Raw genomic sequence first — 55,582 nt, 5'->3', positions numbered from 1 at the left:
CTGCAAGGTCGGGGCGACCAGGGCGACGATGTCCTCGGGGCGCGCGGACGCCATCGGCTCCACCTGGATGACGTAGCGCAGGATCGCGATGCCGATCATGTGGGAGGCCGCCAGCTCCGCCCGGAACTTCGGGTCCGGTACGTCGAGGTCGTCGGCCACCCGCTCCAGCACCCGCCGCAGCACGAACCCGCGCAGCACCTTCGCCGCCGCGTCGTGGGTGAGCGCGGAGCGGATGATGGCGAGCAGCGGGGTCCGGGTCACCGGGTTCTCCCAGACGCCGAGGAAGTAGCGGGCGAGCCGCTCGCCGATACCCTCGGTGGACTCCCCCATGATCGCCGGGATGAGCAGTGCCGGTTCGAAGGACAGCTCGATGGCGGCGGCGAAGACCTCGTCCTTCGTACCGAAGTAGTGGTGGACGAGGGCCGGGTCGACGCCCGCCGCCTTGGCGATGCCGCGCACGGAGGTCTTGTCGTAGCCGCGCTCGGCGAACTCGGCACGGGCCGCCTCAAGGATGCGCGTCCGCGCGTCGGGGCCATCGACGGCCCCGGCCTTGGGCGGCCGGCCGCGCCCCCTGCGTACGCCGGTCATCGGACGCGGGCCGAGGAGGCCAGGTGCAGGCGCGTGAAGGCGAGCGCCTCCGCCAGGTCGGCCTCGCGTTCGGCGGCCGACATCGCGCGCCTGGTGTTGACCTCGATGACGACGTGGCCGTCGAAGCCGGAGCGCGCCAGGTGCTCCAGCAGCTCGGCGCACGGCTGTGTGCCGCGCCCGGGCACCAGGTGCTCGTCCTTGGCGGAGCCGCGCCCGTCGGCGAGGTGGACGTGGCCGAGCCGGTCGCCCATCCGGCCCACCATGTCCAGGGCGTCGATCCGGGCGGTCGCGGTGTGCGACAGGTCGATCGTGTAGTGGCGGTAGTCGTCCTTGCTGACGTCCCACTCGGGCGCGTACGCGAGCATCTCGCGGTCGCGGTAGCGCCACGGGTACATGTTCTCGACGGCGAACCGCACGTCCGTCTCGTTCGCCATCCGCCAGATGCCGTCGATGAAGTCCCGTGCGTACTGGCGCTGCCAGCGGAACGGCGGGTGGACGACGACGGTCGAGGCGCCGAGCTTCTCCGCCGCCGCCTGGGCGCGCTGGAGCTTCACCCACGGGTCGGTCGACCAGACGCGCTGGGTGATCAGCAGGCAGGGCGCGTGGACGGCGAGGACCGGGACCTGGTGGTAGTCGGAGAGGCGGCGCAGCGCCTCGATGTCCTGGCTGACGGGGTCGGTCCACACCATGATCTCGACGCCGTCGTAGCCCAGGCGGGCGGCGATCTCGAAGGCCGTCGCCGTCGACTCCGGATAGACCGAGGCCGTCGACAGTGCGACCTTCGCATCCGGGATGCGCACCACTGATTCCGACGTTTCAGCCACGAGGGACAGACTACGGGCACCCGCTAGGCGGCCGGGAGGTGATCCAGCCGACGGAGGATGACTCCTTCGCGCAGGGCCCATGGGCAGATCTCCAGTTCCTCGACGCCGAACAGGTCCATAGCGCCCTCCGCCACCAGCGCTCCGGCCAGCAGTTGCGGCGCCCTGCCCTCGGAGACCCCGGGGAGGGTGCAGCGCTGCTCGGCGGTCATGGCGGCGAGCTTGGGGACCCACTCCTCCAGTGACGTACGACTCAGAATCCGCTCCACGTACAGACCCTCGCCCGAGCCGGGCGCGCCGGCTATCCGGGCGAGCTGCTTGAACGTCTTGGACGTGGCGACGACGTGGTCCGGCTTGCCGAAGCGGGCGAACTCGCCGACCGTGCGGGCGATCTCCGCCCGTACGTGGCGGCGCAGCGCCTTCACGTCGGCGGGGTCCGGCGGGTCGCCGGGCAGCCAGCCGGCGGTGAGCCGCCCGGCGCCCAGCGGGAGGGACACGGCCGCGTCGGGCTCCTCGTCGATCCCGTACGCGATCTCCAGGGAGCCGCCGCCGATGTCCAGGAGCAGCAGTTTCCCGGCGGACCAGCCGAACCAGCGGCGGGCGGCGAGGAAGGTGAGGCGGGCCTCCTCCTCGCCGGTGAGGACCTGGAGGTCGACGCCGGTCTCGTCCCTGACCCGCTTCAGCACTGCGTCGGCGTTGGCCGCGTCGCGGATGGCCGAGGTGGCGAAGGGGAGGACCTCCTCGCAGCCCTTGTCCTCGGCGGTGCGCAGCGCGTCGTGGGTGATGGTGATGAGCCGTTCGATGCCGTGGTCGCCGATGGAGCCGTCCGCGTCGAGCAGCTCGGCGAGCCGCAGCTCCGCCTTGTGGGAGTGGGCGGGCAGCGGCCGGGCGCCGGGGTGGGCGTCCATCACCAGCAGGTGCACTGTGTTCGAACCGACGTCGAGGACTCCGAGTCTCATGCCACGAACGCTACTGCGCCTGGCGCATACGCTTGGTGTGTGCCAAAGACGAAGAAGGCGAAGCCCGCCAAGAAGCACGAGAAGTCCCCCGTACTGCCCGTAACGGGCGTTTCCGATGAAAAGGGCCTGGACTTTCCCCGTGCGTGGGTGGAGTTCCCGGACCCGGCCGATGACGAGCAGGTCTTCCGCTGCGACCTGACGTGGCTGACGTCACGCTGGACCTGCGTCTTCGGCAGCGGCTGCCAGGGCATCCAGGCGGGGCGCGCGGACGACGGCTGCTGCACGCTGGGCGCGCACTTCTCGGACGAGGACGACGAGCAGCGCGTCGCTTCGCACGTGGCACGGCTCACGCCGGAGCTGTGGCAGTTCCACGACGAGGGCACATCCGCGGGCGGCTGGGTGCAGCTCGACGAGGACGGCGAGCGGCAGACGCGCCGCTGGGAGGGCTCGTGCATCTTCCAGAACCGCCCGGGATTCAAGGGCGGGGCGGGCTGCGCGCTGCACATCCTGGCGCTGCGGGAGGGCCGCGAGCCGCTGGAGACGAAGCCGGACGTCTGCTGGCAGCTCCCGGTGCGGCGCACGTACGACTGGATCGACCGCCCCGACGACACGCGGGTGCTCCAGATCTCGATCGGCGAGTACGACCGGCGCGGCTGGGGGCCCGGCGGCCATGACCTGCACTGGTGGTGTACGTCGGCGACCTCGGCTCACGGGGCGGGGAAGCCGGTGTACGTGACGTACCGCCCCGAGCTGACGGAGCTGATGGGCAAGGCGGCGTACGACGTGCTGGTGGAGCTGTGCGAGGCCCGCCTGGCGTCGCACCTGCCGCTGGTGGCCCCGCATCCGGCGGACCCGGTGGACCCGGTGGACGCGGTGGGCTGACGCGTCAGCTTGCCGGTGCGTCCGTGGACGGGCTCGCGGTGGGCGCGGGCGTGTCCGAGGGCGTCGGGTCCGGCGAGGGCGGCGGAGTCGACGGGGGCGTGGACTGGGGCGGGGTCGGCGTCGGCGTCGGGTCCTGGGACGGCGGCGGGGTCGTCGCCGGTGTGCTCGGGGTGGGCCGCGGGCCCTGGCCCGGCCGGGATGGCGGGCGGGACGCGCCGCGGCCGTCGATCTCCACGACCGCGCCGGCCGGGTCGACGCCCACGCGGGCGGTCCAGGGGCCTGCCGGTTCGCGGGCGCGGTCGACGGAGACGTACACCGTGACCGACTGGCCGGGGGCGAGCGTGCCGGAGGCGCGGCTGGCGTAGAGCCACGGGGCGTCCGTCCACAGGGACCAGGTCACGGGTGAGCCGCCCGACGCGGTGAGCGTGAGCATCGTCGTGTCGCCGCCGGACGGCTGCGCGGTGACCGTGACGCGGCCCGGGGAGGGCCGGCCCGGGGCCGACGGCGGTGGGGGCGTACCCGCGCTGAGGACCTCGACGGAGACGTGCGACGAGCCGGGGGTGGCGGAGCGGCTCGGGTCGTTGCGGGCGTTGCCCGCGTTCTCGTAGTGATCCGGCCGGTCGCCGGACCCGTCCGCCCGCGCGGCCCGGTCGTCGGCCTCGGTCGCGCTGACCGGGGAACCGTCGTGCCCCTCCCCCGTCACCGGAGCCCCCCGGTAGGCCGCCCACAGGGCGAGCACCGGCGCGGCGACCACGGTGGCCACCACGGTCGTCGTCAGCGCCCGCGCCCGCATCCGGTCACGGCGGGCCGCGTGGTCCTTGGGGTCCAGGGGGAAGCCGTCGCGCCCGAACCGCGGCCCGCCCGCCCGCGCGCGCGGGACGTGCAGCATCGCGACGTACGCCGCCGCCCTCGGCGCCTCGACGAGCGGCAACTGCGCGGGGGTCACCGACGAGCCGGGCCACGGGCCGCCGGCCTCGGCGCGCTCGGCGGCGCGGCGGCAGCGGGGGCAGTCGTCGACGTGCCGGACGAGCTCGCGGCGCAGGGCCGCGGAGAGCAGCACCTGGTTGTCGCCGGTGAGCCGGGCCACGGCCGGGCACGTGCCGGTCTCGACGACGGCGAGCGCGGCGCGGGTGCGCTCCACCTCGCAGGCGGCGGCGGACAGCAGTTCGCGGGCCGCGAGGGCCTCCATGCCGAGGACGGCGGCGACCTGGGGGGCGGCGAGCTGGTGCCGTACGGCCAGCTCCAGCGCCTCGCGCTGCTCGGGGGTCGTGCCGGCGGCCTCGGGCCAGGCGAGCAGGGACAGCTCACGGCGGCGCCGTTCGGCGGTCTCGGGCGGAACGTGCGGGACGCCCTCCGACGCGGCGGAGGTGGGTGCGGCGGCGGGGCGGCCGGCGTGCGCCCCCTGGCCGTGCCGCTGCCCGTTGCGCCGGCGCCGCTGCTCGCCGAGCTCGCGCAGGCAGGCCCAGCGGGCGAGAGCGTACAGCCAGGCCCGCCGCTCGGGGTCGGCGCCGGGGCACCGCCCGAACTGCCGCTCGGAGATGGCCAGTACGTCGCCCAGCACCGTGGTGGCCACGTCGTGGTCGCACAGCACGGACAGGCAGTACGTGAACAGCCCGTCCAGATACGGCTCGTACCGCGCCGGTGGGCGCTGGGCCAGGGTGCGGGGCCCGGTCCGGGGCGCGCGGCGCCGCGCCCGGTGTGCGCCGGTGGTGTGCGTGGGGGGCTCCAGCCTGCTGCTCGTCACCCGGCGACCGTAGGCAGTGGAAGGCACACCCTTCGCACCCCTTCCGCACTTTTAATCCTTACGGGTGAACGTATCCCTCAAAAGGGGACAGGAAGCGCGGATTCTACGCCGGTCACCCACCCGCGTCCCTGAGGTCCCGGCCGCCCCGGGAGCCCCGCGCGGACGGCGTTGTCAGTGGGGCCCGCTACGGTCTTCGGCATGGCTGCCCGTACGAAATCCGCCAAGGACAGGCCCTCCTACCGCTGCACGGAATGCGGCTGGACGACCGCCAAATGGCTCGGCCGCTGCCCCGAGTGCCAGGCGTGGGGGACGGTGGAGGAGTACGGCGCGCCCGCCGTCCGTACCACCGCCGCGGGGCGCGTCTCCACCGCCGCCCTCCCGATCGGTCAAGTGGACGGCCGGCAGGCCACGGCCCGGACGACCGGGGTGGACGAGCTGGACCGCGTCCTGGGCGGCGGGCTGGTACCGGGCGCGGTCGTCCTCCTCGCGGGCGAGCCAGGTGTCGGCAAGTCCACGCTGCTGCTGGACGTCGCGGCGAAGGCCGCGAGCGACGACCACCGCACGCTGTACGTCACCGGTGAGGAGTCCGCGAGCCAGGTCCGGCTGCGCGCCGACCGGATCGGCGCGATCGACGACCACCTGTACCTGGCGGCCGAGACGGACCTGTCCGCCGTCCTGGGCCACCTGGACGCCGTCAAGCCCTCGCTCCTCGTCCTCGACTCCGTCCAGACCGTCGCCTCCCCCGAGATCGACGGCGCGCCGGGCGGCATGGCGCAGGTCCGCGAGGTCGCCGGCGCGCTGATCCGCGCCTCCAAGGAGCGCGGCATGTCCACGCTGCTGGTGGGCCACGTGACGAAGGACGGCGCGATCGCCGGTCCCCGGCTGCTGGAGCACCTCGTGGACGTCGTCCTGTCCTTCGAGGGCGACCGGCACGCGCGGCTGCGGCTGGTGCGGGGCGTGAAGAACCGGTACGGGGCGACGGACGAGGTGGGCTGCTTCGAGCTGCACGACGAGGGCATCACTGGCCTGGCCGACCCGTCGGGCCTGTTCCTCACCCGCCGCGCGGAGGCCGTGCCCGGCACCTGCCTCACCGTCACCCTCGAAGGCCGCCGCCCCCTGGTGGCCGAGGTCCAGGCCCTCACCGTCGACTCACAGATCCCGTCCCCCCGGCGCACCACCTCCGGACTGGAAACCTCGCGCGTCTCCATGATGCTGGCGGTCCTGGAGCAGCGCGGCCGGATCACCGCCCTCGGCAAGCGGGACATCTACTCGGCGACGGTCGGCGGGGTGAAGCTGTCCGAACCGGCCGCCGACCTGGCCGTCGCGCTCGCCCTGGCCTCGGCGGCCAGCGACACCCCGCTGCCGAAGAACCTGGTCGCCATCGGCGAGGTCGGCCTCGCGGGCGAGGTCCGGCGCGTCACGGGCGTCCAGCGCCGCCTCGCCGAGGCCCACCGGCTGGGCTTCACCCACGCCCTGGTCCCGGCCGACCCGGGCAAGGTCCCTCCGGGGATGAAGGTCACGGAAGTCGCCGACATGGGCGACGCGCTGCGGGTCCTCCCGGGCGCCCGCCGCCGGGCGCCCGGCCCGCGGGAGGAGGCCGCCCAGGGCTGAGGCCGGTGGGGCCGCGCCGCCACCCACGGTCGTCGCCGCCCCGCCGAGCACCCGGGCAAGGGCACCGCCACGGCCCGCCGTGGGGAGCGGTGGGCGGCCCAGACGGGCCGGGAGGCCCGACGGGCGCGGGCGGGGTCGCTAGACTTTGCCCAGGTCTCGCCCATCCGTACGAGCCGGAGGAGTGCAGTGGCAGCCAAGGACGGGGCAGCAGCTCCCGGAAAGTCCGGCGCGGGCTCCGGCAACGAGGCGCTCATGCGCGCCTCGCTCAGCGCCGTCGCCCCGGGTACGTCGCTGCGCGACGGACTGGAGCGCATCCTCCGCGGAAACACCGGTGGACTCATCGTCCTCGGCATGGACAAGACCGTCGAGTCGATGTGCACCGGCGGGTTCGTGCTGGACGTGGAGTTCACCGCGACCCGGCTGCGCGAGCTGTGCAAGCTCGACGGCGCGCTCATCCTCGACAAGGACATCACCAAGATCCTCCGGGCCGGCGTCCAGCTCGTCCCGGACGCGTCCATCCCCACCGAGGAGACCGGCACCCGCCACCGCACCGCGGACCGGGTGAGCAAGCAGTGCGGCTTCCCCGTCGTCTCCGTGTCGCAGTCGATGCGGCTGATCGCCCTGTACGTGGACGGTGAGCGCCGGGTCCTGGAGGAGTCGGCGGCCATCCTGTCGCGGGCCAACCAGGCCCTCGCCACCCTGGAGCGGTACAAGCTCCGCCTCGACGAGGTCGCCGGCACCCTCTCGGCGCTGGAGATCGAGGACCTGGTGACCGTCCGGGACGTCACCGCCGTCGCCCAGCGCCTGGAGATGGTGCGCCGGATCGCCACCGAGATCGCCGAGTACGTGGTGGAGCTCGGCACCGACGGGCGGCTGCTCGCCCTCCAGCTCGACGAGCTGATCGCGGGCGTCGAGCCCGAGCGGGAGCTCGTGGTGCGCGACTACGTACCTGAGCCCACCGCCAAGCGGTCCCGCACGGTCGCCGAGGCGCTCACCGAGCTGGACGCCCTCAGCCACGCCGAGCTGCTCGAACTGCCCATCGTGGCCCGTGCCCTGGGCTACAGCGGCTCGCCCGAGACGCTCGACTCGGCGGTCTCACCGCGCGGCTACCGCCTGCTGGCCAAGGTGCCGCGGCTGCCCGGCGCGATCATCGAGCGGCTCGTGGAGCACTTCGGCGGCCTCCAGAAGCTGCTCGCCGCGAGCGTGGACGACCTCCAGACCGTCGACGGGGTCGGCGAGGCGCGGGCCCGCAGCGTGCGCGAGGGCCTGTCGCGGCTCGCCGAGTCGTCGATCCTGGAGCGGTACGTCTAGGGTCTTTCGTTTGGATCAGGCTGGTCACGAGCCCAGCAAGATCCGAACGAGAGGCCCTAGCGGTACGTCCGACCGGCGGGGCCGTCAGTCCTTGGCGAGCGTGAACGACGCCGGCAGCACCTTCGCGCCCGGCACGGTCGCCTCGACCAGGTAGGTGCCCGGCCCGGCGGCCGGCGCGGACGGGGTCGCGCAGCGCGGTGCGCTCGGGCGGCGGTCCCACTCCACGGTGTGCGTGACGCTCCCGCCCGCCGGGACGCGCAGCAGCAGGGTGCCTGAGCCGCGCGGGCAGTCCTTCGACGACCAGACCTGGTCGGCCTCGTCGTTCTTGATGGTCAGCACGGCGGTCCTGGGACCGAGGTCGGCCTTGCAGGTGGTGGTGGAGGTGTTGCGGGCGACGAGCTGGAAGCGCGGCTTCTCGCCGGGCGCGTAGCTCACCTTGGCGCTGCGCAGCGTCAACTGCAGTGAGCCAGGGGCACAGTTGGGGAGCGGGGAGTTCGCCGGGACCTGCTGGCCCGAGGTCGTACCGCCGGAGCCGGAGCCACTGCCGGAGCCGCTGCCGGGGTCGGCGCCCGCGCCGGCGTCGGTGCCCGGTCCGGTGCCCGCGCCGCCGGTACCGGAGTCCGCGCCGCCCGGCGCCGCCGTGTCGCCGTTCTTCCCGCCGTCGGCGCCCGCACCGGGCGCCGACTCGTCGCGGCCGCCCGGCTGTTCGCTGATCGCCGGTCCCGGCCGGGAGGGACCCGGCGTGATGGAGGTCGCGGGAGCGGCCCCGTTGGAGTTGTCGCTGCCCTTCTTCCCGTCGTCGTCACCGGAGCTGACGAACCATACGATCAGCAGCGCGAGGAGCACGACCAGACTCGCCGCGACTGCCCTCCGTCGCCAGTAGATGGAGGAGGGAAGCGGCCCGACCGGATTGCGCAGAGATCCCACGGCGCAAACTGTACGAGAGATCGGCACCAACTCCCGCCCCACCCGCCGCCTGTGCACCAAGTTTTGCCGATGATCACACTCGAACACCCCGGCTCCCGGTCGGGCGGGTCCCCGGCGCCAGGTACCGTCCGTAACCATGAGCCAGGACCTCTATCGCGACATCACCGACCTCGCCCACGACACCCCGGGCTGGTTGCAGCTCGTCGCCGAGCTGTGGACGGAGGCCGGCCTGCTGCTGTTCGGCGTGCTGTTCATCGCCGGCTGGTGGCGGGCGCGCCCCGCCGACTCCCGGGCCATGGCGCTGGCCGTTCTCGCGCCGCTGGGCACCGCGTTCGGGTACGTGGTCAGCGAATTGCTGAAGTCGGTGGTGGACGAGGAGCGCCCGTGCCGCGCGGTGGCCGGGGCCGCCGCCTCGATCGTGGAGTGCCCGCCGCACGGCGACTGGTCCTTCCCGAGCAACCACTCCGCCATCGCCGGTGCCGCCGCGATCGCCCTCGCCCTGGCCTGGCGCGGGATCGTCTGGCTGACGGTGCCGATGGCGCTGCTCATGGCGTTCTCGCGGGTGTTCGTCGGAGTGCACTACCCGCACGACGTGGCGGCCGGCCTGGTGCTGGGCGCGCTGGCCGCGGTGCTGTTCGTGAAGCTGCTGACCGGGCCGGCCAGGGCGCTGGCCGACACGATGCGGATGAGCCGGTCCGCCGCGGCCACATGGCTGGCCGGGCCCGGGCCGGCCGTTGCCGACCACGCCGTGTCCCGGCGGCGCCGGGAGCCGATGCACCGTCGCGGGTGAGGAACGTGCCAGGATCGGACGTGCCATGACTGCGATCCCCTCCTCCCCCGAAACCAGGCCCGGCTCCGGGCCCGCCGCCGTGGAGCTGCACGCGCCGGTGCTCGCCTGGTTCGAGCAGAACGCCCGCGACCTCCCCTGGCGCCGCCCCGAGGCCGGCGCCTGGGGGGTGATGGTCAGCGAGTTCATGCTCCAGCAGACCCCGGTCAACCGGGTCCTCCCGGTGTACGAGCAGTGGCTGGCCCGCTGGCCCCGCCCCGCCGACCTGGCCGCCGAGGCCCCCGGTGAGGCCGTGCGCGCCTGGGGCCGGCTCGGCTACCCGCGCCGTGCGCTGCGGCTGCACGGCGCGGCGGTCGCGATAACGGAACGGCACGGCGGCGACGTACCGAGCGATCACGCGCAGTTGCTCGCCCTGCCCGGCATCGGCGAGTACACCGCCGCGGCGGTGGCGTCGTTCGCGTACGGGCAGCGCCACGCCGTACTGGACACCAACGTGCGGCGGGTGTTCGCCCGGTCGGTGACGGGTGTGCAGTACCCGCCGAACGCCACGACGGCCGCCGAGCGGCAACTGGCGCGGGCGCTGCTGCCGGACGACGAGCGCACGGCGGCCCGCTGGGCGGCGGCGTCCATGGAGCTGGGTGCCCTGGTGTGCACCGCCCGCAACGAGGACTGCGCCCGGTGCCCGATCGCCGTGCGGTGCGCGTGGCGGCTGGCGGGCAAGCCGGCCCACGACGGCCCGGCCCGGCGCGGCCAGACGTACGCGGGTACGGACCGCCAGGTGCGCGGCCGGCTGCTCGCCGTGCTCCGCGAGGCGGTGGCCCCGGTGGACCAGGCCGCGCTGGACGCGGTCTGGCACGACCCGGTGCAGCGCGCCCGCGCCCTGGACGGCCTGGTCGCGGACGGCCTGGTCGAGCCCCTGGACGGCGGGCGGTACCGGCTCCCGGCCGGGTGAGGCGTACGGAGCCGGGCCCGCCCCCCGGCTTCGTAACACCATCGCTGTTACACAACCGATGGCCAGCCGTGCGTCCTCCGACGGCCTGCGCGGACAACCCCGTGACAAGAGCTCCGTAGCGTCTGCGGACGTAAGCAACACACGGGGTTTCACGGGGATCGGAGGCGGTTCGGGATGTCGCACGGCGAGGTGCTCGAATTCGAGGAGTACGTACGCACACGGCAGGACGCCCTGCTGCGCAGCGCCCGACGTCTCGTCCCCGACCCGGTGGACGCGCAGGACCTGCTCCAGACGGCGCTGGCCCGTACGTACGGCCGCTGGGACGGCATAGCCGACAAGAGCCTCGCCGACGCGTACCTCCGCCGGGTGATGATCAATACGCGTACGGAGTGGTGGCGCGCCCGCAAGCTGGAGGAGGTGCCCACCGAGCAGCTCCCGGACGCGTCCGTCGACGACGCCACCGAGCAGCACGCCGACCGGGCCCTGCTGATGGACATCCTGAAGGTGCTGGCGCCCAAGCAGCGCAGCGTCGTCGTGCTGCGCCACTGGGAGCAGATGAGCACCGAGGAGACGGCCGCCGCGCTCGGCATGTCGACCGGTACGGTGAAGTCCACGCTTCACCGGGCACTCGCCCGTCTCCGGCAGGAGCTGGAGAGCCGGGACATCGACGCCCGCGCCCTGGAGCGTACGGAACGCAGTGACGAGCGGGGGCGGGAGCGGTGCGCGGCCTGAGCGCCAGAGACCACACGAGCGGCACGAGCGGCACGGGCAGGATCCGGGCGGCGGGCACCACGGCGATGGCCGTGGCCGCCGCCATCGGCCTGCTCACGGCCGGTTGCTCCACCGGCGGCACGGGTACGCGCGACGAGGGCGCCGCACGGACCGACCAGGGCACGCCGTCGAGCGCCCCGGCCCCTTCGTCGTCCGCGTCGTCGCCGTTGAAGAAGGTGAACGCGGTCCGGCTGATCATGAACGACCCGAAGGTCAGCGACCGGGTCAAGGACGACCTCAAGCCGTGCGTGGCGGACGCCTACCCGGTGGACACCTCCTACGGGACCCTGACCGACTCCGGCACCCCGGACGTCGTGGTGAACGTGCTGACGTGCGGTGACGCCGTGGGCGTCGGGACCTACGTGTACCGTCTCGGCGGCGCGAAGGACGACGCCAAGGGCACGGCGTACGAGAATGTGTTCTCCCTGGAGGAGCCGGCCGTCTACTCGACGATCGACCGCGGGGACCTGGTCGTCACCAAGCAGGTGTACGCGGAGGACGACCCGGTGTCGTACCCCTCCGGCGAGGACGTGATCACCTACCGGTGGACCGGCAACAAGTTCACCGAGCACGACCGGGTACACAACGAGTACAGCAAGACGGTCGGGGACGGCGGCATCGACGGCCCCGGCGAGCAGCCCGCGCCCAGCAAGAACTGAGCAGACTCGAGAGAGCACGGAGAGAAGACGTCGATGGCCGAGACCCATGTCCTGTTCGTGGAGGACGACGACGTCATCCGTGAGGCCACGCAGCTCGCCCTGGAGCGGGACGGCTTCGCGGTGACGGCCATGCCGGACGGGCTGTCCGGTCTGGAGTCCTTCCGGCAGCGGCAGCCGGACATCGCCCTGCTGGACGTGATGCTGCCGGGCATGGACGGCGTGAGCCTGTGCCGGCGCATCCGCGACGAGTCGACCGTGCCGGTGATCATGCTGTCGGCCCGCGCCGACTCGATCGACGTGGTGCTGGGCCTGGAGGCCGGCGCCGACGATTACGTCACCAAGCCCTTCGACGGCGCCGTGCTGGTCGCCCGTATCCGCGCCGTGCTGCGCCGCTTCGGGCACGCGGGCGGCCCCGGGGGTGGCGCCGGCGGCGACGCGGACCGGGCGGGGCAGGCACAGGGCGGCGTGCTGGTCTTCGGTGACCTGGAGGTCGACACCGACGGCATGGAGGTCCGCCGGGGCGGCGCCCCGGTGGCGCTGACGCCGACGGAGATGCGGCTGCTGCTGGAGTTCTCGTCGGCGCCGGGCACCGTCCTGTCGCGCGACCAACTGCTGGAGCGGGTCTGGGACTACGGCTGGGGCGGTGACACGCGGGTCGTGGACGTCCATGTGCAGCGGCTGCGCACCAAGATCGGCCAGGACCGGATCGAGACGGTCCGCGGCTTCGGCTACAAGCTCAAGGCATGAAGCCGCCCGCACTGCGCACCGGCGTCAGATGGAAGATCTCGATCGCCATCGCCGCCGTGGGCGCCCTGGTCGCGGTCGCGCTCAGCCTCGTCGTCCACAACGCCGCCCGCGTCTCGATGCTCGGCAACGCGCGCGACGTGCAGATGGAGCGGCTGCTGTTCGCCCAGCGGATGTACGAGTCGGCGAAGCCGAAGGGCGACCCCAAATTCGGGGCGAAGCTCAACGACCCGGCGCTGCCGCCGCAGCTCGACGAGCTGATGCGGGAGCGGCGGCGCGGGACGTACGTACAGGAGCACGAGGACGGTCCGCCGGACGTGTGGGCCGCCGTGCCGCTGGGCAACGGGGACGTGCTGTCGCTGCACAGCCAGTTCGCCAGCCGCAGCACGACGATCATGAAGGACCTGGACGAGGCGCTGATCGTCGGCTCGGTGTCGGTGGTCTTCGGCGGCTGCGCGCTGGGCGTGCTGATCGGCGGCCAACTGTCACGGCGGCTGCGCAAGGCCGCCACCGCTGCCGGGAAAGTCGCCCAGGGCAATACGGAGGTACGGGTCCGGGAAGCGATCGGCGGTGTCGTACGCGACGAGACGGACGAGCTCGCGCGGGCGGTGGACGCCCTGACGGACGCGCTGAACGAGCGGATCGAGGCGGAGCGGCGGGTCACCGCGGACATCGCGCACGAGCTGCGCACGCCCGTGACCGGGCTGCTCACCGCCGCCGAGCTGCTGCCGCCCGGGCGGCCGACCGAGCTGGTGCGGGACCGGGCGCAGGCGATGCGCACGCTGGTGGAGGACGTGCTGGAGGTGGCCCGGCTGGACAGTGCCTCGGAGCGGGCCGAGCTCCAGGAGATCGCGCTCGGGGAGTTCGTCGAGCGGCGGGTCACCGCCCTGTACCCGGACGCCGTGGTGCGGGTGGTGCACGAGTCGTGGGTGAACACCGATCCGCGCCGGCTGGAGCGCATCCTGGGCAATCTGCTGGCCAACGCCGCCAAGCACGGCAAGGGGCCGGTGGAGGTCACCGTCGAGGGCCGGGTGGTGCGGGTCCGCGATCACGGGCCGGGTTTCCCCGAGGCCCTGCTGCGGGAGGGCCCGAGCCGGTTCCGCACGGGCGCCAGCGACCGCGCCGGACACGGTCACGGCCTGGGCCTGACCATCGCGGCGGGCCAGGCCCGGGTGCTGGGCGCACGGCTCACCTTCCGCAACGCGGCGCCCACGGGCACCGCCACGGAGCCGGGCGGCGCGATCGCGGTGCTGTGGCTCCCGGAGCACGCCCCGACGACGACGGGCAGCTTCCCGATACTCCAGTTCCCCGACACGCCCTGACGACGGGCCCCGGCGCACCCTGCGTACGGGCCCCTGGCCCGCCTTGACGACAGTGGCCCCCGGCGCGCATCCGGCGCCGGGGGCCACCGCGTGCGTACGAGGGGTCAGACCGCCGTGTCGGCGAGGCGGCCCGTCTTGCGGTCGTCCTCCGCCGGGCCCGCGCCCGACTCCGGCGGCTCCGGGGCGTTCGGCGCCTCCGGCGCCCCGTCCCGCGGGCCGGCGCCCTTCAGCGGGACCTCCTTGACGAAGAAGGCCGCCGCGAAGCCGATCACCGCGACCGCCGCGCCCACCAGGAAGGCCAGGTGGGTGCCGGACGAGACGGCGAACTGGTACGCCTCGCGGATGTGCTCCGGAAGCCTCGCCAGGCTCGCCGCGTCGAGCTGCGCCGACTGCTGCGTGGCCGCGCCGCCGCCCCGGGCGGCCATCTCGTCCTGGACGCGGCCGGTGAACAGCGCGCCCATGATGGCGACGCCGAAGGACGCGCCGAGCGTACGGAAGAGGGTGGTCGCCGAGGAGGCGACGCCCATGTCCTTCATCTCGACGCTGTTCTGCGCGACGAGCATCGTGATCTGCATCAGGAAGCCCATGCCGGCGCCGAGGACCGCCATGTAGACGCCCGAGGTGAACCGGGACGTGCCGGTGTCCATCTGGGCGAGCAGGAAGAGGCCGACGACCATCAGGGCGCCACCGGCGATGGGGAAGATCTTGTACTTGCCGGTGTTGGTGGTGACGCGTCCCGCGATGAGCGAGACGGCCATCATCGCCAGCAGCATCGGCAGGAGCAGCAGGCCCGAGTTGGTGGCGGACGCGCCCTGCACGGACTGCTGGTACAGCGGCAGGAAGAGCGTGGCGCCGAACATCACGAAGCCGGTGAGGAAGCCGATCACCGACATGAGGGTGAAGTTGCGGCTGCGGAAGATGTGCAGCGGCATGATCGGCTCGGGCGCGCGGGTCTCGACGAGGAGGAAGCCGGCGAGCGCGACGACACCGATGGCGGTCAGTTCCATGATGACGGCGGAGTCCCAGGCGTACTCCGTACCGCCCCAGGTGGTGACCAGCACGATGGCGGTGATGCCGACGGTCAGCAGGGCCGCGCCGAGGTAGTCGATGCGGGGCCGGCTGTCGCGCTGCTTCTTCGGCAGGTGCAGGACGGCGGTGACCATGGCGAGCGCGACCGCGCCGAGGGGCAGGTTGATGTAGAACGACCAGCGCCAGCCCCAGTGGTCGGTGATGGTGCCGCCGACCAGCGGTCCGCCGATCATGGCGAGCGCCATGACGCCGGCCATCATGCCCTGGTACTTGCCCCGCTCGCGCGGCGGTATCAGGTCGCCGATGATCGCCATGACGCCGACCATCAGGCCGCCCGCGCCCAGGCCCTGCACGGCCCGGAAGCCGATGAGCTGGCCCATGTCCTGGGCCATGCCGCTGAGCGCCGAGCCGATCAGGAAGATGACGATCGAGGTGAGGAAGGTGCCCTTGCGGCCGTAGAGGTCGCCGAGCTTGCCCCAGATGGGGGTGGATGCGGCGGTGGCGAGGGTGTACGCGGTGACCACCCAGGACAGGTGGGCGAGGCCGCCCAGCTCGCCGACGATGGTCGGCATCGCGGTACCGATGATCATGTTGTCGAGCATGGCCAGCAGCATCGCGATCATCAGCGCGAGCAGAACGACCCGTACGCTGCGCGGCGGTTTGCCCTGGTCGGTGGCTGGTGTGTGCAAGGGCTCCGACATGATCCCCCACTCCCCGTTACTTACTTGCCGCCCGGCTAGTTACTACACTGGCGACGGTAGACCCGTCACTAGCCGGGCGTCAAGTAAGTTTGTGGGAGCGGACCATGGCCAGAGGCAACACCCGTCAGCGCATCCAGGACGTGGCCCTCGAACTCTTCGCCGAGCACGGCTACGAGAAGACCTCGCTGCGCGAGATCGCGGAGCGCCTGGAGGTCACGAAGGCGGCGCTGTACTACCACTTCAAGACCAAGGAAGACATCGTCATCAGCCTCTTCCGCGATCTGACGCGGCCGATCGACGAACTGATCGCCTGGGCCGAGCAGCAGCCGCGCACGCTGGAGACCAAGCGGGAGATCCTCCGCCGCTACCACGCGGCGGTCATGGGCGCGGCCCCCCTCTTCCGCTTCATGCAGGAGAACCAGGCCACCGTGCGCGACCTGAGCATCGGGGAGACGTTCAAGAGGCGCATCCTCGCCCTGACCCGGCTGGTCGTGGAGCCGGACTTCAGCATGGCCGACCGGATGCGGTGCATCAGCGCGCTGTTCACCATGCACGCCGGGATGTTCTTCATGCAGCACGTCGATGGCGACCCCGAGGAGAAGCGTGAAGCCGTCCTCGAGGTCGCCATCGATCTGGTCACCCAGGCCCACGAGGGGCCGTCACAGGCGTCGCGGCGCTGATCGTCAGATGACGACGCCCTCGCCGCGCAGGAACTTGGCCGGGTTGAGCGCGGAGCCGTAGTTCGGCGTCGTACGGATCTCGAAGTGCAGGTGCGGACCGGACGAGTTGCCGGTGTTGCCGGAGCGGGCGATGGTCTCGCCGGTCTTCACGGTCTCGCCGACGTTGACGTTGATCCTCGACAGGTGCGCGTACTGCGAGTACGTGCCGTTGGCGTGCTTGACCACGATGGCGTTGCCGTACGCCGGGCCGTCGCCGCCGCCATTCGGGCCGGCCTTCACGACGACGCCGGAGTGCGCGGCCTTGACCGGGGTGCCGACCGGCACGGCGAAGTCCTGGCCGGAGTGCTTGTGGGACCACATGGCGCCGCCCTGGTTGAAGCTGGCGGTCAGGGTGTAGCCGGTGACCGGCTTGACCCAGGACGTGGCCTTCTTGGCGGCGGCCTTCTTGGCGAGGGCGGCCTTCTTGGCGGCGTTGGCGGCGGCGGCCTTCTTCGCGGCGGCGGCCTTGGCGGCAGCGGCCTTCTTGGCGGCGGCGACCTTGGCGGCCTTTGCCTGCGCCGCCTGGGCGTCGGCCTGGGCGGCGACGGCAGCGGCGGCGGCCGGGCCGAGAGCGGGGGCGGTCTTGCTGTCGGCGGCGACGGCGGCACCGCCTCCGAACACCATCGACGCTCCCATGCCGGCGGCGGCGAGGGCGACGACGGCGTTACGGGCGGGATGCTTGACGCGCTTCGACATGCGGGGAAGTCCTCCGGACAAGAACGGACCCGACGCGAAGGGCGCGCCGGGCGGTTGGGCTCATCCTTGGTAACCCGCCCACCCATCCCGGCTCAAACCACCCATCTACGACATCTGGTCGTAGACCCCGCAGTGTGACGTGGACTCTTGACGCGCCGCCCCAACCCAGGGCAACGGCCCGAAATGTCCTTAGAAAGGAAGGTTTATCCCCCTAGGGCCCCCCGCCACCTGGCGCTTTCCGCCCTGCTCACCGCCCCCTCCGCCGCCCCCCGCCCGCCAGACCCCCGGCCACGCCCGCGGAACGGCGCCTCCTACCCGGCCGAACGCACTATTCCTCCTAGTACCGCCCAAAACGCCTGTGCGCCTTGTCACGGCCACCGGGCCGGAAGTCCCCCCTTTCCGGGACCAAGGACCCGCAACCCCGACCGGTCTCGCCCCCCCGGCGCCGACCGACTCGGCAGGGTGCACGCGTCCGCCCGCCCCCGCCTCCTTCCCACCCCACCCCCGCTCCGCCATCCTCGCCCCATGAGCAGACACGTGACGCGCGTGACCGCCCTCGCCTTAGGGCTCGCCGGACTCCTCGCGGCGAGCACCCTCACCGCCGGGGCCGGCCCCTCCGACACCGGACTGAAGGGAGCCATCGACACGATCCTCACCGACCCACGGCTGGACGGCGGCGCAGCGGGCGTCGTCGTCGCCGATGCCGCCAGCGGCGAGACCCTCTACCAGCGGGACGGCGGCGACCGCCTCATGCCCGCCTCCAACACGAAGATCGCCACCTCCCTCGCCGCGATGGCGCTGCTCGGCCCCGAGTACCGGTTCCGTACGGAGGTACTGGCCACTGCCCGGCCCAAGGGCGGCGTGCTGCACGGGGACCTCTACCTGCGCGGCACGGGCGACCCCACCACGCTCGCCGGGGACTACGACGCGCTGGCCGCCCGGGTCGCCGCCGCCGGCGTCCGGCGGGTGACCGGCCGGCTGGTCGCCGACGACACGCGCTTCGACGGCAACCGGCTGGGCCGCGCCTGGGCCGCCGACGACGAGTCGTCGTACTACTCGGCGCAGATCTCGCCGCTCACGGTCGCCCCGGACACCGACTACGACTCCGGCACGGTCGTCGTCGAGGCGGCCCCGGCGGCCGAGGCGGGCGCGCGCCCCCGGGTGAGCGTGACGCCCGCCACCGACTACGTACGCATCGACAACCGCGCCACCACCGTCCCCGCGGGCCGCCCCGACACCCTCACGGTCGAACGCGAGCACGGCACGAACACCATCACCGTGACCGGCGAGATCCCCGTCCAGGGCTCCCCCACCAAGGAATGGATCACCGTCTGGGAGCCCACCGGCTACGCGGCCGCCGTCTTCGCCGACGCCCTCGCCGCCCGGGGCGTACGGGTCGCCGGGGAGCCCCGGCAGGGCGAGCCGACCCCGCCCGCCGCGCGGGTGCTGGCCACCCACAGCTCCATGCCGCTCAAGGACCTCATGCGTCCCTTCATGAAGCTGTCGAACAACATGCACGCCGAGGCCCTCACCAAGACCATCGGGTACGAGACGTCCGGCCGGGGCACCTGGAGCGCGGGCCTCGCCGCCATCGGCGCGTACCTGAGGGAGCAGGGCGTACAGACGTCCACCGTCCGGCAGGTCGACGGCTCCGGACTGTCCCGGATGAACCTCTTCCCGGCCGCCCAGCTCACCCGCCTGCTCCTGGCCGTGCAGGACGCCCCCTGGTTCGCCGACTGGTACGCGTCCCTGCCGGTCGCCTGTGCCCCCGACCGCGCCACCGGCGGCACACTGCGCACCCGGATGTGCGGCACCCCCGCCGCCCTCAACACCCGCGCGAAGACGGGAACGCTCACCGGCGCTTCCGCCCTCTCCGGTTACGTGACGGATGCCGGCGGCCGGCGCCTCGTCTACGGCATCGTCCTCAACAACCACCTGGCGTCTTCCGTGAAGAGCATCGAGGACGCCATCGTCGTGACCCTGGCGAAGTCCGACACCTCCAAGGGCACGATCGCCACCGTCCGGCCGGACCGGGCCCGGACCGCCGAGGCACCCGGCGAGCTGGAATGCTCCTGGGTGAAGCCCGTGCGCTGCTAGGCACAGAGCTGCCACGCACGGAAAAGGAGCTGCCCCGGGCATTCACGCCCGGGGCAGCTCCTTCAGTCAGCGGTCGATACCGCTTACGCGTCCTTCGAGAGGTTCGGACCGGCGCCGCCGGCGGCCTGCTCGATCGGGGGGACGTCCGGCAGGGCGGACTTCTCCTCGCCGCGGAAGGTGAACTTCTTCTCCTCACCCTCGCCCTCGGTGTCCACGACCACGATGTGACCGGGGCGCAGCTCGCCGAAGAGGATCTTCTCCGAGAGCACGTCCTCGATCTCGCGCTGGATCGTCCGGCGCAGCGGCCGGGCGCCCATCACCGGGTCGTAGCCGTGCTTGGCGAGGAGCTCCTTGGCGGAACCGCTGAGCTCGATGCCCATGTCGCGGTCCTTCAGGCGCTCGTCCACCTTGGCGATCATCAGGTCGACGATCTGGATGATGTCGTCCTGGCTGAGCTGGTGGAAGACGACCGTGTCGTCGACGCGGTTGAGGAACTCGGGCCGGAAGTGCTGCTTCAGCTCTTCGTTGACCTTCGCCTTCATCCGGTCGTAACCGGTCTTGACGTCGCCCTGTGCCGCGAAGCCCAGGTTGAAGCCCTTCGAGATGTCCCGGGTCCCGAGGTTGGTCGTCATGATGATGACCGTGTTCTTGAAGTCCACGACCCGGCCCTGGGAGTCGGTCAGGCGACCGTCCTCCAGGATCTGGAGAAGGGAATTGAAGATATCGGGGTGGGCCTTCTCGACCTCGTCGAAGAGGACGACGGAGAACGGCTTGCGGCGCACCTTCTCGGTGAGCTGGCCGCCCTCTTCGTAACCCACGTATCCGGGCGGGGAACCGAAGAGACGGGAAACCGTGTGCTTCTCGCTGAACTCCGACATGTCGAGCGAGATCATCGCGTCCTCGTCGCCGAAGAGGAATTCGGCGAGCGTCTTGGACAGCTCGGTCTTACCGACACCGGACGGGCCGGCGAAGATGAACGAGCCACCCGGGCGCTTCGGGTCCTTCAGGCCGGCACGCGTACGGCGGATCGCCTGCGACAGGGCCTTGATGGCGTCCTTCTGGCCGATGACGCGCTTGTGGAGCTCGTCCTCCATGCGCAGCAGACGCGAGGACTCCTCCTCGGTCAGCTTGAAGACCGGGATGCCGGTGGCGGTCGCGAGGACCTCGGCGATCAGCTCGCCGTCGACCTCGGCGACGACGTCCATGTCGCCGGCCTTCCACTCCTTCTCCCGCTTGGCCTTCGCCGCCAGCAACTGCTTCTCCTTGTCGCGGAGAGACGCTGCCTTCTCGAAGTCCTGGGAGTCGATCGCGGACTCCTTGTCCCGGCGGACGGCCGCGATCTTCTCGTCGAACTCGCGGAGGTCCGGCGGCGCGGTCATCCGGCGGATGCGCATCCGGGAGCCGGCCTCGTCGATCAGGTCGATCGCCTTGTCCGGCAGGAAGCGGTCCGAGATGTACCGGTCGGCCAGGGTGGCGGCCTGGACCAGCGCCTCGTCCGTGATGGAGACCCGGTGGTGGGCCTCGTACCGGTCGCGCAGGCCCTTGAGGATCTCGATGGTGTGCGGCAGCGACGGCTCGGCGACCTGGATGGGCTGGAAGCGGCGCTCGAGGGCCGCGTCCTTCTCCAGGTACTTGCGGTACTCGTCGAGCGTCGTGGCACCGATGGTCTGGAGCTCACCGCGGGCCAGCATCGGCTTCAGGATGGACGCGGCGTCGATCGCGCCCTCGGCGGCGCCCGCACCCACCAGGGTGTGGAGCTCGTCGATGAACAGGATGATGTCGCCGCGGGTGCGGATCTCCTTGAGGACCTTCTTCAGGCGCTCCTCGAAGTCACCGCGGTACCGGGAGCCGGCGACGAGCGCGCCCAGGTCGAGGGTGTAGAGGTGCTTGTCCTTGAGGGTCTCGGGCACCTCACCCTTGACGATGGCCTGCGCCAGGCCCTCGACGACCGCCGTCTTGCCGACGCCGGGCTCGCCGATGAGGACCGGGTTGTTCTTGGTGCGGCGGGACAGCACCTGCATGACCCGCTCGATCTCCTTCTCGCGCCCGATGACCGGGTCGAGCTTGGACTCACGAGCGGCCTGGGTGAGGTTCCGGCCGAACTGGTCGAGGACCAGGGACGTCGAGGGGGTGCCCTCGGCAGGACCACCGGCGGTGGCGGCTTCCTTGCCCTGGTAGCCGGAGAGCAGCTGGATGACCTGCTGCCGCACCCGGTTGAGATCGGCGCCCAGCTTCACGAGGACCTGGGCGGCGACGCCCTCGCCCTCGCGGATGAGCCCGAGCAGGATGTGCTCGGTGCCGATGTAGTTGTGGCCGAGCTGAAGGGCCTCGCGGAGCGACAGCTCCAGGACCTTCTTGGCACGGGGCGTGAAGGGGATGTGCCCGGACGGGGCCTGCTGGCCCTGGCCGATGATCTCCTCCACCTGCTGGCGGACCGCCTCGAGCGAAATCCCGAGGCTCTCCAGGGCCTTAGCGGCGACACCCTCACCCTCGTGGATAAGGCCCAGGAGGATGTGCTCGGTGCCGATGTAGTTGTGGTTGAGCATCCGGGCTTCTTCCTGAGCCAGGACGACAACCCGCCGCGCGCGGTCGGTGAACCTCTCGAACATCGTTAATCGCTCCTCAGAGCGGTCAGGCAGTAAGGGGTCGGTCCCCTCCCTGTCCTTCCGCAGCTTAGTCCCGCAAGCGGGGACCGCTCATTCCAACTGCCGACACCCGTCTCTGGCCTCCTGACCCGAACGCCGACAAATGCTCCAACCCAATGGTCCGAGACGATGTTCCCGCAGGCCAGGCACTTACCCTCACCGGCAGTACGCCGATGGCGAACGTGAGACGCCCGATCCTGCGTGTCGCCCCTCCCCACTAGGAATGTCTTACCCGTAAGCAGTGACACTCCATGCGGCGCACCCCGGTTCCCTCAGCTACGGGCGAACACCCTTGCGCTCCCCCACGCCTTCGCGCGCCCCCGCATTGAGCACGGAACGTGGCCATCCGGAAACAGTCCGTAACCTGTCGGTGGCCGTGCGAGTTCCCCGGACATGGCCTTCACCGCTCCCCTCCCGCTGCCCCGTTCACCGTTCAACCGTGGGGGGGTCGCGTGGTGGTACGAGCACGAACTCGGGTGGGCCACGGCCCGGGGGGACGGCGTGGAGCTGCTCACCGGACTGCGCTTCGACGCCCTGGAGCTGCCGGCCGCCGCGGGGTTCGCCGTGCTTCGGCGGCTCGGGGGCCGGTGGCCGGCCGCCCTGGCGGGGCCGAGGATGCGGCTGCTGGTGGCCGCGGGCGCCGCGGAGGAGATGCCGGGGCTGCTCGACTGGCTGGAGTGGGGCGGGATCGCCCTCGACCTCGTCGCCCTGGGCGCCGGTGACCGGATGACCGCTCCGATTCCCCCAGGATGGAGCGGATCCGGCTCACCCGGCGCCGCCTCGTGGCTGCGCCCCCCCGAACCCGGGCGCGAAGTGGAGCCGACGCTTCCGGCCATGTCGGCCGTAGGGGGCGGAGTCGGCGCCCCCTGTCTCGTACGACTCGTGGACGCGGCGGCATCGGAATGTCACCGGGTCCGATTGCTGGGTGCGGACCGCACTCAGCGGTTGGCGTCCTCGTAAGCCTGCTTGATATCGGCGGGCACGCGGCCGCGGTCGTTCACGTTGTAGCCATTCTCCTTGGCCCATGCGCGAATCTTGGCGGTGTCCGGGCTGCCACCCGTGGCGGCCCGGCCCTTGCCACGGCCGGCGGAAGCGCGGCCACCGGTACGACGGCCACTCTTCGTGTACGGCTCGAGCAGGCTACGGAGCTTGTCCGCATTGGCGGTGGTGAGGTCGATCTCGTAGGTCTTGCCGTCCAGAGCGAACGTCACCGTCTCGTCCGCCTCGCCACCGTCGAGGTCGTCGACAAGAAGGACCTGAACCTTCTGTGCCACCGGATTTCCTTTCATCGAAAATGCAGTACGCGGAAAGGAAACCGCTTTTCCCTGGAAAACACAAACCCCTGGGAGAGGTTCAGATCCTCGAGAACGCGGGAAACGTGCGCGATTCGGACATAGGGATCGCCCGGGATCCCGTTCGCCGCCCCGGATCGACAGATCACAGGTGCAGAAGCATCCGGCTGTTGCCCAAGGTGTTCGGCTTCACTCGTTCGAGACCGAGGAACTCGGCGATGCCCTCGTCATAGGAACGGAGGAGCTCGGCGTAGACATCTCCGGCGACCGGGGTCTCACCGATCTCGACGAAGCCGTGCTTCGAGAAGAAGTCCACTTCGAAGGTCAGGCAGAATACCCGGCGCACCCCGAGCCAGCGGGCGGTGTCCAGCAACTTGCCCAGCACTTGATGCCCGATCCCGGCGCCCTTGAAGCGGGGGTCGACGGCGAGAGTGCGCACTTCCGCAAGGTCTTCCCACATCACATGGAGTGCGCCGCAGCCGACGACGGTGCCGTCCTCGTCGCGTTCCGCGACCCAGAACTCCTGGATGTCCTCGTAAAGCGTCACAGTCGCTTTGTCGAGCAGGATGCCTTCGGTGACGTACGGATCGACGAGTCGGCGAACCGCCTGCACATCACTGGTCCGGGCCCGGCGGACGGTCACCGCTTTCGCGGCGGGAGAGGAGGACGACATGGCTGGACGCTATCGCTCGCCGCCCGCCTCACCCTCGGCGGCCCGGCCCTCTTCGGACGGCTGCGGGAGTTCTCCGGGCTCTTCGGGGTCTTCGGGGTTGTCGCGTTGCACGATGCGGACCGCGTCGTTCAGTGCCACGCGTTGCTCCGGCGACATCATGCCGAAGAAGGCGACGAGCGCGGCGGCGGGGTTGTCGCTCTTCGACCAGGCTTCGTTCATCAGTGCGGCCGAGTAGGCGGCGCGGGTGGAGACCGCCGTATATCGATAGGCGCGGCCCGAGACTTCCCTGCGCACCCAGCCCTTCTGATGGAGATTGTCCATTACGGTCATGACGGTGGTGTAGGCGATGGACCGTTCCTGCTGGAGATCCTCCAGGACTTCCCGGACGGTGACGGGCCGGTTCCATTGCCAGACGCGTGTCATGACGGCGTCTTCGAGCTCTCCCAATTGACGGGGCACACTGCCACCATAGTGGGAGATGTCGGAATAACTGGCTATTGACGGACCAAAAAGGGCGTACGACAACTATGGTCGTACGCCCTCGGCGTGGGTGCCGCCGGGTCAGGCCTGGCCGGGCCTCGCGGTCCCGTCCGCCTGCCGGGCGGCCTCGGCGCGGGCGAGCGCCGCGTCCACGGCCGCGTCCTCCTTGGCCTTGTTGGGGCCGCCCTGGCTCTTGACGATCGTCACGACGAGGCCGATGAAGAAGGCGGCCATCACCACGGGGGGCAGGAGCGCGGATACGTATTCCATGGCTCCAGGGTAGCTAGCCGACGGCCCGCTCCTCCGATGGGGGCGGGGCGGGGCGCCGACGGGGCGGGAACACCTCGGACGGTTTGGGCACCGGGCGGTCGGCCGGCGGCGGAGCGGGGTTCGGCTTCGGCGGCGCGGGCCGGGGCTTCGGCTCGCCCTCCCCCTCCCCCTTGCGGCCGCCCGGCAGGGCGAGCAGCCGGGTGCGCGGGCCGGGTGTGACGTGCCGCCCGGCCAGGCGGGCCCGGACCGAGTGCTCGGCCAGCGTCTGGCACCGCACCAGCAGGGCCGCCCCGACAGGCGTACCGCGCAGGGTCCGCAGCGCGGCGAGGTCCTCCGGGCGGGGGTCGTAGCCGGCGGCGAGGGCGTCCTGGAGCAGCTCCAGGTATCCGGCCGCCGAACCGGGCAGCGCGTCGCGGTAGCGGGCGAGGTCGGCGAGGAGGAAGGCCCGCATCCGGCCGGCCTCGCGGACCGCCTCGTCCACGGAGCCGGCGAGTCGCAGGCAGTCCTGCACGTCTTCGTCGTCGAGGGGGGTGGGGTGGAGGGCGTGGGCGAGGGCGCGTCGGAGCACACGCAGCTCGTCTGCGCCGAACGCCAGGCCGCCGCGGGATCCGTATGGCGTGGGCATGGCCCGACGATACGTGCTAATCGGACAAACTTCGCTTACCGGGGCCTCTCGGGCGCGTTGACCTTGGTCCGCGGCCCGCATCCGGCCGACGGCCGGGGTGGGGCCGTGCAGGGTCGCCCCCGCAGAGGCTGGCGGCGCCGTAACGGCTCCCTTGCCCGTGACCCAAGGCCGCCGGCCTCGAGGAGGCGAGCCCGGAAGGGCCACGCCCCCACCCACCGGCAGGCGCCGCAGGGCACCGCCCCCCGGGGGCACCGGGAAAAGGCACCGCCCCCGCCCGGAGAGGGCAGCCACGCCCGGCAGGGCTACATGCGGGCGATGTTGCGTTCGTAGACGAGGCGGAGGCCGATCAGGGTGAGCCAGGGCTCGTGTTCGTCGATTTCGGCGGCTTCGCCGAGGACCATCGGGGCCAGGCCGCCCGTCGCGATGACGGTGACGTCCGACGGGTCGCCGTCGCGGCCGGCGAGTTCGCGTTTCATGCGGCTGACGATGCCGTCGACCTGGCCCGCGAAGCCGTACACGATGCCCGCCTGCATGGCCTCGACCGTGTTCTTGCCGATCACGCTGCGCGGGCGGGCCAGTTCGATCTTGCGGAGCTGGGCGCCCTTGACGCCGAGCGCCTCGACCGAGATCTCGATGCCCGGGGCGATCACGCCGCCGATGTACTCGCCGCGCGCGCTGATCGGGTCGAACGTCGTCGCCGTACCGAAGTCGACGACGATCGCCGGGCCGCCGTACAGCTCGTTCGCGGCGACCGCGTTGACGATGCGGTCCGCGCCGACCTCCTTGGGGTTGTCGGTCAGGATCGGTACGCCGGTCTTGATGCCGGGCTCGACGAGCACGGCCGGGACGTCGCCGTAGTACCGCCGGGTGACCTCCCGCAGCTCGTGGAGCACGGACGGGACGGTCGAGCAGATGGCGATGCCCTCGATGCCGTCGCCCAGCTCGTCGCCGAGCAGCGGGTGCATGCCCATCAGGCCCTGGAGGAGCACGGCGAGCTCGTCGGCGGTGCGGCGGGCGTCGGTGGAGATGCGCCAGTGCTCGACGATCTCCGCGCCGTCGAACAGGCCCAGCACGGTGTGGGTGTTGCCCGCGTCGATCGTGAGCAGCATCAGCCCTGGTCCGCCTCTCGCAGGTCGAGGCCGATGTCGAGGATCGGGGAGGAGTGGGTCAGGGCGCCCACCGCCAGGTAGTCGACGCCGGTCGCGGCGTACGCGGCGGCGTTCTCCAGGGTCAGGCGGCCGGACGACTCCAGCATCGCGCGGCCCGCGACGATGGTGACGGCCTCCTCCGTCTCGGCCGGCGTGAAGTTGTCCAGCAGGATCAGGTCGGCGCCCGCCTCCAGGACCTCGCGGACCTGGTGCAGGGTGTCCACCTCCACCTCGATCGGCAGGTCGGGGAACCGCTCCCGTACGGCCTTGAAGGCCGCCGCCACCCCACCGGCCGCCACCACGTGGTTGTCCTTGACGAGGGCCGCGTCGGACAGCGACATGCGGTGGTTGACGCCGCCGCCGCAGCGCACCGCGTACTTCTCCAGGGCGCGCAGCCCGGGAGTCGTCTTGCGGGTGTCGCGGACCTTCGCCTTGTACCCCTCCAGAACGTCCGCCCACGCGCGCGTGGCGGTGGCGATGCCGGACAGGCGGCACATGATGTTGAGCGCGCTGCGCTCGCCGGTGAGCAGGTCACGGGTGCGGGTGGTGACCGACAGCAGTCGCTGGCCGGGCTCGACCCGGTCGCCGTCCTCGACGTGCCGCTCGACCGCGAACTCCTCCGTGCAGACGACCGACAGGACCGCCTCGGCGACGTGGATACCGGCGACGACCCCCGCCTCGCGCGCGGTGAAGTCACCGGTCGCGACGGCGTCCTCGGGGACGGTCGCGGCGGACGTGACGTCGACCCCGCCGTCCAGGTCCTCCTCGATCGCGCGGTACGCCACGTCCTCGACGAGTACGGGGTCGAGGCCGGCGTTCACCAGGAGCGCGGCGAGCGCGGGGTCGAGGCCGCACTCATACACCTCGTCGTCGCCGCCGCACCCGCATCCGTCGCCGCATCCCTGGGGGGCGGCACCGATGTTGATCAGGGGTACGTCCACGGGCTGCGGGCGTTCTTCGGGCGTGCTCACGGTTACGGCTCCCTGGGGGCGTCGGCGTCGGTCGGGGGGAAGTCTTGGCTGTCGGTGGGGCGGACGTCCAGGGTCCGGTCCGGGGCCAGGCGCACCACCAGGTGGCGGCGCCAGGCGGTGTCGTCGCGGTCGGGGCGGTCCTCGCGCCAGTGGCAGCCCCGGGTCTCCTCGCGGCGGCGGGCGGCGGCGACCAGGACGCGGGCCACGCACAGCAGGTTGGTGGTCTCCCAGGACTCCACGCCCGGCTCGGCGGCCTTGCTGCCGTCCGGGCCGCCGTTCAGCGCCTCGGCGTGCACGGCGTCCAGCGCGTCGGCCGCCTCCGCGAGGCTGGCGGCGGAGCGCAGCACACCGGCGCCGTGCGTCATGACGTGCTGGATGCGGGTACGGGCGTCGGGGTCCAGCAGCGGCAGGACCCGGGGCGCCGGGTGCGGCGCGGGCGCGCCCGCGCGTGCCCGGGAGGCCGCGACGTCGTCCGCGATGCGCTCGGCGAAGACCAGGCCCTCCAGGAGGGAGTTCGACGCGAGCCGGTTGGCGCCGTGAACGCCCGTGCAGGCGACCTCACCGCACGCGTACAGCCCGGGGACCGTCGTACGGCCGTACAGGTCGGTGCGGACGCCGCCGGAGGCGTAGTGGGCCGCCGGGGCGACGGGGATGGGCTGCGTCACCGGGTCGATGCCGTGGGCGCGGCACGCGGCGAGGATCGTGGGGAAGCGGGACGCCCACATCTCCGCGCCGAAGTGCCGGGCGTCCAGGTACATGTGCCGGGCGCCCTGCTCGCGCATGCGGCGCATGATGCCCTTGGCCACGATGTCGCGCGGGGCGAGCTCGGCCAGCTCGTGCTGCCCGACCATGAACCGGACGCCGTCCGCGTCGACGAGATGGGCGCCCTCTCCCCGTACCGCCTCCGACACCAGCGGCTGCTGGCCCTCGGCGTCCGGGCCGAGGAAGAGCACCGTCGGGTGGAACTGGACGAACTCCAGGTCGCTGACCTCGGCGCCGGCCCGCAGCGCCAGCGCGACGCCGTCGCCGGTGGAGACGGCCGGGTTGGTGGTGGCGGAGAAGACCTGGCCCATGCCACCGGTGGCGAGGACGACGGCGGGCGCGTGGACCGCGCCGACGCCGTCGTGCTGGCCCTCGCCCATGACGTGCAGGGTGACGCCCGCCGTGCGGCCGTCCGCGTCCGTCAGCAGGTCGAGGACGAGCGCGTTCTCGATGGTGCGCACGGCGCGGTCGCGCACGGCCTCGACGAGCGCCCGGGAGATCTCCGCGCCGGTCGCGTCGCCGCCCGCGTGCGCGATGCGGCGGCGGTGGTGGCCGCCCTCGCGGGTGAGCTCGATGGTGCCGGCCTCGTCGGTGTCGAAGCGGGCGCCGGTGTCGATCAGGCGGCGTACGGCGTCGGGGCCCTCGGTGACCAGCAGGCGTACGGCTTCCTCGTCGCACAGGCCCGCGCCCGCGACGAGCGTGTCGTCGAGGTGCTGCTCGGGGGTGTCGCCCTCGCCGAGCGCCGCCGCGATGCCGCCCTGGGCCCAGCGGGTGGAGCCGTCGTCCAGGCGGGCCTTGGTGACGACGACCGTACGCAGCCCGGCGGCCGCGGTGCGCAGGGCGGCGGTCAGGCCCGCGACCCCGGAGCCGACCACGACGACATCGGCGTCGATCGCCCAGCCGGGGGCGGGGGCCTGGAGGCGTATGCCGGTCATGCGGGGGCTCCGAAGGTGAGGGGGAGGTTGTCGATCAGCCGCGTGGTGCCGACCCTCGCGGCGACGGCGAGGATCGCCTCGCCGGTGTGGTCGTCGGGGACGTCGGTGAAGTCGGCGGGGTCCACCAGCGCCAGGTAGTCCAGGCGCAGCGGCGGGTCGGCCTTCGCCGCCTCGTCGAGTACCGCGCGGGCGGCTGCCAGAACCGCGTGGGCGCCGCCGCCCGGGACGGCCGCGGCGACCGCGTGGGCGTCGGCGGCCGCGCGGGACTCGCCGATCCGGGACAGGGCCTCGGCGCGGCTCTCGGAGGCGGGCAGCGTCTCGGCGCGGGCCAACAGAGCCTGCTGCGCGGCGAGCCGGTCGCGGGCGGCGAACAGCGCGGCGGACAGGGCGAGTGCGGTGCGGCGCTCGCGGGGCGACAGGTAGCGGTTGCGGCTGGAGAGGGCCAGGCCGTCGGGCTCGCGGACGGTCGGTACGCCGACGATCTCGACGGGGAAGTTCAGATCGGTGACCATGCGGCGGATCAGGGCGAGCTGCTGGGCGTCCTTCTGGCCGAAGAACGCCACGTCGGGGCGGGTCAGGTGCAGCAGCTTGGCGACGACGGTCAGCATGCCGTCGAAGTGGCCGGGGCGGGAGGCGCCCTCCAGCCGCTCCCCCATGGGGCCCGCCGTGATCCGGACCTGGGGCTCCCCGCCCGGGTAGACCTCGTCGGCGGACGGCGCGAACACGGCGTTCGCGCCGGCCTGCTCGGCGGTCTTGAGGTCGGCCTCCAGGGTGCGGGGGTAGCGGTCGAGGTCCTCGCCCGCGCCGAACTGGAGCGGGTTCACGAAGACGGTGACCAGGACGTACCCCTTCTTGCCGACGTGCTTGCGCGCGGCCCGCACCAGGGTGGCGTGGCCGTCGTGGAGGGCGCCCATGGTCATGACGACGGCGGTGCGGCCCCGGGGCGCGAAGTGTTCGAGGACGTACTCCAGCTCGTCGCGCGTCGGGATCAGTTCGAAGTCGGGGCTCATCGGCCGCTGTCTCCTTCAGCTCCTGCGGGGCCGTCTTCGGCTGACGCCGAGCCGTCCGCGAGGACACCGAGCAGGTCCTCCGCGAGCTCGGGCTTGAGGACGCCATGGGCGAGGGCGCGGTCCGCGGTCGTACGGGCCATGGCGAGGTATCCGGCGACGGTGGCGGGCGCGTGCTTGCGCAGCTCGGCCACGTGCGCGGCGACCGTGCCCGCGTCACCGCGCGCGACGGGGCCGGTGAGGGCGGCGTCGCCGGAGCGCAGGGCGTTGTCGAGGGCGGCGCCCAGCAGCGGGCCGAGCATCCGGTCGGGTGCGGCGACCCCGGCCTGGCGCAGCAGCTCCATGGACTGGGCGACGAGGGTGACCAGGTGGTTGGCGCCCAGGGCGAGGGCCGCGTGGTAGAGCGGGCGGGCCGCCTCCTCGATCCACTCCGGCTCGCCGCCCATCTCGATGACGAGGGCCTCGGCGGCCAGCCGCAGCTCGTCGGGGGCGGTGACGCCGAAGGAGCACCCCGCCAGCCGCTGGACGTCGACGCTGGTGCCGGTGAACGTCATGGCGGGGTGCAGGGCGAGCGGGAGGGCGCCGGCGCGGCGGGCCGGGTCGAGCACGGCCGTGCCGTACCGCCCGGAGGTGTGCACCAGGAGCTGCCCCGGCCGTACGGCACCGGTGTCGGCCAGGCCCTGGACCAGGCCGGGCAGGGCGTCGTCGGGGACGGTGAGCAGGACGAGGTCGGCGCGCTCCAGGACCTGGGCGGGCGGCACGAGCGGCACGTCCGGCAGGAGCTCGGCGGCGCGCCGCCGGGACGCGTCGGAGACGCCCGAGACGGCGACGGGGCGGTGCCCGGCGAGCCGCAGGGACGCGGCCAGGGCGGGTCCCACCCGGCCGGCGCCGACGACACCGACGGTGAGCCGGGCGGGGCGGGGTTGTGAGGGTGCGTTCACGCGTCGACGGCCTTCCGTTCCAGTCCGCCAGGGGTACCGGACGATTTCTCGTCATGCTACGCCAGCGTTACGCGGGGCTACGTCACTGTCCACAGCCTGTGGACTCCTCCCTCGGGCGGGAGCCGCGGAGGTGGTGGTCGCGGGCGGCGCGGAGGGCGGCCAGGTCGTCCCGGCCCGGGGGCGGCGGGGGCGCCTCGCCGCGCTGGAGCGCCCGGTAGGCGTCGATCATGTGCTGCTCGATGGCGTTCATGTACGCCACCCTCCGCCCCCGCGCGCCGGGCCGCCCCGTCGATTGACGAGCCCCGTCAAATGGCGCGAGGCCCGCCGCCGCACCCCTCACCATGGGGGCGTGAGTGTGACCATCGACATCACCGGCCTGCCCCCCGAGCGCATCGTCTTCGAGCCGTCGCCCCTCGCCGAGCTGGGCGTGGCGCTGCACGCGCTGTCCGAACCCGGCCACCACCCGGGGCTGCACGGCTGGGCGACCGCCACCGCCGCCGCGCTCAAGCCCGACCTGGCCGACCGGCTGCACGAGGCGAACTTCCTCTGGACGACCACCTTCTCCGACATCTTCATGCCGTACGCCGGCATCCGCGGCGGCGACGGCCGCAGCGGCGCCACGCTCGCCGAGGAGCTGGACATGCTGGACCGGCTGGACGACGACCGGTTCGTCGCCGCCGCGCTGGAGTTCACCTGTTCCGCGCAGTACGCGGCCGGCGGCCCCGTACGGGCCGAGCGGGCCCTGGAGCTGGCCGCCAACCGGGGGCCCAAGCCGCTGGACTTCACGCGCCGCCTGCTCGCCGACCCCGCCGGCGTACGCGCCTGGCTGCGCAGGCTCTTCGAGGACTGCGACCAGGCGTTCTTCGCGGACACCTGGCGCCGGGTCGCGCCCACCCTCGCCTCCGACGCCCGGCACAAGACGGAGCTGCTGCGCCGCAAGGGCCTGCCCGAGACGCTCCGGGCGGTGTCGCCCGCCGTGACGCTGGGGCTCTCCGAGGACGGCGCCCAGCAGCGCATCGAGGTGGACAAGCTGGCGAACGGGCGGACCACCGCCACCGACCCGGACGTCCGCGCGGGCGTGACGTTCGTGCCGTCCAGCTACGGCTGGCCCCACCTGATGGTCCTGCACGCCGCGGGCTGGCGCCCCGTCGTCCACTACCCGGTGGGCGCCCCCGAGCTGCCGAGCCCCGCCTCCGTGGAGCTGCTCCAGCTCCGCATGGACGCCCTGGCGCACCCCATGCGGATGCGGCTGTGCCGGCAGCTCGCCCGGGCCGCGTACACGACCGGCGAGCTGGCGGAGACGTACGGCATCACCCCGCCGGAGGTCTCCCGCCACCTGGCCGTGCTGAAGAAGGCGTCCCTGGTCACGACCCGCCGGCGCGGCCGGTACGTCCTGCACCAACTGGACGTGGCCGCGGTGGCCCGGATCGGCAGCGACTTCCTGGAGACGGTGCTGCGCTAGCCGCGCCGGGTGGCCCCCGGCCCGGGTGCTGGGCGGTGCCCCGGTCCGGCTCCCCGCGCGGCCCGGTGGCGCCGGACGGGCCCCGGGCGGAACGCCCGCGCCCGGCGGGGCAGCCGGGCGCCGCCCCGCACACGCCTCAGAGCCGGATGTGCCGCAGCCCCACCCCGACGCGCCGCAGCCGGTGCCGCAGCGGTCCGTCCGTGTTCGGGGCGAGCCGCAGCCCGGCGGAGGCCGCGACCCGGTCGGCGACCTGGGGGACGGTCAGCCGGTCCGTACGGATGTGCTCGGCGAAGGCGGGGCGGTTCAGCCGCTCCAGGCACTCGTCGAGCCTCCGTACCGCGAAGCTCTCCCGCTTCAGCCCGCGCCCCAGGCCCCGCTCGGTCAGCCGGCGCAGCACGGTCTCCCGCCGGGCCAGCAGCGCGACGTGGTGGACGTCATGGCCCGCCGCCCGCAGCCGGCCGACGATCTCGTCGAAGTACGCGGGGTCCGTCAGCGTCATCGGGGCGATGACCGGCCCGTCCTCGTACCGCCGCAGCGTCAGGTCGAGCACCTCGTACACGCCCTGCCGCCACGCCGCGAAGTCCTGGAAGTCGCCCCTCAGCGCCTTGGGCGTCATCCGGTGCAGCCCGAAGCCGACCTCCTCCGGGTCGCACACGACCGCGCCCGGCAGGCGCCGCCGCAGCTCGTACGCGGTCTGGGTCTTGCCGCCCCCGAACGGGCCGTTGATCCAGATCAGCACCGGGTCAGAACCCTCCGCCGCCCGCCCGCACCAGGCCCGTCTCGTAGGCGAGGACGACGACCTGGACGCGGTCCCGCAGCGCCAGCTTGGTGAGGATGCGGCCCACATGGGTCTTCACCGTGGCCTCGGACAGCACCAGCCGGGCCGCGATCTCGCCGTTCGACAGGCCCTGGGCGACCAGCAGCATCACCTCGCGCTCCCGCTCGGTCAGCTTCTCCAGCGTCTTGTCGCGCGGCTCCTTGCCGGTGGCCGGGAGCATCGGGGAGAAGCGGTCCAGCAGCCGCCGGGTCGTGGAGGGCGCGACGACCGCGTCACCGCTGTGCACCGAGCGGATCGCGCTGAGCAGCTCGCCCGGCGGCACGTCCTTGAGCATGAAGCCGCTGGCGCCCGCCTTCAGCCCCGAGAACGCGTACTCGTCCAGGTCGAAGGTGGTGAGGATGAGGACCTTGGGGGCGTCCGGCCGCGCGCAGATGCGGCGGGTCGCCTCGACGCCGTCCAGCCTCGGCATCCGTACGTCCATCAGGACCACGTCCACGGCGGTGGCGCGGAGGATCTCGATGGCCTCCGCCCCGTCGCCCGCCTCCGCCACGACCTCCATGTCCGGCTGGGCGGCGAGCACCATGCGGAAGCCGGTGCGCAGCAGCACCTGGTCGTCGACGAGCATCACTCGGATGGACATGCGGGTTCCTTCGAAGGTCAGTGGGCGGGCTTGAGGGGGAGCAGGGCGCTGATCCGGAAGCCGCCGCCCGGGCGCGGCCCGGCGTCCAGGGTGCCGCCGACCATACCGACGCGCTCGCGCATGCCGATCAGGCCGTGGCCCCGGCCGTCGGCGCCGCCGTCCTCGTACAGCTCGTGGGCCGCGCCGCGCCCGTCGTCCTCGACCAGCAGGCCCAGTCCGTCGTCGAAGTACACCAGCCGCACGCTCGCCCCGGCGTCCGGGCCGCCGTGCTTGCGGGTGTTGGTCAGGGCTTCCTGGACGATGCGGTACGCGGTGAGCTCGACGCCGCTGGGCAGCGGCCGCGGGGTGCCCTCGACCCTGAAGTCGACGGTCAGACCGGCGTTGCGGACCTGCTCGACGAGGTCCTCGATCTGCTGGACGTCGGGCTGCGGCACGTAGTCCTCGGAGTCCTGCGGCTCGCCGGTGCGGAGGATGCCGAGCAGCCGGCGCATCTCGGCGAGGGCCTGGCGGCCGGTGGTCGAGATCGTCTCCAGGGCCTGTTTGGCCTGGTCGGGGGAGGTGTCGAGGACGTACGCCGCCCCGTCGGCCTGGACCACCATGACGGAGACGTTGTGGGCGACGACGTCGTGCAGTTCGCGGGCGATACGGGCGCGCTCGGCGGCGACGGCGACCTTCGCCTGCGCCTCGCGCTCCTTCTCCAGGCGGGTGGCTCGCTCCTCCAACTGGGCGAAGTAGGCGCGGCGGGTGCGCATGGAGTCGCCGAGCACCCAGGCGAGGACGAACGGCACGGTCATCACGACCGTGAAGAAGACCTTGCCGGCGGTCGAGACGTTCGGCTCGGGCCAGCGCACCTGCGCGAGGGGCGCCGCGCACACCCCGCCGACGAGGGCGAGGCGGGCCGCCCACCGTGGCCCGTCGCCCTGCGCCGCGACGGTGTAGATGACGACGAGCATCGCGAAGTCGGCCGGGTTGACCTCGATGTTCAGGGCGAGCTGGGCGACGCCGATGACCGCGACGAGGAGCAGCATCTTGTCCGGGGCCCGGCGGCGCAGCGCGAGCGCGAGGCAGAGCAGCAGGACGAGCCCGGCCGCCAGGAGGCGGGGCTCGGCACCGTCCGGGGCCTGGGCCACCCACAGCGACGAGAACCCGAGGAGCATCACAGCCCAGAAACTGTCGACGCCCGTGGGGTGTCTGCGGATGAAGTCGTAGAGACGCTGCACGTAACCCAGCGTAGGGAAGCCGGATAGGTGCAGGGGTCAACCGGAGGTCCCATCCACGTCAGCGGGCCCTACTCCGCAAGGTGGAGACTGGGGCCCGTGAATGATGAGACGTGTCAATGGCGTGGCTGGCGCGCGGCCGCCGAAGCGGCGCTGTACGGGCCCGGCGGCTTCTACCTGCGCCCCGAGGGGCCGGCGGGGCACTTCCGCACGTCCGTGCACGCCTCGCCGCTCTTCGCGGGGGCGGTGGCCAGGCTGCTCGCGGAGGTTGCGGAGGAGCTGGGCACGGACGACATCGCGATGGTCGACCTGGGCGCGGGGCGCGGCGAGCTGGTGACGGGGGTACTGGCGGCCGCCCCGGCGGGGCTGCGCGTACGGGCGTACGCCGTCGAGCGCGCCGCCCGGCCCGAGGGGCTCGACCCGCGCGTCACGTGGTCGGCGGAGCCGCCGTCCGGAGTGCGCGGACTGCTGTTCGCGAACGAGTGGCTGGACAACGTCCCGGTGGACGTGGCCCAGGCGGACGAGTCGGGCACGCCCCGGTACGTGGAGGTGGCGCCCGACGGCTCGGAGCGGCTGGGCGCCCCCGTTTCGGGCGCGGACGCGGCGTGGCTGGCCCGCTGGTGGCCGCTGCGGGAACCGGGCGGGCGCGCCGAGATCGGCCGCCCCCGCGACGAGGCGTGGGCCCGGGCGGTCGCCACCCTGTCGGCGGGCCTCGCGGTGGCGGTCGACTACGCCCACGAGGCGGGCGCCCGGCCCCCGTTCGGCACCCTGACCGGCTTCCGCGCCGGCCGCGAGGTCCCCCCGGTCCCGGACGGAACGTGCGACATCACGTCCCACGTGGCCCTGGACGCCTGCGCCACGGCGGGCGCGGCGGCGGTGGCGGGGGACGCGGACGGTGTGGCGGGGGGCTCGGTGGGGGCCGGGCACCCCGGCGGGGGGCGTGGGGACAGCACGGGGCCTTCCGGCGGCGGCGTGGCGGCGGGGGACGCGGGGGCAGGGGACGCGGCGGGGGGCTCCGTCCGGTGCGTCCCCGAGCTGGTCACCCAGCGGGAGGCGCTCGGGCGGCTCGGGGTCAGCGGGGGGCGGCCGCCGCTGGAGACGGCCCGGACGGACCCCGCCGGATACGTACGGGCACTGGCCCGTGCCGGGGAGGCCGCCGAGCTGACCGCGCGCGGTGGGCTCGGGGACTTCACCTGGCTGCTCCAGCGGGTGCCCGGCGAGGGATACTGTCCGGCATGACGGAGACCACGGTCGGCATCGGCGGTGCCGCGGAAAGCACCGACATGGTGCTGAACATCGGACCCCAGCACCCCTCCACGCACGGCGTGCTGCGCCTCCGCCTCGTCCTGGACGGCGAGGTGATCCGGCATGCCGAGCCGGTCGTCGGCTATATGCACCGGGGCGCGGAGAAGCTCTTCGAGGCGCGCGACTACCGCCAGATCATCATGCTGGCCAACCGCCACGACTGGCTGTCGGCGTTCTCCAACGAGCTGGGTGTGGTGATGGCCGTCGAGCGGATGCTCGGCATGGAGGTCCCGGAGCGTGCCGTCTGGACGCGCACCCTGCTCGCCGAGCTGAACCGGGTCCTGAACCACCTGATGTTCCTCGGCTCGTACCCCCTCGAACTGGGCGGTATCACCCCGATCTTCCATGCCTTCCGCGAGCGGGAGGACCTCCAGCACGTCATGGAGGAGGTCTCCGGCGGCCGGATGCACTACATGTTCAACCGGGTCGGCGGCCTCAAGGAGGACCTCCCGGCCGGCTGGCTGGGCCGGGCCCGGGACGCGGTCGCCGAGGTCCGCTCGCGGATGGACGTCTACGACCGGCTCGTCCTCGGCAACGAGATCTTCCGCGGCCGCACCCGTGGCGTCGGCGTGCTGGCGCCGGAGGTCGTGCACGCGTACGGGGTCAGCGGCCCCATCGCCCGCGCCTCGGGCGTCGACTTCGACCTGCGTCGCGACGAGCCGTACCTGGCGTACGGGGAGCTCCAGGACACCCTGGAGGTCGTCACCCGCTCCGACGGCGACTGCCTGGCCCGCTTCGAGTGCCTGCTGGGGCAGACGCACAACTCGCTGGAGCTCGCGGACGCCTGCCTGGACCGGCTCGCCGAGCTGCCGCCCGGTCCGATCAACCAGCGGCTGCCGAAGGTCCTCAAGGCGCCGGAGGGTCACACGTACGCCTGGACCGAGAACCCGCTCGGGCTCAACGGCTACTACCTGGTCTCCAAGGGCGACAAGACCCCGTACCGGCTCAAGCTCCGCTCGGCGTCCTACAACAACATCCAGGCGCTGGTCGAGCTGCTGCCGGGCACGCTGGTGGCGGACATGGTGGCGATCCTGGGGTCGTTCTTCTTCGTCGTCGGCGACATCGACAAGTAGACCCGCAGGCGGTCAGGACACCGCGTCGCGCCGCAGCTCCACCACGTCGAACTGCTCGGTCTCGTCGTGCGCGGTCAGGTCGATGACCTTGCCGACCGCGCGGTCCTCCCGCCGTCGTACGGCGAGGGCCTCCTCGCCCACGACGTCCGCCAGGTCCTCGTGCTGCACGGCCTCGATGGCGGCGGGCGTCTTCGTGCCCGGCTGCTTGCCCGTGCCGAAGAAGTCGAAGCCGCCCTGGAGGCGCGGCGCGGGGCGGCGCGGTTCGGTGTACGGCACGACGGCGGCGGCCGGCGGTACCCGGCGCATCGCGGAGGCACCGTGGGCGGAGGGGGCGTGGGCGGAGGGGGCGTGGGCGGAGGGGGCGGCGGCCGACGGGCGGTCGTGCTGCCGCTCGGCGGCCGCCGCGTGCTTCCCCTGCGGCTCGTCCGCCTCCGCCGCCGCTTCCCTCGCCCGCTCGGCCAGGTCGCGGCGCCGGGCCTCCTCGGTGGTGCGCCTGGCCTCCTGCTCGGCGGCGTTGCGCGTGAGGTTCTCCAGCGCCTTGGCGGCCTGGAGGTACGCGGCCGGGGTGGGCGTGGAACTCGCGGCGGGCAGCGCCCGGGTGGGGGCGGCCGCCTCCAGGGCGAGCTGCCGGCGGCCCTCCAGGGCACTGGCGCGCTCCGTCTCGGCGGTGGCGTACCGCCGCAGCAGCTCGGCGTGCTCGCCCCGCAGCGCGGCCAGTTCGACCCGCTTGGCGCGGAGTTTGGCGTCGAGCTTGGCACGCAGCTCGCGGGACTCCTCCAGGTCGCTCTCCAGCTCCGCGATGCGCTCCTCGGTACGCCACTGGTCGCCGGCCCGCGCCCGGGTCAGCTCGGCGACGCGGCGCCCGGCCGCCCGGTCCCAACTGCGCATCAGGACCGAGCCGGTGACGGCAGCGGCGGCAGCGGCGGCGGTCAGCAGGCGCAGGACCAGCGGATCCGCGAGGAGCCATGCGCCGCCGGCGCACACAACGGCCGCTCCGGCTACCGCGGAAGGGGGCAGAAGCCGGTGCAGGGGTGGGGAATGGCGGTGGCGTCCACGTGGCATGGCCTGAAATTTACCGTGCGTAGGTGTCGTATGGGGTGTCGGCCCGGCAATGTTTCGGCCCTGTGATCCGAACATCATGGGAACCGACTTCCGGGCCCCCCTTACACACCGACTTCCGGGCCGCCTTCACACCGACTTCCCTTCGCGCCGACTTCCTCGCGCCGGTTACTTCTCGATCAGCCCCTTGGACTCCAGGTAACCCTTCGCCACGTCCGCGGGCTTTGCCCGCTCGGCGTCGACCTTCCTGTTCAACTCGACCAGATCCGCGGTCGTGAGCACCTTGGTGATCTTGTTGAGAGCCGCGGCTATCTCCGCCGAACCCGCGTCCTTCGCATTGACGACCGGCAGCACATTGTCGGCGTTCTGGAGCTTCTTGTCGTCCTCCAGCAGCACCAGCCCGAAGGCGTCCAGCGTCGCGTCGGTCGTCGTGGTCAGGACGAGCTGGTCGACGCCGTCCTTCACGGCCTGCTTGGCCTGTGGCGTGCCCACGCCCTTGGGGTCGATGCCCGTCACATCGATGCCGTACGTCTTCTTCAGCCCCGGCGCGCAGAACGGCCGGATCTCGCACTCGTCTCCGGCCGCGATCGTGACCTTCAGCTTCGAAGCGCCGAGATCCGAAAGCGTCTTGAGCTTGTTCTTCTCGGCGAATTCCCTGGTGACGGCGAAGGCGTTCTGATCGACCGCCTCACCCGCCGGGAGCACCTTGAGCCCGCGCGGACCGGCGAGCTTCTCCAGCGCCGTTACGGTGGCGGCGGCATCGCTGGAGGCGACCGGCTTCTCCTCGACCGCCTTCGGACCGTTCACCTTCGCGTTCAGGAATTCCGCAAGCGTAGCCGCGTATTCCGGTACGACGTCGATCTCGCCCTTCTCCAGAGCCGGTTCGTACAGCTCGCGGTTCTCCACCGTCTTGATGGACGTGCGGTATCCGGCGTCCTTCAGCACCTGTGCGTACAACTCCGCCAGCACGCTGGACTCGGTGAAGCCCGCCGAGCCGACGACCAGCGTGCCCTTCTCGCCGCCACCGGCCGAGGGGCCGTCCGCCGCGCCGCGCTCCTCCAGGCTCTGGCCGCCGCCGCACGCCGCCAGCCCGCCGGTGAGGGCGACCACGCCCAGTACCGCACCCGCCATGCGCGAGTTCCTGTTCATCACGTTCTCCGTCCGGTCCAGCCGCTTCGCCGTTCGGCTTCGGTCAGCTTCGGTTCAGTGGGCGCGCCGGGTCGCCCGCATGGGGTCGAGCACCCGGCCCGCCACCACCAGCAGGCCCTCGGCCAGCAGGGCGAGCGCGCCGACCACCAGCGCCCCGGCGACCACCTGAGGGGTGTTGTTGGTGTTGAACCCGGCGGTGATGATCCGGCCCAGCCCGCCCTCGCCCGCCATCGCGGCGAGCGTCGCGGTGGCGATCACCTGCACGGTGGCCGACCGCAGACCCGTCATCACCATCGGGTGGGCGAGGGGCAGTTCCACCCGGCGGAACACCTGCGCGCCCGACATCCCCATGCCACGCGCCGCCTCGACCACCGCCCGGTCCACCTGGCGCATCCCGACGTACGCGTTGGTGAGCAGCGGCGGCACGGCGAACAGCACCAGCGCGGTGATCGTCGGCAGGTCGCCGTGCTTGCCCAGCGGCGTGATCGTCAGCAGCACCAGCACCGCCAGCGTGGGCACCGCACGCCCCACGTTCGACACGTTGACGGCCAGCGCGCCGCCCCGGCCGACGTGCCCGAGCCACAGCCCCAGCGGCAGGGCGATCAGGCACGAGAGGGCCAGGCACACGCCGCTGAACCACAGGTGCTCGCCGAGCCGGTTCCACACCCCGCTCTCACCCTGCCAGTTGGCCCCGGTCGTCAGCCACGTCCAGGCACCGGTCACCGCGTCCATGGCTCACCCCGCCCCGCGTACGCGCACGCCCGGTATTCGGGCCGGCCGCGTCCACGGCGTCAGCAGCCGCTGGAGCCCGAGGAGCAGCAGGTCGGCGGTGACCGCGAGCACCACGCACAGCACGGACGCGGTCAACACCTGCGCCTTGAAGAAGCTCTTCAGCCCGGCCGTGATGAGGGTGCCCAGCCCGCCGTAGTCCACCAGCGCGCCCACCGTCGTCAGGGCGACCGTCGACACCGTCGCCATCCGCACGCCCGCCATCACCGCGGGCAGGGCCAGCGGCAGTTCGACCTCCCACAGCAGCCGCCCCGGCCCGTACCCCATGCCGCGCGCCGCCTCCCGCGCCTCCTCGGGCACCGCGGCGAGCCCGGCCAGGATGTTCCGCACGAGAATGGTCAGCGAGTACAGCACGAGGCCGGTCACCACCAGGGCGGCCGACAGCCCGAAGAACGGCAGCAGCAGCGAGAACATCGCCAGCGACGGAATCGCGTACAGCACGGTCGTCAGCCCGAGGACCGGCGCCGCGAACCCCGGCCGGGCGCGCACCAGCAGCGCCAGCGGGAAGGCCACGGCCACGCCGATCAGCACCGACACGGCCGTGATCCACACGTGCTGGACGGTGGCGTCGGTCAACTCCTCGGCGCGGGAGCGGACATACTCGCCGCAGATCCATTCGTTGGCCGCCAGGCAGTTGGCAGCAGCCACCCGCCCCCACCTCCTCCCCCGACTCGTCGTCCGATCCGGTGTTCGACCCGACAACGACCCTAACCCCCGCCACTGACAATCACCGATCGTCACCACAGCCTGGCAACACGGCCTTCACACACCGGACGGCCGTGGCGGGCCGGCCGGCGGCCACAATGGGATCCATGATCCGATTCGAGCACGTCACGAAGCGGTACGCGGACGGCACGACCGCCGTGGACGACCTGTCGTTCGAGGTGGCCGAGGGTGAACTGGTCACGCTCGTCGGGCCGTCGGGCTGCGGCAAGACCACCACGATGAAGATGGTGAACCGGCTGATCGAGCCGACCGAGGGCCGGATATTCGTGGACGGCCAGGACATCGCGGACACCGACCCCGTCCAGCTCCGCCGCCGGATCGGCTACGTCATCCAGCAGGTCGGGCTCTTCCCGCACAAGACGGTCCTGGAGAACACCGCCACCGTCCCCCACCTGCTCGGCGTCAAACGCGCCACGGCACGCGCCCGCGCCGCCGAACTCCTCGACCTCGTCGGGCTCGACCCGTCGGTCCACGGCGACCGTTACCCGGAGCAGCTCTCCGGCGGCCAGCGCCAGCGCGTCGGGGTCGCCCGCGCCCTGGCCGCCGACCCGCCCGTCCTGCTGATGGACGAGCCGTTCGGCGCGGTCGACCCGGTCGTGCGCGAGCACCTCCAGAGCGAGTTCCTCAAGCTCCAGTCGGCGGTGCGCAAGACGGTCCTGTTCGTCACCCACGACATCGAGGAGGCCGTCCGGCTCGGCGACCGCATCGCCGTCTACGGGCAGGGCAGGATCGAGCAGTTCGACGCCCCGGCCACCGTGCTGGGCGCCCCGGCCACCCCGTACGTCGCCGACTTCGTCGGCGCGGACCGCGGCCTCAAGCGGCTGTCGGTCACGCCCATCGAGGCCGGCGACCTCGAACAGCCGCCGGTCGTCCACCTGGACGACGCGCTGCCCCGGGAGCTCGGCTCGCGCTGGGCAGTCGTCCTGGACGGCGACGACAACCTGCACGGCTGGATCGCCGCCGAGCACGCCGCCCGCGGCACCGGGACCGTGGGGGACCACGCCCGCCGCATGGAGGCCTGGCTGCCCGTCGGCGCCTCGCTCAAGCAGGCGTTCGCGACCATGCTCCAGCACGACGCGGGCTGGATCGCCGTCATCGACCGGGAGGAGAAGGGACGTTTCCTCGGGGTGCTGACCCCGGCCCGGCTGCATGAGGCGCTGCGCCGCTCGATCGACGCGGACGCCCAGGACATCCCCCGTACGGACGTGGACCTGGAGACGGTCGGCTGATCAGGCCGCGCTGAGCCGGCCGCTCATCCACACCAGCGCCGGGGGGATCTCACGGTTCCAGGTGTTGAAGTTGTGCCCGCCGCTGTCGAGGGTGATCGACGAGACGCGCGCGGGCGACTTCACCTTCTTGATGAAGGACTGGGTCCCCTTGAGGTTCCCCTCGCCCTTGGCGGAGGTGGTGACGAGGAAGGACGACCGCCCCTGCGGCAGGTTGTCCAGGCTCCACAGCAGGTTCGCCCGGTTGCGCTGGTGCTGGTCGCCGTGGAACAGGTCACCCGTCGTCATGTCCTCGGCGGCCTTGTAGTACGCCGACAGGCCCGCGCCGGCCGCGTACCGCTCGGGGTGGTGCATCGCGATCTTCAGGGCGCAGTAGCCGCCGGTCGAGTTGCCGATGAACCCCCAGTTCCGGGGCGCCGTGCCGACGCGGTACGTCTCGGAGACCGCCTTGGGCAGGTCCTTGGCGAAGAAGGTCTCCGTCTGCGGGCCGCCCGGGACGTCGACGCACTCCGTGTCGCGCGGCGGGGCCACGGTCGGCCGCAGCATCACCAGGATCATCGGCTGCATCTTCTTGGCCTTGGCCTGCTCGTAGGCCGTACGCGGGTACTTCAGCCCTTTCAGCAGGTTCTCGGCGGTGCCCGGGTAGCCGGTCAGCACGACGGCGGCGGGGAAGGTCTTCTTCGCGTACGCCGGCTGGAAGTACTCCGGCGGCAGGTAGACGTACGCCGGGCTGTCGATCTTCGAGGTCTCACCGGCGATGACGACCTTCTGGATCTGCCCGCCCGCCGCCGGGCGGCCGCCACCGGGCACGCCCTCCAGCTTCTGCTTGCCGACGACCTTGATGTCCTTGCTGCCCGCCGAGTGGTCGACGACCACCCCCAACTCCTGCTCCTGCCCGAAGAGGTCGGCCCAGGAGCCGTAGAAGAGGAAGTAGTTGTTGGCGGCGAGACCGACGGACGCGAACAGCGCCACCTGGGTCGCCAGCAGCAGGCCGATCCTGCCGAGCACCGGCCGCCAGCCGCCGCGCGCCAGCCGTGGCCACAGCCACACCGTGACGGCGAACAGTGCCACGGCCAGCAGGGCGGCCAGCGCCAGGACTTTGTTGCTGGTGAGACCCATGAGGAGTTCAAGCCTTCTTCGTCGAGATTTTCCGGGGAGTGAGTGAACCCGCCTCCCCCAGGCCCCGTCCTAGAGAGCGCAAATCGTCCGGGCCGAACGTTCCGGCCGAAGCGACACACGAATCTTTGCGGAGCCTTGGGAAGCGATGTCTGTCACGGTAGATGGGGATAAGTCGGGATCGGTTCCGAGCCGGATAGGTCGCGTCCTGCGCGGGCCACGCGCCGAGAAGGTGCCCTCCCTGGTCGGAACGGCGTGCACGCTGATCGGTCTGATCGACATCGCCGCCGGGGTCTTCCCGCGCTTCCGCGCCAGCCGCATGCACGCCATCGCCGAAGTGCTGCCCGGCACGCTGGGGCCGCTGTCCGCCGCGCTCTCCCTGAGCGCCGGCGTCCTGCTGCTGCTCCTCGCCCACGGGCTCAAGCGCCACAAGCGCCGTGCCTGGCGCGCCGCCGTGATCCTCCTGCCGGTGGGGGCCGTGGCGCAGTTCGTCTACCGCCACTCCGTCATCGGGGTGCTGTTCTCGCTGCTGCTCCTCGCGCTGCTGCTGCGCCACCGCGGCGAGTTCGCCGCCCTGCCCGACCCGCGCAGCCGCTGGAAGGCGCTCGCGAACTTCGTCCTCATGGGCGCCGGTTCCATCGCGCTCGGCCTGCTCATCGTCAGCGCCCACCCCGGGAAGGTGGTCGGGAGCCCGAGCCTGAGCGACCGCCTGGAGCACGTGCTGTACGGCCTGTTCGGCGTGGAGGGCCCGGTGGGCTACCGCGGCGGCGTCGACTGGACCGTCGGCTACTCGCTCGGCGCCCTCGGCCTGCTGACCGCCATCACCACCATCTACCTGGCCTTCCGCCCCGAGCACCCGGTCGCCCGGCTCACCGAGGACGACGAGACCCGGCTGCGCGCCCTGCTGGACAAGCACGGCGGCCGCGACTCGCTCGGCCACTTCGCGCTCCGCCGCGACAAGGGCGTCGTCTTCTCCCCCAGCGGCAAGGCCGCCGTCTGCTACCGCGTCGTCTCCGGCGTGATGCTCGCCAGCGGTGACCCGATCGGCGACGTCGAGGCCTGGCCCGGCGCCATCGAGCGGTTCATGGACGAGGCCAAGGCCCACTCCTGGACGCCCGCCGTCATGGGCTGCTCCGAGACCGGCGGTGAGGTCTGGACCCGCGAGACCGGCCTGGACGCGCTGGAGCTGGGCGACGAGGCGGTGGTGGACGTCGCGGATTTCTCCCTGACCGGGCGCGCCATGCGCAACGTGCGCCAGATGGTCAAGCGCATCGAGCGCAATGGGTACACGACCCGCGTCCGGCGCGCCCGTGACCTGTCGGACGGCGAGCTGGAGCGCATCCGGCGCGCCGCGGCCGACTGGCGCGGCACCGACACCGAGCGGGGCTTCTCCATGGCGCTGGGCCGGATCGGTGACCCGGCCGACGGCGACGCGGTGATCGCCACCGCCCACAAGGAGGACCCGGACTCTCCGTACGGCGACCTGAAGGCGATCATCCACTTCGTGCCGTGGGGTACGGACGGGATGTCGCTGGAGCTGATGCGCCGCGACCGCTCCGCCGACCCGGGCATGAACGAGCTGCTGATCGTCGCCGCCCTCCAGGCCTCCCCCAAGCTGGGCATCGAACGGGTCTCGCTGAACTTCGCGATGTTCCGCTCCGCCCTGGCGCGCGGCGAGAAGCTCGGCGCGGGCCCGGTCCTGAGGATCTGGCGCGGCCTGCTGGTCTTCCTCTCCCGCTGGTTCCAGATCGAGTCGCTGTACAAGTTCAACGCGAAGTTCCAGCCGCGCTGGGAGCCCCGCTTCGTGGTCTACCGCAACGCCCGGGACCTGCCCCGCATCGGTTTCGCCGCGATGCAGGCGGAGGGCTTCGTGAACGTGGAGCTCCCCCGCCCGTTCCGCCGCCGCGGCGCCGCCGCCACGGCCCGCCCCTGCGCGCACATCACCCCGGCCCACGGCGAACACGAGGTCCGCGCCGCCTGAACGGGGCGCCCACAAGACACCCCCTAGGCTGGACGCATGAGTACCTTGCGCGGACGGGGCACGGCCCGGGGCCTGCCCACGTTCGACCGCTGTGCGGTCATGGGGGTCGTCAATGTGACGCCCGACTCCTTCTCCGACGGCGGCCGCTGGTTCGACACCACGGCCGCCATCAAGCACGGCCTGGACCTGGTCGCCCAGGGGGCGGACCTGGTGGACGTCGGTGGCGAGTCGACCCGCCCGGGCGCCACCCGGGTGGACGAGGACGAGGAGCTGCGCCGCGTCGTCCCCGTCGTACGCGGCCTGACGGCCGAAGGGGTCACCGTCTCGGTCGACACCATGCGCGCCTCGGTCGCCCGCCGGGCGGTGGAGGCCGGCGCGGTCCTGGTCAACGACGTGAGCGGCGGCCTGGCCGACCCCGAGATGGTCCCCTCCGTCGCCGCCGCCGAGGTGCCGTTCGTCGTCATGCACTGGCGTGGCTTCAGCAAGGACATGAACAGCCTGGCCGTGTACGACGACGTGGTCGCCGAAGTCGTCGCCGAGCTGCGCACCCGCATGGAGGCCGTCGTCGAGGGCGGCGTCGACCCGGAGCGGATCGTCGTCGACCCGGGCCTGGGCTTCGCCAAGATGGCCGAGCACGACCTGGCCCTGGTGGCACACCTGGCCGACCTGCGGGCGCTGGGCCGCCCGCTGCTGGTCGCCGCCTCCCGCAAGCGGTTCCTGGGCCATGTCCTGGCCGGGGAGGGCGCAACCCCGCCGCCCGCGCGGGAACGGGACGCCGCCACCGCCGCGGTCTCGGCGATCGCGGCGCACGAGGGCGCCTGGGCGGTGCGGGTCCACGAGGTCCGCGCGACGGCGGACGCGGTCCGGGTGGCCCGCGCCGTCGAGGGAGCCCGGTGAACGACGCCGCACGCACCGACATCGAAGCGGTCGAGCGCGCCAACACCGCCTTCTACGAGGCGATGGAGCGCGGCGACTTCGAGGAGATCTCCGACCTCTGGCTGGACGACTCGCTCGGCGAGATCAGTTGCGTCCACCCCGGCTGGCCGGTGCTCTCCGGGCGCGGCGAGGTGCTCCGCTCGTACGCGCTGATCATGGCGAACACCGACTACATCCAGTTCTTCCTGACCGATGTGAAGGTCTCGGTGGCCGGCGACACGGCCCTGGTCACCTGCACGGAGAACATCCTCAGTGGCGGCCCGGCCGAGGACGGCGCCGACCTCGGGCCGCTCGTCGGGCAGCTCGTCGTCGCCACGAATGTGTTCCGCCGCACACCGGACGGGTGGCGGATCTGGTCGCACCACGGTTCACCCGTTCTGGCCGAAACCGGCGAGGAAGAGGCCGACGAGAACCCCTCCTGAGTGGGTAGGCGAGCCCCATGAGGAGCCCGTGGGCGGGCCCTGTCAGTGCTCGCAGGTAGATTCGACTGGTGGCATCGCGCCGTCCGCACCCGGTCGCGTGCCCGCCAGACCAACGACAGCAGGAGTGATTCGCGTGGATCGTGTCGCGCTGCGCGGCCTCAAGGCCCGCGGGCACCATGGCGTCTTCCCACGGGAGCGCGAGGAAGGCCAGACGTTCATCGTGGACCTGGTGCTCGGCCTCGACACCCGCCCCGCGGCGGCCGACGACGACCTGGCGAAGACCGTGCACTACGGCGTCGTGGCGGAAGAGGTCGTGGATGTGGTGCAGGGGGAGCCGGTCGACCTGATCGAGACGCTCGCCGAGCGCATCGCCGAGCAGTGCCTCAAGCACGACGGCGTCCAGGAGGTGGAGGTGGTGGTCCACAAGCCGGACGCCCCGATCACCGTGCCCTTCGACGACGTGACCATCACCATCACCCGGAGCCGCGCATGAACAAGACGCACAGCGACCCGACGGTACAGCCGGTGCCCGCCTCCGTGACGGAGCAGGTCGACGCCGCCGACATCACCCTGTCCAACCCCAAACGGGCCGTGCTCTCCCTCGGCTCCAACCTGGGCAACCGCCTGGAGACCCTCCAGGGCGCCATCGACGCGCTGGAGGACACCCCGGGTGTCCGGGTGAAGGCGGTCTCGCCGGTGTACGAGACGGAGCCCTGGGGCGTCGACCCCGGCTCCCAGCCGTCGTACTTCAACGCGGTCGTCGTCCTGAAGACCACGCTTCCCCCGGCGTCCCTGCTGGAGCGGGCGCACGCCGTGGAGGAGGCCTTCCACCGCGTCCGCGACGAGCGCTGGGGCGCGCGCACGATCGACGTCGACATCGTGGCGTACGCGGACATCGTCTCCGACGACCCCGTCCTCACCCTGCCGCACCCCCGCGCCCACGAGCGGGCCTTCGTGCTGGCGCCGTGGCACGACGTGGAGCCGGAGGCGCACCTGCCCGGCGTCGGCGCGATCGCCGACCTGCTCGGCGGTGTCGGCCGCGAGGGTGTCCTGCCCCGGGCGGACCTGGAACTGCGCCTGCCCGAGTAGCGTTGAGTGATCGGCAAGCACTGCACGGACCGTACGGCGACGAGATGAAGGGCCCCCGGTGAAACAACTGCGGCTCAAGGTACTGGCCGGACTGTTCGCCGTCGCAGGCATCCTCTCCTGGGGCGGCGCCCGGCTGTGGGAGTCGTTCGGCACCCTGCCGAGCGTGCCGCTGGCCGCGCCCATCGTCCTCGCCGTCATCGCGGTGGTCCTGACCGCCACCGCGCTCTCGCTGCGCTCCCGGCTGCGCGCCCAGCGCGAGCGCCGTCCCGACGCCAAGGGCGTGGAGCCGCTGATGGCCGCCCGCGCGGTCGTCTTCGGCCAGGCGAGTGCCCTGGTCGCGGCCCTGGTGAGCGGCATGTACGGCGGCACCGGCGTCTTCCTGCTCGGCTCCCTCGACATCCCGGCCCGCCGCGACCAGGCCATCTACGCCGGCTTCTCCGTGCTGGCGGGCATCGGCGTCATCGCCGCGGCGATCTTCCTGGAGCGCGTCTGCAAGCTCCCGGAGGACGACGACGAGGCCCCGGAGGCCCCGACCCGCGCGTAGCCCCCGGGCACCCGGCCGACCCCGCGTAGCCCCCGGGCGGCGGGGCGCCGCGCCGGTCACCGCCGCGCCCGGCGCGCCCGGCCGGGCCGCTACAGCAGCGTGCCGCCCGAGACCTCCGTCTCGGCGAGGACGGCCGAGAGGCGGTCCCGGGCGTCCGGGGAGAGCCGTACGTGCGCGGCCGCCAGGTTTTCGCGGATGTGGGCCGGGGTGCGGCTGCCCGGGATGGGGACGACGTGGTCGTCCTGGTCCAGCAGCCAGGCCAGGGCCAACTGCGCCGGGGTGATGCCCAGCTCCCCGGCGATCCCTCGGACGGGAGCGAAGCGGTCGTTGTTGGCCTGGTGGTTCGCGGCGTCGAACCGGGGCATGTGCTGCCGGAAGTCGCCGTCCTCCACCTTGGCGACCTTGCCGGTCAGGAAGCCGGCGCCCAGCGGCGACCAGGCGACGACGCCCACGCCCAGCTCGCGTGCCGCGGCGAGCAGCTCCTCGTCGACGTGCCGCCACATGGACCACTCGGTCTGGACGGCCGCCACGGGGTGCACGGCATGCGCGGCCCGGAGCTGTGCGGCGGTGACGTTGGACAGGCCCAGGTGCCGGACGAGGCCCGCCTCGACGAGGTCGGCGACCGCGCCCACCGTGTCCTCCAGCGGGACCTGGGGGTCCGGGAAGTGGGGGTAGTACAGGTCGATCCGGTCGGTGCCCAGCTCCCGCAGGCTGGCCTCGGCGTACCCGCGCACATGCTTGGGGTCCGCGTTGACGGCCAGCTCACCGAAGGCGTACCCGACCGGGAAGGGGTGCGGCTCGACGCCCTCCGGGAGCCGGAAGCCGAACTTGGTGGCGATGACCACCTCGTCCCGCCGCCCGCCGAGCGCCTTGCCGATCAGCCGTTCGTTGTGGCCGTCGGCACCATAGCCGTCCGACGTGTCGATGAGCGTGGCCCCGGCGTCCACCGCCGCGAGCAGCGCCCGCTCGGCACGCGCGTCGTCGATCTCTCCGTACACCCCGGGCGACAGCACCATCGCGCCGAAGCCGAGGGCCGACACCTCCAGGTCACCGAGCCGGCGGGTGGGCAGGGCATTGTCGCTCATGCGCGGCATCTCCATCCTCGGATCCCCAAGGATCCGTAAGACTTCCTGACGTACGGGCATGAGTCTTCTCCCCGGACGCCCGCACGTCCAATGCCTCGCGCGATAACTCCCCGCTATGGATGGGGATTTCAGTCCGCCATTATGAGGCTCATCGCCTCCGCGCGGGTAGCGGGGTCCCTGAGCTGTCCGCGCACGGCCGACGTGATGGTCTTCGCCCCGGGCTTGCGGATGCCGCGCATCGACATGCACATGTGCTCGCACTCGATGACCACGATCACGCCGCGCGGCTCCAGGATCTTCATCAGGGAGTCGGCGACCTGGGTGGTCAGACGTTCCTGCACCTGGGGGCGGCGCGCGTACACGTCCACCAGCCGCGCCAGCTTCGACAGGCCGGTGATCTTGCCGGTGGTGGAGGGGATGTATCCGACGTGGGCCACTCCACGGAACGGCACCAGGTGGTGCTCACAGGTACTGAACACCTCGATGTCCTTCACCAGGACCATCTCGTCGTGCCCCAGGTCGAACGTCGTCGTCAGGACGTCCTCGGGCTCCTGCCACAGGCCCGCGAATATCTCCTTGTACGCCCGCGCCACCCGGGCCGGCGTCTCCCGCAGCCCTTCGCGGTCAGGGTCCTCACCGACCGCGAGGAGGAGTTCACGTACGGCGTTCTCGGCTCGCTTCTCATCGAACTCGCCGATCGTGCCCTCGACGTCCAGCGTCACCGGGTCGGTCATGTGTGCCTCGTTCCGTGTTGCTTGAGTACGCGCCCAACCGCGCACGCGAAAGCCGCGCCCCCCAGGCTAGAACCTGGGGGGCGCGGCTTTCATTCCGGGGCTTCCGGTATGGGCCGGTCAGCTCTCGGGGCGCTCCTCCGGGACCGCCTCCGCCGACGGAGCGGACGGAGCCGACGAGGAGCCCGTGGTTCCCGGGCTCGCCTTGGTGATGTCCGTCGGCGTGGCGCCGTTGGTGCCCGCCGCCCCGTTGGTCAGGGCCAGCTCCTTCGGGGAGAGCACCGGCGGCCGCGTCGAGGGCGTACGCCGCGAGGAGCCGGTCCAGGCCGGGCGGGCCGGGCGCTTGACGATCGGGGCGAAGATCTCGGCGATCTCCTCCTTGTTGAGCGTCTCCTTCTCCAGCAACTGGAGGACCAGGTTGTCGAGGACGTCGCGGTTCTCGACGAGGATCTCCCAGGCCTCGTTGTGCGCGGCCTCGATGAGCTTCTTGACCTCTTCGTCGACGAGCGCGGCGACCTCTTCCGAGTAGTCGCGCTGGTGCGCCATCTCACGGCCCAGGAAGGGCTCGGTGTTGTCGCCGCCGAACTTGATCGCGCCGAGCCGCTCGGTCATGCCGTACTGCGTGACCATGGCCCGCGCGGTCGCGGTCGCCTTCTCGATGTCGTTGGCCGCGCCCGTGGTCGGGTCGTGGAAGACCAGTTCCTCGGCCGCGCGCCCGCCCAGCATGTAGGCGAGCTGGTCGAGCATCTCGTTGCGCGTGGTGGAGTACTTGTCCTCGTCCGGCAGGACCATGGTGTAGCCCAGGGCACGGCCACGGGACAGGATGGTGATCTTGTGGACCGGGTCGGAGTTCGGCGAGGCCGCCGCGACCAGGGCGTGACCGCCCTCGTGGTACGCGGTGATCTTCTTCTCCTTGTCCGACATGATCCGGGTCCGCTTCTGCGGGCCCGCGACCACCCGGTCGATCGCCTCGTCCAGCATCTGGTTGTCGATGAGCTTCCGGTCGCTGCGCGCGGTGAGCAGCGCGGCTTCGTTCAGCACGTTCGACAGGTCGGCGCCGGTGAAGCCGGGCGTACGACGCGCCACGGCGGACAGGTCGACGTCCGGGGCGACCGGCTTGCCCTTCTGGTGGACCTTGAGGATCTCCAGCCGGCCCTGCATGTCCGGGCGGTCGACGGCGATCTGCCGGTCGAAGCGGCCGGGGCGCAGCAGCGCCGGGTCGAGGATGTCGGGCCGGTTCGTGGCGGCGATCAGGATGACGCCGCCCTTCACGTCGAAGCCGTCCATCTCGACGAGGAGCTGGTTGAGGGTCTGCTCACGCTCGTCGTGGCCACCGCCGAGACCCGCACCACGGTGCCGGCCGACGGCGTCGATCTCGTCGACGAAGACGATCGCCGGGGCGTTCGCCTTGGCCTGCTCGAACAGGTCACGGACTCGGGAGGCACCGACACCGACGAACATCTCGACGAAGTCGGAGCCGGAGATCGAGTAGAACGGCACGCCCGCCTCGCCGGCGACGGCGCGCGCGAGCAGCGTCTTGCCCGTGCCGGGCGGGCCGTACAGCAGCACGCCCTTGGGGATCTTGGCGCCGACCGCCTGGAACTTCGCCGGCTCCTGGAGGAACTCCTTGATCTCCTGGAGCTCCTCGACGGCCTCGTCGGACCCCGCCACGTCGGCGAAGGTGGTCTTCGGGGTGTCCTTGGTGATCAGCTTGGCCTTGGACTTCCCGAAGTTCATCACCCGGGAGCCGCCGCCCTGCATCTGATTCATCAGGAACAGGAAGACCACGACGATCAGCACGAAGGGCAGCAGCGAGAGCAGCACCGACACGATGGCGCTCTGCTTGGTCGGCGAGACCGTGTAGCTCTTGTCGATGTCGCCGGCTTCGTACTTCTTCTGCAGCGTGATGGCCAGGTCGGAGCCCTGCGTGCCGATGTAGCTCGCCTGGACCTTGTCGGCACCGTCGACCTTGAAGCCATCCTTCAGGTCGATCTTGATCATCTGTTCGTCGCCGGTGGTCAGCTTGGCCTGCTCGACCTGGTTCTTGTCGATCGCCTGGACCACCTTGCCGGTGTCCACCGTCTTGTAGCCGCCCGACGAGCCGACGACCTGCATCAACACGACCACGGCGAGGACGGCCAGCACGATCCACATGACCGGCCCACGGAAGTATCGCTTCACGTCCATCCATACGGAGCGATGACGCCCCGTCCCTCCTGCCCGTAGGTAAATGCTGCTATGAGAAAAAGCTGTTCTTCGGACGGTACCCCAGCATTGTCACCCGCGACCGCCTTCCCATGCTCCAACGGCGGAAGGGCGGCCTGGGTTCCCGGGGCCCGGCGGGTGTCCGGGGCGGTTCAGCCGCCGTAGACGTGCGGCGCGAGCGTGCCGACGAACGGCAGGTTGCGGTACTTCTCCGCGTAGTCCAGGCCGTAGCCGACGACGAACTCGTTGGGGATGTCGAAACCGATCCACTTCACGTCGATCGCGACCTTCGCGGCCTCCGGCTTGCGCAGCAGCGTGCAGACCTCCAGGGAGGCCGGCTCCCGCGAACCGAGGTTCGACAGCAGCCAGGACAGCGTCAGGCCGGAGTCGATGATGTCCTCGACGATCAGGACGTGCTTGCCCTTGATGTCGGTGTCCAGGTCCTTGAGGATCCGGACCACACCGGAGGACTGGGTGCCCGCGCCGTACGAGGAGACGGCCATCCAGTCCATGGTGACGGGGGTGGACAGCGCACGCGCCAGGTCCGCCATCACCATGACGGCGCCCTTGAGGACGCCCACGATGAGCAGGTCCTTGCCCGCGTACTCAGCGTCGATCTTCGCGGCGAGCTCCGCCAGCTTCGCGTCGATCTCTTCCTTGGTGATGAGCACCGACTTGAGGTCGGTGCCCATGTCTTTCTCGTTCACCCGGGTCACTTTCGTTGCAGCCTGCGTCAGCCTTGCCGGATGACCAGTCTGCCACCCTGGCGGCGTGCGACGACGCGGCCGGGCAGATTGATGGCGCCCTGGCCCCGCCAGCTCGTGATCAGCTTGTCCAGTTCCTCGACGTGCCGGGCGAACAGGGAGCCGGCGGGGGCACCCTCGGCGATGGCCGCGCGGCGCAGCACGCGGCGGCGGACGGCGGGCGGCAGGGCGTACAGCTTGGCGCACTCCAGCAGGCCCGCCTCGTCCCGCACGGTGGGGTCGGCGTCGGCGGCCCAGGCGTCCAGGGCGTCGGCGTCGTCGCGGCACAGGCCGGCCGTCCGGGCGAGGGCCTCGACGACGCCCTTGCCGAGCGACTTCTCCAGGGCGGGCAGGCCCTCGTGGCGCAGCCGGGACCGGGTGTAGGCCGGGTCGGCGTTCATCGGGTCGTCCCAGACGGGCAGCGACTGGACCATGCAGGCCTTGCGGGCGGTCTGCCGGTCGAGCTGGAGGAACGGGCGCCGGTAGCGGTCGCCGGTGCCGGAGACGGCGGCCATGCCGGACAGGGAGCGGATGCCGGAGCCTCGGGCGAGGCCGAGCAGCACGGTCTCGGCCTGGTCGTCGCGGGTGTGGCCGAGCAGGACGGCGGCGGCGCCGAGGCGCTCGGCGGCCTCGTCCAGCGCGGCGTACCGGGCGTCGCGGGCGGCCGCCTCCGGGCCGCCGTCGCGGCCGACGGACACGGCGATGGCCTCCACCGGGTCGAGGTTCATCGCGGTGAGGCGGGCCGCGACCTCGGCGGCGCGGAGGTCGGAGCCGGGCTGGAGGCCGTGGTCGACGGTGATGCCGCCGGCGCGGACGGCGAGCTTGCGGGCCTCGAAGGCGAGGGCGGAGGCGAGCGCCATGGAGTCGGCGCCGCCGGAACAGGCCACCAGGACGAGCGGGGGCTGCGGGCGCCCGCCGGTGACGGAGTCTTCGGTTGTTCCGGCAGCGGGCTGCGCGGGGGTGGTGTGCTCGGTGATGACGTCGTGGAGTACGCGGCGGACCGCCAGGCGTATCGCCGCGACCGCAGGATGGGGACCCATGTCCGGTGCCCTTCGTGTGAAGTTGGGGGGTGCCTCGGTCGGAGTCTTAACGGCCGGAGCGGGGGGTTCGGTCACTCAGAGTGCGTCGATGGTGACAGAACTCGGCCGTTACCCGAGCATCGCACGCCTACCCATTGCCCACGGTCCCTCGGATGGGTGATTGGAGGGGCGTTCTTCTGCCGTCGGCCGGAATGGACTCCTCATTCTGCTTTACGGTGCACCCTCGCGACCCAGTCCGCCGGTTTGGCGATCTCCGCCTTGGTGGGGAGGGTGTTCGGAGAGGTCCACACCCGGTTGAAGCCGGCCATGCCGACCTCGTCGACCACCGCGCGGACGAACCGCTCGCCGTCCCGGTACTGGCGCAGTTTGGCGTCCAGGCCCAGGAGCTTGCGCAGCGCCTGGTCCAGGCGCGAGGCGCCGCGCGCCCTGCGCTGCTGGAACTTCTCCCGGATCTCCGCCACCGACGGCACGACCTGCGGGCCGACGCCGTCCATCACGTAGTCCGCGTGCCCTTCGAGCAGCGACATCACGGCGGTGAGGCGGCCGAGGATCTCCCGCTGCTCGGGGGTCTGGACGAGCTCGACGAGCGAGCGGCCGCCCTCCTCCTCGCCCTCGGGCCGGGCGCCGGTGAGGGCCTGGGCGGCCTCGCGCAGCCGCTCCAGGACGGTCATGGGGTCCATGTCGGTCGCGCCGAGGAATGACTGGATCTCGCCCTGGAGGTGGTCGCGCAGCCACGGCACGGCCGTGAACTGGGTGCGGTGGGTCTCCTCGTGCAGGGCCACCCAGAGCCGGAAGTCGTGCGGGGCGACGTCGAGCTCCCGCTCCACGTGGACGATGTTCGGCGCGACGAGCAGGAGCCGGCCGCCGCCGTTCTCGCCGGCCGGGAGCTCCCGGGTGGCGGGGGCGAACGTCTCGTACTGCCCTAGGACCCTGGAGGCCAGGAACGACAGCAGCATGCCCAGCTCCACGCCGGTCACCTTGCCGCCGACCGCGCCGAGCACGGCGCCGCCCGGGGTGCCGGAGCGGCGCTCCTGCATCTTCTCCAGCAACGGCTTGAGCAGCTCGCGGAAACCGGCGACGTTCGCCCTGATCCAGCCGGCCCGGTCGACGACCAGGACAGGGGTGTCCTCCGGTTCGTGGCCCTCGGGGATCATCCGGGTGAAGGACCGGACGTGCTCCTCCGACGCCTTGGCGTGC

General features: G+C 72.3%; 55 protein-coding genes (2 of these 55 running past the window's edge). 22 read left to right on the top strand and 33 right to left on the bottom strand.

Annotated features, from left to right (window positions below; genetic code table 11):
* The 3 genes in view from AB0J57_RS14865 to AB0J57_RS14855 are tightly spaced (at most 44 nt apart) and all read right to left on the bottom strand, a layout consistent with a single transcriptional unit that may run on beyond the window.
* A protein-coding gene (locus AB0J57_RS14865; RefSeq protein ID WP_366128486.1) for a TetR family transcriptional regulator crosses the window boundary here: on the bottom strand, positions 1–588 show its 5' portion. Its footprint begins 21 nt before the window's first position; 588 of the gene's 609 nt are visible here — the first part of the coding sequence; the start codon lies at positions 586–588; its stop codon lies off the left edge, out of view.
* On the bottom strand, positions 585–1,391 hold the full coding sequence (locus tag AB0J57_RS14860; RefSeq protein WP_366128533.1) for a sugar phosphate isomerase/epimerase: 807 nt from the start codon (positions 1,389–1,391) through the stop codon (positions 585–587). Before AB0J57_RS14860 ends, AB0J57_RS14865 begins: the two co-directional genes overlap by 4 nt.
* Positions 1,392–1,435: 44 nt before the next feature.
* A complete protein-coding gene (locus tag AB0J57_RS14855; RefSeq protein WP_366128485.1) occupies positions 1,436–2,368 on the bottom strand; it encodes a Ppx/GppA phosphatase family protein in 933 nt (310 codons plus the stop codon).
* 39 nt (positions 2,369–2,407) lie between these two features.
* Here AB0J57_RS14855 and AB0J57_RS14850 point away from each other — a divergent pair, with 39 nt between their 5' ends.
* Positions 2,408–3,250, top strand: coding sequence for a hypothetical protein (locus AB0J57_RS14850; protein ID WP_366128484.1), 843 nt, complete (start codon positions 2,408–2,410; stop codon positions 3,248–3,250).
* Positions 3,251–3,254: 4 nt separating this feature from the next.
* Here the strand turns inward: AB0J57_RS14850 and AB0J57_RS14845 are convergent, their stop codons facing one another.
* On the bottom strand, positions 3,255–4,994 hold the full coding sequence (locus tag AB0J57_RS14845) for a hypothetical protein (protein WP_366128483.1): 1,740 nt from the start codon (positions 4,992–4,994) through the stop codon (positions 3,255–3,257).
* 198 nt (positions 4,995–5,192) lie between these two features.
* Here AB0J57_RS14845 and radA point away from each other — a divergent pair, with 198 nt between their 5' ends.
* Positions 5,193–6,605, top strand: coding sequence for a DNA repair protein RadA (gene radA, locus AB0J57_RS14840; RefSeq protein ID WP_366128482.1), 1,413 nt, complete (start codon positions 5,193–5,195; stop codon positions 6,603–6,605).
* A 186-nt stretch (positions 6,606–6,791) separates the two neighbouring features.
* Positions 6,792–7,916 (top strand): DNA integrity scanning diadenylate cyclase DisA, encoded by a 1,125-nt coding sequence (gene disA / locus AB0J57_RS14835; protein ID WP_366128481.1) that lies wholly within the window; start codon positions 6,792–6,794, stop codon positions 7,914–7,916.
* A gap of 84 nt (positions 7,917–8,000) precedes the next feature.
* Here disA and AB0J57_RS14830 read toward each other — a convergent pair whose 3' ends face one another.
* Positions 8,001–8,843 carry a hypothetical protein gene (locus AB0J57_RS14830; protein ID WP_366128480.1) on the bottom strand — a complete coding sequence of 281 codons (843 nt, stop codon included), beginning with the start codon at positions 8,841–8,843 and terminating at the stop codon, positions 8,001–8,003.
* 136 nt (positions 8,844–8,979) lie between these two features.
* Here AB0J57_RS14830 and AB0J57_RS14825 point away from each other — a divergent pair, with 136 nt between their 5' ends.
* The 6 genes from AB0J57_RS14825 (at position 8,980) to cseC (ending at position 14,078) form a co-directional block, all read left to right on the top strand.
* Positions 8,980–9,633 carry a phosphatase PAP2 family protein gene (locus AB0J57_RS14825; RefSeq protein WP_366128479.1) on the top strand — a complete coding sequence of 218 codons (654 nt, stop codon included), beginning with the start codon at positions 8,980–8,982 and terminating at the stop codon, positions 9,631–9,633.
* Positions 9,634–9,658: 25 nt separating this feature from the next.
* The gene (locus AB0J57_RS14820) at positions 9,659–10,582 is read left to right on the top strand and encodes an A/G-specific adenine glycosylase (protein ID WP_366128478.1); all 924 of its coding nucleotides are present in this window, start codon (positions 9,659–9,661) and stop codon (positions 10,580–10,582) included.
* A gap of 174 nt (positions 10,583–10,756) precedes the next feature.
* Complete coding sequence (locus AB0J57_RS14815; RefSeq protein WP_366128477.1) at positions 10,757–11,314, top strand: SigE family RNA polymerase sigma factor; 558 nt, start codon at positions 10,757–10,759, stop codon at positions 11,312–11,314.
* Between the two features lie 65 nt (positions 11,315–11,379).
* The gene (locus AB0J57_RS14810) at positions 11,380–12,012 is read left to right on the top strand and encodes a hypothetical protein (protein WP_366128532.1); all 633 of its coding nucleotides are present in this window, start codon (positions 11,380–11,382) and stop codon (positions 12,010–12,012) included.
* A 33-nt stretch (positions 12,013–12,045) separates the two neighbouring features.
* Positions 12,046–12,759 (top strand): two-component system response regulator CseB, encoded by a 714-nt coding sequence (gene cseB / locus AB0J57_RS14805; protein WP_366128476.1) that lies wholly within the window; start codon positions 12,046–12,048, stop codon positions 12,757–12,759.
* On the top strand, positions 12,756–14,078 hold the full coding sequence (gene cseC, locus AB0J57_RS14800; RefSeq protein ID WP_366128475.1) for a two-component system sensor histidine kinase CseC: 1,323 nt from the start codon (positions 12,756–12,758) through the stop codon (positions 14,076–14,078). The genes cseB and cseC overlap by 4 nt, the downstream gene beginning before the upstream one ends.
* A 104-nt stretch (positions 14,079–14,182) precedes the next feature.
* On the opposite strand, the gene AB0J57_RS14795 is transcribed toward cseC, so the two are convergent.
* Entirely contained in the window at positions 14,183–15,808 is a 1,626-nt protein-coding gene (locus tag AB0J57_RS14795; protein ID WP_366128474.1) for an MDR family MFS transporter, read from the bottom strand.
* Between the two features lie 104 nt (positions 15,809–15,912).
* Here AB0J57_RS14795 and AB0J57_RS14790 point away from each other — a divergent pair, with 104 nt between their 5' ends.
* Positions 15,913–16,488, top strand: coding sequence for a helix-turn-helix domain-containing protein (locus AB0J57_RS14790; RefSeq protein WP_366128472.1), 576 nt, complete (start codon positions 15,913–15,915; stop codon positions 16,486–16,488).
* Between the two features lie 3 nt (positions 16,489–16,491).
* Here the strand turns inward: AB0J57_RS14790 and AB0J57_RS14785 are convergent, their stop codons facing one another.
* A complete protein-coding gene (locus AB0J57_RS14785; protein WP_366128471.1) occupies positions 16,492–17,223 on the bottom strand; it encodes a M23 family metallopeptidase in 732 nt (243 codons plus the stop codon).
* A gap of 525 nt (positions 17,224–17,748) precedes the next feature.
* On the opposite strand from AB0J57_RS14785, the gene dacB reads away from it, so the two are divergent.
* Positions 17,749–19,320 carry a D-alanyl-D-alanine carboxypeptidase/D-alanyl-D-alanine-endopeptidase gene (gene dacB / locus AB0J57_RS14780; RefSeq protein WP_366128470.1) on the top strand — a complete coding sequence of 524 codons (1,572 nt, stop codon included), beginning with the start codon at positions 17,749–17,751 and terminating at the stop codon, positions 19,318–19,320.
* Between the two features lie 83 nt (positions 19,321–19,403).
* On the opposite strand, the gene AB0J57_RS14775 is transcribed toward dacB, so the two are convergent.
* Complete coding sequence (locus AB0J57_RS14775; protein WP_366128469.1) at positions 19,404–21,929, bottom strand: ATP-dependent Clp protease ATP-binding subunit; 2,526 nt, start codon at positions 21,927–21,929, stop codon at positions 19,404–19,406.
* Between the two features lie 429 nt (positions 21,930–22,358).
* On the opposite strand from AB0J57_RS14775, the gene AB0J57_RS14770 reads away from it, so the two are divergent.
* On the top strand, positions 22,359–22,925 hold the full coding sequence (locus tag AB0J57_RS14770; protein WP_366128468.1) for an SCO3374 family protein: 567 nt from the start codon (positions 22,359–22,361) through the stop codon (positions 22,923–22,925).
* On the opposite strand, the gene AB0J57_RS14765 is transcribed toward AB0J57_RS14770, so the two are convergent.
* From AB0J57_RS14765 to AB0J57_RS14715, 11 genes are all read right to left on the bottom strand, one after another.
* Positions 22,904–23,239, bottom strand: coding sequence for an Lsr2 family protein (locus AB0J57_RS14765; protein WP_366128467.1), 336 nt, complete (start codon positions 23,237–23,239; stop codon positions 22,904–22,906). The two genes, AB0J57_RS14770 and AB0J57_RS14765, sit on opposite strands and share 22 nt — an antisense overlap.
* Before the next feature lie 163 nt (positions 23,240–23,402).
* Positions 23,403–23,930 carry an amino-acid N-acetyltransferase gene (locus tag AB0J57_RS14760; RefSeq protein ID WP_366128466.1) on the bottom strand — a complete coding sequence of 176 codons (528 nt, stop codon included), beginning with the start codon at positions 23,928–23,930 and terminating at the stop codon, positions 23,403–23,405.
* Positions 23,931–23,939: 9 nt separating this feature from the next.
* Positions 23,940–24,389 carry a BlaI/MecI/CopY family transcriptional regulator gene (locus tag AB0J57_RS14755; protein WP_366128465.1) on the bottom strand — a complete coding sequence of 150 codons (450 nt, stop codon included), beginning with the start codon at positions 24,387–24,389 and terminating at the stop codon, positions 23,940–23,942.
* Between the two features lie 102 nt (positions 24,390–24,491).
* Positions 24,492–24,680 carry a hypothetical protein gene (locus AB0J57_RS14750; RefSeq protein WP_366128464.1) on the bottom strand — a complete coding sequence of 63 codons (189 nt, stop codon included), beginning with the start codon at positions 24,678–24,680 and terminating at the stop codon, positions 24,492–24,494.
* A gap of 13 nt (positions 24,681–24,693) precedes the next feature.
* Entirely contained in the window at positions 24,694–25,275 is a 582-nt protein-coding gene (locus AB0J57_RS14745; RefSeq protein WP_366128531.1) for a hypothetical protein, read from the bottom strand.
* 332 nt (positions 25,276–25,607) lie between these two features.
* Positions 25,608–26,414 carry a type III pantothenate kinase gene (locus tag AB0J57_RS14740; RefSeq protein WP_366128463.1) on the bottom strand — a complete coding sequence of 269 codons (807 nt, stop codon included), beginning with the start codon at positions 26,412–26,414 and terminating at the stop codon, positions 25,608–25,610.
* Positions 26,414–27,424, bottom strand: coding sequence for a carboxylating nicotinate-nucleotide diphosphorylase (nadC, locus tag AB0J57_RS14735; protein WP_366128462.1), 1,011 nt, complete (start codon positions 27,422–27,424; stop codon positions 26,414–26,416). The genes AB0J57_RS14740 and nadC overlap by 1 nt, the downstream gene beginning before the upstream one ends.
* A 2-nt stretch (positions 27,425–27,426) precedes the next feature.
* Positions 27,427–29,121, bottom strand: a complete 1,695-nt coding sequence (locus AB0J57_RS14730) for an L-aspartate oxidase (RefSeq protein WP_366128461.1) — start codon at positions 29,119–29,121, stop codon at positions 27,427–27,429.
* Positions 29,118–30,131: a pantoate--beta-alanine ligase gene (panC, locus tag AB0J57_RS14725; RefSeq protein ID WP_366128460.1), complete on the bottom strand. Its 1,014-nt coding sequence runs from the start codon at positions 30,129–30,131 to the stop codon at positions 29,118–29,120. Before panC ends, AB0J57_RS14730 begins: the two co-directional genes overlap by 4 nt.
* Positions 30,128–31,069 carry a DUF2520 domain-containing protein gene (locus tag AB0J57_RS14720; RefSeq protein ID WP_366128459.1) on the bottom strand — a complete coding sequence of 314 codons (942 nt, stop codon included), beginning with the start codon at positions 31,067–31,069 and terminating at the stop codon, positions 30,128–30,130. The genes panC and AB0J57_RS14720 overlap by 4 nt, the downstream gene beginning before the upstream one ends.
* 82 nt (positions 31,070–31,151) lie before the next feature.
* Complete coding sequence (locus AB0J57_RS14715; RefSeq protein ID WP_366128458.1) at positions 31,152–31,319, bottom strand: hypothetical protein; 168 nt, start codon at positions 31,317–31,319, stop codon at positions 31,152–31,154.
* 105 nt (positions 31,320–31,424) lie between these two features.
* Between AB0J57_RS14715 and AB0J57_RS14710 the strand changes: the two genes are divergently transcribed.
* A complete protein-coding gene (locus AB0J57_RS14710) occupies positions 31,425–32,531 on the top strand; it encodes a DUF5937 family protein (RefSeq protein WP_366128530.1) in 1,107 nt (368 codons plus the stop codon).
* A 136-nt stretch (positions 32,532–32,667) separates the two neighbouring features.
* Here AB0J57_RS14710 and AB0J57_RS14705 read toward each other — a convergent pair whose 3' ends face one another.
* The 3 genes from AB0J57_RS14705 to AB0J57_RS14695 are packed head-to-tail and all read right to left on the bottom strand — an operon-like array spanning position 32,668 to position 35,169.
* A complete protein-coding gene (locus tag AB0J57_RS14705; protein ID WP_366128456.1) occupies positions 32,668–33,270 on the bottom strand; it encodes an AAA family ATPase in 603 nt (200 codons plus the stop codon).
* A 4-nt stretch (positions 33,271–33,274) separates the two neighbouring features.
* The gene (locus tag AB0J57_RS14700) at positions 33,275–33,949 is read right to left on the bottom strand and encodes a response regulator transcription factor (RefSeq protein ID WP_366128455.1); all 675 of its coding nucleotides are present in this window, start codon (positions 33,947–33,949) and stop codon (positions 33,275–33,277) included.
* A gap of 17 nt (positions 33,950–33,966) precedes the next feature.
* Positions 33,967–35,169, bottom strand: coding sequence for a sensor histidine kinase (locus AB0J57_RS14695; protein ID WP_366128454.1), 1,203 nt, complete (start codon positions 35,167–35,169; stop codon positions 33,967–33,969).
* A gap of 87 nt (positions 35,170–35,256) precedes the next feature.
* On the opposite strand from AB0J57_RS14695, the gene AB0J57_RS14690 reads away from it, so the two are divergent.
* A complete protein-coding gene (locus AB0J57_RS14690; protein ID WP_366128529.1) occupies positions 35,257–36,405 on the top strand; it encodes an SAM-dependent methyltransferase in 1,149 nt (382 codons plus the stop codon).
* Positions 36,402–37,544 carry an NADH-quinone oxidoreductase subunit D gene (locus tag AB0J57_RS14685; RefSeq protein ID WP_366128453.1) on the top strand — a complete coding sequence of 381 codons (1,143 nt, stop codon included), beginning with the start codon at positions 36,402–36,404 and terminating at the stop codon, positions 37,542–37,544. Before AB0J57_RS14690 ends, AB0J57_RS14685 begins: the two co-directional genes overlap by 4 nt.
* A 12-nt stretch (positions 37,545–37,556) precedes the next feature.
* On the opposite strand, the gene AB0J57_RS14680 is transcribed toward AB0J57_RS14685, so the two are convergent.
* The 4 genes from AB0J57_RS14680 to AB0J57_RS14665 all read right to left on the bottom strand — a co-directional run bounded on the left by AB0J57_RS14680 (position 37,557) and on the right by AB0J57_RS14665 (position 41,189).
* Positions 37,557–38,606, bottom strand: a complete 1,050-nt coding sequence (locus AB0J57_RS14680) for a hypothetical protein (RefSeq protein WP_366128452.1) — start codon at positions 38,604–38,606, stop codon at positions 37,557–37,559.
* A 165-nt stretch (positions 38,607–38,771) separates the two neighbouring features.
* The gene (locus AB0J57_RS14675) at positions 38,772–39,752 is read right to left on the bottom strand and encodes an ABC transporter substrate-binding protein (RefSeq protein WP_366128451.1); all 981 of its coding nucleotides are present in this window, start codon (positions 39,750–39,752) and stop codon (positions 38,772–38,774) included.
* 54 nt (positions 39,753–39,806) lie between these two features.
* The gene (locus tag AB0J57_RS14670) at positions 39,807–40,484 is read right to left on the bottom strand and encodes an ABC transporter permease (RefSeq protein WP_366128450.1); all 678 of its coding nucleotides are present in this window, start codon (positions 40,482–40,484) and stop codon (positions 39,807–39,809) included.
* Positions 40,485–40,487: 3 nt separating this feature from the next.
* Positions 40,488–41,189 (bottom strand): ABC transporter permease, encoded by a 702-nt coding sequence (locus tag AB0J57_RS14665; protein ID WP_366128449.1) that lies wholly within the window; start codon positions 41,187–41,189, stop codon positions 40,488–40,490.
* Between the two features lie 164 nt (positions 41,190–41,353).
* On the opposite strand from AB0J57_RS14665, the gene AB0J57_RS14660 reads away from it, so the two are divergent.
* Complete coding sequence (locus tag AB0J57_RS14660; RefSeq protein WP_366128448.1) at positions 41,354–42,496, top strand: betaine/proline/choline family ABC transporter ATP-binding protein; 1,143 nt, start codon at positions 41,354–41,356, stop codon at positions 42,494–42,496.
* On the opposite strand, the gene AB0J57_RS14655 is transcribed toward AB0J57_RS14660, so the two are convergent.
* A complete protein-coding gene (locus AB0J57_RS14655; RefSeq protein ID WP_366128447.1) occupies positions 42,497–43,612 on the bottom strand; it encodes an alpha/beta hydrolase-fold protein in 1,116 nt (371 codons plus the stop codon).
* A gap of 145 nt (positions 43,613–43,757) precedes the next feature.
* Between AB0J57_RS14655 and AB0J57_RS14650 the strand changes: the two genes are divergently transcribed.
* The 6 genes from AB0J57_RS14650 to AB0J57_RS14625 all read left to right on the top strand — a co-directional run bounded on the left by AB0J57_RS14650 (position 43,758) and on the right by AB0J57_RS14625 (position 48,581).
* Complete coding sequence (locus AB0J57_RS14650; protein WP_366128446.1) at positions 43,758–45,590, top strand: phosphatidylglycerol lysyltransferase domain-containing protein; 1,833 nt, start codon at positions 43,758–43,760, stop codon at positions 45,588–45,590.
* Positions 45,591–45,626: 36 nt separating this feature from the next.
* Positions 45,627–46,487, top strand: a complete 861-nt coding sequence (gene folP, locus AB0J57_RS14645; RefSeq protein WP_366128445.1) for a dihydropteroate synthase — start codon at positions 45,627–45,629, stop codon at positions 46,485–46,487.
* Positions 46,484–46,948, top strand: a complete 465-nt coding sequence (locus AB0J57_RS14640) for a nuclear transport factor 2 family protein (protein ID WP_366128444.1) — start codon at positions 46,484–46,486, stop codon at positions 46,946–46,948. Before folP ends, AB0J57_RS14640 begins: the two co-directional genes overlap by 4 nt.
* Before the next feature lie 133 nt (positions 46,949–47,081).
* Positions 47,082–47,441 carry a dihydroneopterin aldolase gene (gene folB, locus AB0J57_RS14635; RefSeq protein ID WP_366128443.1) on the top strand — a complete coding sequence of 120 codons (360 nt, stop codon included), beginning with the start codon at positions 47,082–47,084 and terminating at the stop codon, positions 47,439–47,441.
* A complete protein-coding gene (gene folK, locus AB0J57_RS14630; RefSeq protein WP_366128442.1) occupies positions 47,438–48,037 on the top strand; it encodes a 2-amino-4-hydroxy-6-hydroxymethyldihydropteridine diphosphokinase in 600 nt (199 codons plus the stop codon). Before folB ends, folK begins: the two co-directional genes overlap by 4 nt.
* 58 nt (positions 48,038–48,095) lie before the next feature.
* Positions 48,096–48,581 carry a DUF3180 domain-containing protein gene (locus AB0J57_RS14625; RefSeq protein ID WP_366128441.1) on the top strand — a complete coding sequence of 162 codons (486 nt, stop codon included), beginning with the start codon at positions 48,096–48,098 and terminating at the stop codon, positions 48,579–48,581.
* Positions 48,582–48,670: 89 nt separating this feature from the next.
* Here AB0J57_RS14625 and AB0J57_RS14620 read toward each other — a convergent pair whose 3' ends face one another.
* From AB0J57_RS14620 to AB0J57_RS14595, 6 genes are all read right to left on the bottom strand, one after another.
* Positions 48,671–49,666 (bottom strand): aldo/keto reductase, encoded by a 996-nt coding sequence (locus AB0J57_RS14620; protein ID WP_366128440.1) that lies wholly within the window; start codon positions 49,664–49,666, stop codon positions 48,671–48,673.
* Between the two features lie 128 nt (positions 49,667–49,794).
* Entirely contained in the window at positions 49,795–50,400 is a 606-nt protein-coding gene (folE, locus tag AB0J57_RS14615; protein WP_366128439.1) for a GTP cyclohydrolase I FolE, read from the bottom strand.
* A 117-nt stretch (positions 50,401–50,517) separates the two neighbouring features.
* Positions 50,518–52,584: an ATP-dependent zinc metalloprotease FtsH gene (ftsH, locus tag AB0J57_RS14610; RefSeq protein ID WP_366128438.1), complete on the bottom strand. Its 2,067-nt coding sequence runs from the start codon at positions 52,582–52,584 to the stop codon at positions 50,518–50,520.
* A gap of 170 nt (positions 52,585–52,754) precedes the next feature.
* The gene (hpt, locus tag AB0J57_RS14605; protein WP_064067358.1) at positions 52,755–53,294 is read right to left on the bottom strand and encodes a hypoxanthine phosphoribosyltransferase; all 540 of its coding nucleotides are present in this window, start codon (positions 53,292–53,294) and stop codon (positions 52,755–52,757) included.
* Between the two features lie 41 nt (positions 53,295–53,335).
* Complete coding sequence (gene tilS / locus AB0J57_RS14600; protein WP_366128437.1) at positions 53,336–54,385, bottom strand: tRNA lysidine(34) synthetase TilS; 1,050 nt, start codon at positions 54,383–54,385, stop codon at positions 53,336–53,338.
* A gap of 200 nt (positions 54,386–54,585) precedes the next feature.
* Positions 54,586–55,582 carry the 3' portion of a zinc-dependent metalloprotease gene (locus AB0J57_RS14595; RefSeq protein ID WP_366128436.1) on the bottom strand. It continues 128 nt past the right edge of the window, so only the last 997 of its 1,125 coding nucleotides appear in the window; the start codon falls outside the window, past its right edge; its stop codon occupies positions 54,586–54,588.

Origin of the sequence: Streptomyces sp. NPDC049837, from assembly GCF_040674455.1 — a bacterium.
Lineage (GTDB): Bacteria > Actinomycetota > Actinomycetes > Streptomycetales > Streptomycetaceae > Streptomyces.
The sequence above is the reverse complement of the archived record's forward strand: the minus strand, read 5'-3'. Positions and strand labels throughout refer to the sequence as shown.

Coding starts and splice junctions, on each gene's coding strand:
- AB0J57_RS14655 (WP_366128447.1), bottom strand. CDS start 43,612: ATGGGTCTCACCAGCAACAAAGTCCTGGCGCTGGCCGCCCTGCTGGCC.
- AB0J57_RS14660 (WP_366128448.1), top strand. CDS start 41,354: ATGATCCGATTCGAGCACGTCACGAAGCGGTACGCGGACGGCACGACC.
- AB0J57_RS14680 (WP_366128452.1), bottom strand. CDS start 38,606: ATGCCACGTGGACGCCACCGCCATTCCCCACCCCTGCACCGGCTTCTG.
- dacB (WP_366128470.1), top strand. CDS start 17,749: ATGAGCAGACACGTGACGCGCGTGACCGCCCTCGCCTTAGGGCTCGCC.
- tilS (WP_366128437.1), bottom strand. CDS start 54,385: ATGGGTCCCCATCCTGCGGTCGCGGCGATACGCCTGGCGGTCCGCCGC.
- AB0J57_RS14770 (WP_366128468.1), top strand. CDS start 22,359: ATGGCCTTCACCGCTCCCCTCCCGCTGCCCCGTTCACCGTTCAACCGT.
- AB0J57_RS14685 (WP_366128453.1), top strand. CDS start 36,402: ATGACGGAGACCACGGTCGGCATCGGCGGTGCCGCGGAAAGCACCGAC.
- AB0J57_RS14715 (WP_366128458.1), bottom strand. CDS start 31,319: ATGAACGCCATCGAGCAGCACATGATCGACGCCTACCGGGCGCTCCAG.
- AB0J57_RS14670 (WP_366128450.1), bottom strand. CDS start 40,484: ATGGACGCGGTGACCGGTGCCTGGACGTGGCTGACGACCGGGGCCAAC.
- ftsH (WP_366128438.1), bottom strand. CDS start 52,584: ATGGACGTGAAGCGATACTTCCGTGGGCCGGTCATGTGGATCGTGCTG.
- AB0J57_RS14760 (WP_366128466.1), bottom strand. CDS start 23,930: ATGTCGTCCTCCTCTCCCGCCGCGAAAGCGGTGACCGTCCGCCGGGCC.
- AB0J57_RS14825 (WP_366128479.1), top strand. CDS start 8,980: ATGAGCCAGGACCTCTATCGCGACATCACCGACCTCGCCCACGACACC.
- folE (WP_366128439.1), bottom strand. CDS start 50,400: ATGACCGACCCGGTGACGCTGGACGTCGAGGGCACGATCGGCGAGTTC.
- panC (WP_366128460.1), bottom strand. CDS start 30,131: ATGAGCCCCGACTTCGAACTGATCCCGACGCGCGACGAGCTGGAGTAC.
- AB0J57_RS14855 (WP_366128485.1), bottom strand. CDS start 2,368: ATGAGACTCGGAGTCCTCGACGTCGGTTCGAACACAGTGCACCTGCTG.
- hpt (WP_064067358.1), bottom strand. CDS start 53,294: ATGGGCACCGACCTCAAGTCGGTGCTCATCACCAAGGAAGAGATCGAC.
- folP (WP_366128445.1), top strand. CDS start 45,627: ATGAGTACCTTGCGCGGACGGGGCACGGCCCGGGGCCTGCCCACGTTC.
- folK (WP_366128442.1), top strand. CDS start 47,438: ATGAACAAGACGCACAGCGACCCGACGGTACAGCCGGTGCCCGCCTCC.
- AB0J57_RS14790 (WP_366128472.1), top strand. CDS start 15,913: ATGGCCAGAGGCAACACCCGTCAGCGCATCCAGGACGTGGCCCTCGAA.
- AB0J57_RS14815 (WP_366128477.1), top strand. CDS start 10,757: ATGTCGCACGGCGAGGTGCTCGAATTCGAGGAGTACGTACGCACACGG.
- AB0J57_RS14775 (WP_366128469.1), bottom strand. CDS start 21,929: ATGTTCGAGAGGTTCACCGACCGCGCGCGGCGGGTTGTCGTCCTGGCT.
- AB0J57_RS14810 (WP_366128532.1), top strand. CDS start 11,380: ATGGCCGTGGCCGCCGCCATCGGCCTGCTCACGGCCGGTTGCTCCACC.
- AB0J57_RS14700 (WP_366128455.1), bottom strand. CDS start 33,949: ATGTCCATCCGAGTGATGCTCGTCGACGACCAGGTGCTGCTGCGCACC.
- cseB (WP_366128476.1), top strand. CDS start 12,046: ATGGCCGAGACCCATGTCCTGTTCGTGGAGGACGACGACGTCATCCGT.
- radA (WP_366128482.1), top strand. CDS start 5,193: ATGGCTGCCCGTACGAAATCCGCCAAGGACAGGCCCTCCTACCGCTGC.
- AB0J57_RS14650 (WP_366128446.1), top strand. CDS start 43,758: ATGTCTGTCACGGTAGATGGGGATAAGTCGGGATCGGTTCCGAGCCGG.
- AB0J57_RS14740 (WP_366128463.1), bottom strand. CDS start 26,414: ATGCTGCTCACGATCGACGCGGGCAACACCCACACCGTGCTGGGCCTG.
- AB0J57_RS14795 (WP_366128474.1), bottom strand. CDS start 15,808: ATGTCGGAGCCCTTGCACACACCAGCCACCGACCAGGGCAAACCGCCG.
- AB0J57_RS14620 (WP_366128440.1), bottom strand. CDS start 49,666: ATGAGCGACAATGCCCTGCCCACCCGCCGGCTCGGTGACCTGGAGGTG.
- AB0J57_RS14675 (WP_366128451.1), bottom strand. CDS start 39,752: ATGAACAGGAACTCGCGCATGGCGGGTGCGGTACTGGGCGTGGTCGCC.
- AB0J57_RS14730 (WP_366128461.1), bottom strand. CDS start 29,121: ATGACCGGCATACGCCTCCAGGCCCCCGCCCCCGGCTGGGCGATCGAC.
- AB0J57_RS14820 (WP_366128478.1), top strand. CDS start 9,659: ATGACTGCGATCCCCTCCTCCCCCGAAACCAGGCCCGGCTCCGGGCCC.
- AB0J57_RS14750 (WP_366128464.1), bottom strand. CDS start 24,680: ATGGAATACGTATCCGCGCTCCTGCCCCCCGTGGTGATGGCCGCCTTC.
- cseC (WP_366128475.1), top strand. CDS start 12,756: ATGAAGCCGCCCGCACTGCGCACCGGCGTCAGATGGAAGATCTCGATC.
- AB0J57_RS14785 (WP_366128471.1), bottom strand. CDS start 17,223: ATGTCGAAGCGCGTCAAGCATCCCGCCCGTAACGCCGTCGTCGCCCTC.